This window comes from Hymenobacter latericoloratus, assembly GCF_014199535.1.
In the GTDB taxonomy this organism is placed as follows: domain Bacteria; phylum Bacteroidota; class Bacteroidia; order Cytophagales; family Hymenobacteraceae; genus Hymenobacter; species Hymenobacter latericoloratus.
The window spans coordinates 1-49471 of record NZ_JACHNV010000012.1 but is presented as its reverse complement, the minus strand read 5'-3'; the positions used below and the strand labels follow the sequence as shown (position 1 = coordinate 49471).

Here is a 49471-nt window from a genome sequence, read left to right as displayed (position 1 = left end):
GTGCGCAGACCATATCTCCTCTACCGTCTCCCCGTGCTGAAAAATCAAGGCGGCATGGTAGTAATCTTGGGCGGTAGCGACCTGGTGGAGGTCCAGCATTTGTTGCACCTGTTGGCGGCGCGTGTGGTCCCGGCTGCGCAACGCAACGTAGTCGGGGGTGCCGACTTCCGGATGGTTTTCTCGCTCTTGTTGGTCAGCGACAAAAAGCTGATGTAGCTCGTCATTCATCTTGGTCTCTGCTTGGAGGCGTACTATCAAGAAACGACAAGTAGGGCTGGCATAGTACCGCACAAACCGTTCGTTTAGGCTACATTCTATCGATGGCCTTAAGGGACGTGGAATCCTATCGCCTCTCGCTACTCATACGGCGAACTTATACCGTATCACTAGCATCTAGGCTGTTCAGCTGCCGAGTCGGAGGTTTTCCCCTATTTGTTTAACAACACCCTAAGGTGCGGGCTGGACAGGTGCAGTTGCTGCTGAAGTCGCTGGCGGAGTCGGTGCTAGTGCGGCACGCACCAGAAATTATGCTTTTTAAATTTAATCTATGAGACATTTCAGCGAGTACTCGGCCCCTATGCGCGAAGAAATTCTGACGCAACAGGTACGGTCACAAGCAGGCGGCAAGGAACCAATGGGGTATTGGGCAGAAGCATTGAAAAAGGTCAACCCACAGCTGCCCTCTAACCCAGCTTTTCCAGAAGCCGCTGTAGCGGCAGTGGAGCAACTGGTACGTAAGCTAAAGCCCTACAACCTCGTTTTTGGAAAGCCTGATGACGATGGCATCTATGGAAAGGAGGTCAAGAACGTGAGCAAAGCGCAAGCTACCCGGGACTTCCTGGCCGAAAATCCCACTTACAAAGTCTTTAAAGTGGACGACTGGTACCAATGATGCGCCAGTTACTACTCCCAAAGCCTTTTATTCTGATAATACTACACATATGGAAACACAAGACAAAGGCCTACAAGGGGAAGAATTCGTGAACGAACTGGCCTATTCGTCCTTGCTTAAATTCTGGTGTTATCCGGGTCCCAAAGATGAGCGGGGCGATAAGAAGGAGATAGCTGACCTGCTAATATTGTTTAAAAACACGCTGCTGATTCTGTCGGTCAAGAACTATGAATTTAAGGGGCAGTACGACCGGTATTTCAGAAGGACGCTTGACAAAGCAGCCAGCCAGATATACGGAGCTGAAAGAAAGCTGCTAGCGAGCAAGCACGAGGTGTTTATTAAGCACCCAGACAGGGAGCAAGAGCAAGTTATACCCGCCGAGTATAGGGGTTCAACTAGAGTAGGAACGAAAACCAACGCTAAGGAAATTTGGCTAGGCGTTCCTCCCAACTGGCAGGATCGCGCAACGGGCGCAACTCCCCGGCGGCAATGCGGGCCGGCAAGTTGAAGTCGTAGCGGCCCAACATGTTCACGTGCTCGTGCAGCAGCGGCGAGAGGCGGCCGATGTCGGCCGGGTCCACCGCGCCGTGCGTTTCCTGCCACTGCTTCAGGGCGCGTTGCAGATACCGGGTGTTCCAGAGCACCAACGCATTGACGACTAGCCCGAGCGCGCCTAACTGGTCCTCCATACCTTCCCGGTAGCGCTGCCGCAATTCGCCTTTCTTGCCGTGGAACACCGCGCGCGCTGCCGCGTGCCGCCCTTCGCCGCGGTTGAGCTGCACCAGGATGCGGCGGCGGTACGCCTCGTCCTGCACGTAGGCCAGCAGGTACAACGTCTTTTCGAGGCGGCCAAACTCGGCGACGGCGCGGCCCAGCCCCGAGAGCGTACTCGCTCGTTGCAGCGTGCGCATCACGGCCGTGGCTTTCACCTTGCCCAGCTTGAGCGAGCCAGCCAGCCGCAGCATGTCCTCCCAGTGGTCGTGGATCAGCTGGGCATTGACCATGTGGCGCCCCAGCGCGTTGAGCGGGCCGTAGTCGTCCTCCTTGCGCAGCCGCCAGAAGCGCTGGTCGGACAGGTCCGCCAAGCGCGGGCTGAAGCGGTAGCCCAGCAGGGCAAACAAGCCGAACACCACGTCGCTGTAGCCGTGCGTGTCGGCCATAATTTCGCGCGGGTCCAGGCTGGTTTGCTGCTCCAGCAGGCCGGCCAGGATGAACAAGGAGTCGCGCAGCGTGCCCGGAATCACGATGCCGTGGAAGCCGGTGAACTGGTCGCTGGTGAAGTTGTAGTAGGTCACGCCGCGCTGGCCCGGGAAGTATTTACGGTTCCAGCCCGCATGCACCGTGCGCACCGGCACCACGAAGCGCAGGCCGTCGGCCGACGCCACGTCCCCGCCGCCCCACGCCTGGGCCAACGGGAGTTGAGCTTGGGCATCGACCAGCCGGGCGTTGGCAGCCGTCAGGGTTTCCACCCGCAGGTAGTGCTGCTGCACCCACAGCAGGCGCGCCGGCGTCAGGGCCGGCACGTCCGCCCGGGCGACGGTTTTGAGCCCCACGTTGCACGCCTGCGCCAGCAGCACGGCGCACACGCTCAACGGCAGGTCCGCGGTGGCTGGCTGCCCGTCGGCCACGTGGGTAAACGCGCTGGTAAAGTCGGTAAAGGCCTCGACTTCCAGCAGCAGCGCCGCCACGTCGACCTGCGGCAAGCACGCCGTCAGCTGCGCCCGCAGGTCCGCCAGCTGCTCGGATTCCGGGTGGGCCGGGACCGCGCGGAGTTCCACCGCTAGGTGACCGTCCTGCTGGACCAGTTGCAAGGCGGTATTCTGTTCCAGGTTCTCGCTCACCTCGGCATACGCCGCCTGCACCCGCTGCTGCAAGGCTGACAACTCCACGCCAGGGTCCAGCGACCGGTCCAACGCCCGGGCCACGGTGTCACGCACCGCGTCCCAGGCCACCCCGCGCAGCAACTCCGCCCGGGGATCGGCGTACCGCTCGCTGACGGCGACGAACACGTCGCGGCGCCGCAAGGCGTGGTGCAGTCGCTGCACCACGCAGAGGGTGTACGCCTGGGGGCTGACTGGGCTTTGGACAGCGCTTCCTTCGACAACCCTTTGGGCCGGCCGCCCTGGCGGCCCCGGGCCCGCGCCGCCGTCAGCCCGGCGTGGGTGCGCTCGCGGATCAGGTCGCGCTCGAACTCGGCCAGGGAGGCGAATAGGTTGAACATGAGCCGACCTTGGGCGGTCGTGGTGTCCAAGTGGTCCTGCAGGCTGACAAATTGCACGCCCTGCTCCTGGAAGCCGGTGACCAGCGTGACCAGGTCTTTGAGCGAGCGTCCCAGCCGGTCGAGCTTCCACACCACGAGCGTATCGCCGGGGCGCAGGCGGGTGAGCAGGTGCTGCAAAGCTGGGCGCTCCTTGCCGGCCGACACTTTTTCCTGCACCACCTCGGTGCAGCCGTAGGCCTGCAGGGCATCGAACTGCAGGCCTACGGCTGGTCGGGGGTACTGACGCGGGCGTAACCAAAAACCATCGGCAAATTCTCAAGAAGTCAACGCAGGCGAAGTTAGCGAGTCGTTGATTCGTGAGAACAGCCGATGAGACACTTTCTTCGGTGTCTTGCCGGGGTATTCTTGATCTGTCCCGCTGTGCTTATAAAACGTGCGTTTTCCGAGACACTCCGCCCCCCTGACTCGTCCTGAAAAAAGTTGACCGTTTGGTGGTAGTCCGCCTCTGGGTTGACCACTTTGGCGGTAGTCCTAAGTTAGCTCATTCGGCGCTCACTGGCGTGGACGGTTTATAGTAGTTTTTCCATCTTCTCTCCAACGGCCCCCAACTGGTATGGGCTTGATTGGGGCTCTGCATGTCGCAGCTCAGGTGAGGCCGTTTGTAGTTGTAGAGAAACACGGCTTGTTCCAGGTGCTGCTCCGCCTCCCGCAGCGAGTAGACCGGTTGCTGGCTCAGGTACTCCTCCTTGATAATACCATTCACGCGCTCGGCAATGGCGTTTTCCAGCGGATCGGAGTTCTCCGTCATGCTGACCTGGATACGGAATGGAGCCAGCGTGTCCAGATATTCCTGGCTGCAGTACTGAATACCCCGGTCACTGTGGTGAATCAACTGGCTCCCCGCCCGTTTACTGATCTGCCGTAGGGCCATCTCCAGGGCACGGCGCGCATGCACCGTGGCCAGTGTATCGGCGACGGCAAAGCCCATGATGCGGCGCGAATAGGCATCGGTCAGCAGCGAGATGTACAGGCAGCCGGTCTGGGTGAACCAATAGGTGATATCGGCCACCCATACCTGGTTGGGCCGCAGCGGCGTCAGATCCCGGATCAGGTTGGGATATTTGCGGAAACGGTGGCGGGAGAAGGTCGTCAGGGCCTTGCGGCGGCGCTTTCTGATCAGCAGGTTATGGGCTGCCAGCAGCGAAAACAGGGCATCCCGTCCCAGCTTGATGCCTTGCTGACGTAAGTCCTGCTCCAGCAGGTGGTAGAGTTTGCGTCCGCCCATCCGGCCGTGCTCCTTCCGCAGCTGCGCGACCTGCTCCAACACATAGTGCTCGCGCTCTTCGCTGCTCCACTGCCGCGTTTGGTGCTGATAAAAGGCCTGGCGGCTGAAGCCAAGTACTCCACTGATCCGCCGCAGGCAAAAGTGCGGACAGCTTACTCGCAGGAGCTGGACTACTTGGTAGCGGACTTTTTTTCGATGCTCAAGCCCAGTTCCTGCTCGGCCACGCGAATCACGTTTTTGTAGTAGAGTACTTGCAATTCGGCTTGTTCAAGCTGTTTCTGCAACTGCTTGACCTGCCCGGTCAGCGCATCCGCATGCTGCACCACGTGCTCGACGAGCGTGGTAGGCGGCTTTTTCAGATTGTCTTCCATGGCTTGGGTACGGGCCTGCTCTTCCTGGCGGACACGTTCCAGCCACTTGGTCACGGTCGAGCGGGTGAGCACCTGGTACTTGCTCATGGCTGACTCAATCGTAAGCCGGCCGCAGGTAATTTCCTCGACCATCTGGCGCATTTTCAGCTCGTGCGCCTGCTTGCGAAACAGAAATAAATGTTCCATCTGACTGAGAGTGATGGTCAACCTATTTTAGGACAAGACACCCGCCAGAATCCGTCGACACAACCCTAATGGGGGTTTCTGTTCTTCCTCTTCCGCTACCCCAAATACACCGCCACACCCTGGGACTGTATACCTAGCATGAACACTTGTTAGGCGCAACCGGAGAACACAGTCAAAAAACATTTTTAGACCATAAAACTTTTTTGGTCGAAAATATGTGATACCTTTGTCACACTCATTCATTCGGTTAGCTCCGCCAAGGAGATGTTGTCATGGTAACCAAAGCTCAAAAAGAGGAACAGTTGCGTGCCAAGGTGCTGAAGGTCGCGCAGCAGCTGTTTCAGCAGTACGGTCTACAGAAGGTGACCATGGATGATGTGGCCCGGGCTATTGGCAAGGGCAAAAGCACGCTCTACTACTACTACAAAAGCAAGGAAGAAATCTTCGACGCCGTTGTGGAGCATGAAATCAAAGATATGTTGGCGCACCTACGCACTGCGTTGGCGCAGGCAGATACGGCGTCCGCCAAACTAGAGACCTTCGTGCTCACTAAACTGCGCATAATGCGCCAGAAAGTAGCCTTGTATAATTTGTTATACGAAGACATCACCCGGCACTACGTGCAGGAGTTTTCCGAGCGCATCCGCCAGCACTACCTTCAGACGGAAGTACTTATGATCAAGGAGATTCTTCAACTTGGGGTGGATACTGCCGAGTTCAAGGGGATAACCGACCTCAATCTGGATCAAGTAGCCTTTGTGCTTACTAGCGGCATTTCCGGAATTGAGCAGCACACTTTGCTCAGCGAACAATTCGGGCCAGCGGAGGAAAATGTCAAGCTGCTGTCGCGCATTTTGGTGCAGGGTCTCAAACGATAATTTTTTTACTGACTGTTAGACCATTATTTAAATTTAGTCTAACAGTCTATTTTCAAGCCGTGTTACAGTTGCTGCCCCGGCCGCCTTATATCTCGACTTCGACCAAAAAATAAAAAAAGTCCACAAGACCAAAATCATGGTTTCAAAACCAATTGCTTCCCCTATCTGCCTGGGCTTGCTGCTAGCACTTCCGGTCAGCTTCACTTCCTGCCAGCAGCACGAGCCGGAGGCTGTGCAAACCGCCACGGTAGACCCCGTGCGCGTACGAGCGCAGGCCGTGAACGGGCTCGCCCAGGCGCAAGCCATTCAGTACAGTGGCGCTGTGGAAGCCCGCAGTACTACGCCCTTGAGCTTCTCCGTGCCCGGCACTGTCATGAGGGTGCTCGTGGAAGCGGGGCAGCAGGTAAGCAAAGGCCAGTTGCTAGCGGAAGTAGCGCCCGGCGCCATTCGAGACAACTACCAAATGGCGCTCACGCGGCAGCGGCAGGCCCAGGATATGTACAACCGCCTCAAGCCCGTGGTGGAAGCGGGTAGTCTGCCGGCCGTGCGGTTGGTGGAAGCGCAAGCAGGGCTCGAGCAAGCTAACGCGGCCGTGCGCGCGGCCGGCAGTTCGGTGGCCGACACGCGCTTGACGGCACCCGCCAGCGGCGTTATCGGCAGTCGCACGCTGGAGCCGGGCCAAGTAGCTGCGCCGGGCATGCCGGTGCTGCAACTGCTGGATCTGCGCTCGGTCTACGTACGCGTAGCTGTGCCGGAAGGAGAAATTGCGCGAGTACGCCAGGGCCAGTCGGCCCAGGTTACTGTTAGCGCACTTGGGGTAGCGCCTATAGCGGGCCGAGTAGAGGAAATTGGCGTGATTGCCGACCCGGTGGCGCGTACGTACCCGGTCAAGATTGCGCTGCCTGGGACTCACGAAGGGCAGCGGCTAATGCCCGGCATGGTCGCCAGCGTGAACCTGGTGGCGGTAGTTGCCACTGCCGGTATGGTGGTGCCGAATCAGGCCGTGAGCGTGGACGAGCAAGGCCGCAGCTTCGTGTACCTGGTTGATGCCAGCGGCACGAAAGCTGAGCGCCGCCAAATCCGGACTGGGCCCCTGACCCAGAACGGCATTACCGTAGTGGCTGGGCTTGGCCCCCAGGATAAGTTAATCATGTCGGGGTTCGAACGCCTTTCCAATGGTGCGCCCATCACCGTGGTGCAGTAAATAAGCCCACTGCCTACTTCACGCGTTGACTCATGAACGAAAACAAAGCCCATAAGCCCAACCTCATTGAGGCGGCCATGAAGCACCGGCAGGTAGTCATCATCCTGGTGGTGTTGCTTAATATAGTAGGCCTGTACGGCCTGCTGCACATGCCCCGTACGGAGTTCCCGGAGTTCACCGTGCGCCAAGGCGTCGTCGCGGGCGTTTACCCGGGCGCCACGTCGGCACAGGTTGAGGAACAGCTCACCACCAAGCTGGAAAACTACCTGTTCAGTTTTGCGGAAGTAAACAAAGCCAAAACCTACACCCAGTCGAAGGAAGGGCAGGTGGTGATGATGGTGGAGCTAACCGACCGAGTACGGAACCCTGATCAGTTTTGGTCGAAGCTCCGCCTGGGCCTGCAGGAGCAGAAGGGGCTGTTTCCGCGTGGCGCCATGATTTTCACTAACACCGACTTTGGCTCGACGGCCGCCCTGCTGCTCACGCTGGAGTCGAAGGACAAGACCTATAAGGAGCTGGAAACGGTATACCTCAAGCAGTTAGAGGCGGGGCTGCGGCGGTTGCCTTCGCTGTCGAAAATCAGCCATACCGGCCTGCTGTCGGAGCAGATTACGGTGGACGTGGACGCGCGCAAGCTCGCCGCCTCCGGCATCAAGCCGGGCCTGCTGCTGCAGGCGTTGCAGGCTGAGGGCACTACCGCCTACGCCGGCGAGCTGGACGAGCAGCACCTGTCGCTGCCCATTCACCTGGGCACGCGCTACCACACGGAAAATGACCTGGCCGAGCAGATTGTCTACTCGGACGCGCAGGGCGCGGTCGTGCGCCTGAAGGACGTGGCCACGCTGCGCCGCGAGTACGCCGAGCCGTCCTCGTTCATCCACAACAACGGCACTAAAACGCTGCTGGTAACCGTGGAAATGGCGCCCGGGCACAACATCGTGGAGTTTGGCGAAGAAGTCGACCAGGCGCTGGCCAAGGTAACCAAGAACTTTCCGGCCGACGTCAAAGTCAACAAAATCGTGAACCAGCCGGAAGTAGTCGACGAGTCCATCTCTCACTTCCTGAACGAATTTGGCTTGGCCATCGGCTCCGTCATCTTGGTGACGCTGCTGCTGCTGCCCTTCCGGGTGGCGGCGGTGGCCGGCGTTACCATCCCGATTTCCATTCTTATCACGCTGGCCGTGATGAACTTCGCCGGCATCGAGCTGAACACGGTGACGCTGGCGGCGCTGATCATCGTGCTGGGCATGGTGGTGGACAATGCCATCGTCGTCATCGACAACCACGTGGAGAAACTGGACCATGGCGACTCGCCCTGGCACGCGGCCTGGAAAAGTGCCACCGAGCTGTTTATGCCCGTGACTGTGGCTACGCTCGCCATTACGGCGGCCTTTTTCCCGCTGGGCCTGTTTCTGGGCGGCACGGCCAAAGACTTCCTCGGCGCCTTCCCCGTGACCATCGCCATTGCGCTGGGCGCCTCCATGTTCGTGGCGCTGCTGCTGGTGCCCTACCTGAATTTCGTTTTCATCAAGAAGGGCCTGCACATAGCTGAGGCCGAGCTTCAGGGTCGCAAAAAATCCTTGCTCGACTATGTACAAACGGGCTATGACAAAGGGTTGGACGCCGGCTTCCGCTTTCCGGTCATTACCGTGCTGCTCGGCATTCTCTCCATCGTGACCGGCGGACTACTGGCCGCCAAACTGCCGCAGGAGCTGTTCCCGGGGGTAGAGCGCAACCAGTTCGCCGTGGAAATCTACCTGCCGACGGGGCATCCGCTGCAGGAAACCGCCCAGGTGACGGAGCAGGTAACGCAACTGCTGCGCCGGGACAAGCGCGTCACCAGCGTGACCAGCTTCACCGGCAGCAGCTCGCCGCGCTTCCACACGACCTACGCGCCCCAGACGCCCGCCAAGAACTACGCGCAGCTTGTGGTCAACACCGAGTCGGCTGAAGCCACCGAGGGCCTGCTGCGGGATTACGCGAAAAAGTACCGTACCTTCTTCCCCAACGCGTACGTGCGCTTCAAGCAGCTCGACATGCTGGATGCCGCCGCGCCCATTGAGGTGCGCGTGGTAGGCGACAGCATCCCGGCCATGCACCGCGTCGCCGACCAAATTATCCAGCGCCTGCGCCAACAGCCGGGCATCACGTGGGTGCGCACCGACTTTGGTGAGCCGCGCCAGGGCGTGCAGGTACGGCTCAGGGAGGACGAGGCCGCGCGACTGGGCTTTACCCAGAGCAGCATTGCGCAGGCTTTGGCCCTGAGCGTATCAAGCGTGCCGGTGACCACCGTGTGGGAGGGCGATTACCCCGTGGCCGTGCAGCTGGAGACCGAAAAAAACCAGCGCAGCGACTACGCGGCCCTGGCCAACACCTACATCACGTCCCCCAAAACGTACGCCACGGTGCCGCTACGGCAGGTAGCGAACTTAGTACCGACCTGGCAGGAAGAACAGATTGTGCGCCGCAACGGGGTGCGTACGCTTACCGTGCGCGCCGACATCGAGCGGCACTTGGTGGCCAGCGACCTTCTCAAGCACGTGATGCCCGACCTGAATCAACTGGCCCTGCCGGTGGGGGTGGACGCTCTGGTCTACGGCGGGGAGCACGGCCAAAGCCAGGAAAATCAAGGACCGATGGGCCTATCACTCGGCGTGGCAATCATCAGCATCTTTTTGATTCTGCTGTTCCAGTTCCGCCGCGCGAAGACGGCCGGCCTCATCATGCTGACCATGCCGCTGAGCTTGTTCGGCGCGGTTCTAGGGCTGCAGCTAATGGATTATCCGTTTGGCTTTACGGCCTTCCTGGGCCTGCTGAGTTTGTGCGGCATTGTCGTGCGCAACGGCATCATCCTCGTCGACTATGCGCAGGAATTACGCCGCGACCACGGCATGAGCGTGGTGCAGGCGGCGGAGGCCGCCGGCAAGCGCCGGATGCGCCCCATCTTCCTGACCTCCGCCGCGGCGGCCATAGGAGTTGTGCCTATGATCATCAGTCGCTCGCCGCTGTGGGGCCCCCTGGGCACAGTCATTTGCTTCGGCTTGCTGCTGTCCATGGTCCTCACGCTGTTTGTGCTGCCGGTACTGTACTGGCTGTTTTTCCGCGGAGAAGATTCCCCCCAGGCCCAGGCCGAGCACGAGCACGAACTCGAAGCAGAGCAGGACACGCCGCCTGCCCTGCCGGTTGCCTCCGGGCACTAATCCCCCGTTCTCTTAAGCTTCAAGCGTAGGTTCTGAACCACTCATGAAAAAGTTTTTTGTCTTTCTTGGCACTCTGCTCTCACTTGGGAGTGGAGCCGCCCAGGCCCAGTCGGCTTATTCGCTGGCGCAAAGCAAGCAGCTAGCCCTGCAAAACAACGTACGGGTCCGCAACAGCACGCTCGAAATTGAGGCAGCCCAGGCGCAGCAGCGCCAGGCGCGCACCAAATACTATCCCAACGTGAGTGCCTTGGGCGCCGGCCTCTATTCGCCCAAAGATTTAGTCTCGCTCAACACCCCGGCGCTGAGCCTGCCGGTACAGGGTGGCACGGGTGCCGAAACGGTGAACCTGCCGTCCGTGAAGTACTCGGGCATTAACGGCGTGGCTACCGCGTCGGTCACCGCCCTGCAACCCCTGTACGCGGGCGGGCAAATCAAAACCGGCAACCAGCTCGCGGCGCTGCAGACCACCGTCACGCAAGATCAGCTGGTGGTAGCCCAGCAGGAAGTCACCCTGACCACGGAGCAGAAATACTACCAGCTAGTGGCCTTGGACGAGAAGCTGCGCACACTCGAGGCCAACGACAAGCTGCTCACCGGTATTTACAAACAAGTAAATGATAGCTACAAGGCCGGACTGGTAGTGCGCAACGACGTGCTGAAGGTACAGCAGCAGCGCAACCAGCTGGCGCTGGCCCGCGTGCAGCTGCGCAATGGCCGCGAGCTGGCCCTGCGCGACTTCTGCCAGTACCTGGGTGTGGCCTACGATTCCACCCTCACGCTCACGGAGGTGAACCTGACGGTGCAGAACCCGCAGGAGCTGTACCAGGACGCGTCGGAAGCAGTGAAGAGTCGTCCCGAGTACCAGCTGCTGCAACGCAGCACGGAAGCCGAGAAACTGCAGAGCCGGCAGGCGCAGGGCCAATTCCTGCCGCAGGTATCCGTGGGGGCTGGGGCCTACGCAACCAAGATCGGTGACCAGGACGTCACCAGCAGCGGCATGTTTCTCGGTACGGTGTCCGTCCCGATTTCGGGCCGTTGGGAAGCCAAGCACGTGCGGGCCCAGCGCGAGGTGCGGGAGAAGATAGCGCAGAACAATGCGCAGAACAACATCGAATTGCTGACCCTGCAGGTGCAGCAACGGTGGCTGGACTTGCAAGAGGCCTACAAGCGGGTGCAGGTGACGGAAGCTGCCATGGCCCAAACGCAGGAGAACTTAAAGGTAAACCAGGACACGTACCGCAGTGGGCTGTCCACGCTCAACGATTTGCTCGACGCGCAAGCGCAACTGCAAACGGCGGCTGACAGCCACGCCGAAGCCCGCACAGAGTACCACGTGCGGCGGACGGCCTACCGCCTGGTTACCGACCAGACCAACTGACCTTTCCTTGGATTGCCTGGCCAGCACCAGCAGGCGTTGGCCGGGCACCTCTCCCATCCTTCTCTATTTCGTCATGGTCGTGCGTACCCTCACCCCATTCCGCCCCGATGCCATGCTGGTCCAGCAAGTGCGCCGCATCATCCACCACCGTAAAGGCATTCGACTCCGCCGCCTGCACCTGACCACGCAGTTGAGCCGCGACCTGGGTTTCGACACGGTCGATGTAGTCGACATCATTCTGGAACTGGAACGCGCGTTTCAGTTGACCATTCCAGACGAAGTGCCCCTGCAGACCATCGGGGACTTCGTGCGATATGTTAGCAGCCAGCTGCCGCCCGCGTCGCAAGCCTCGGCTGCCTGACCTGCCGCTGCCATGCACATGGACGATGCCCTTTGGCAACAGCTGCGGCCATTGTTGCCCGACGGCTGTACCCCCAGTGACTCGCTGCGAGACGACCTGGGCTTGGATTCTCTGAGCTACGTCGAGCTGATTATGCAGGTCGAGGGCCTCTACGACATTTATTTCCCGGACGATGAGCTGAGCCAGATGCATACCGTGCTGGACCTGGTGCAAGGGGTTAAGCGGCACCTGTCACCGGCCATGTGGCTGCTTATCCATTTGAACAGCAACTAGCCTCCCATTATGCTCTTTTCCCTACTAGGACGCCAGTGGCGGCCGCGGCTGTTGGACCGTTCTGCCTGGGCGGTCGTGGCGTGGGTGCTGACTATGGCCGACCTGCTGCCAATCACGTGGCTGCTCTCCGGCTGTGACCTGCTGGAACTCAGCCCAAACGAAACCCGTACCCCGGTAGCCTACCGCGACCTGACGCGCAAAAACCTGGAAGCCTTACAGCGCCGGGCCAATCCATTGGCCGGGGATACGTTGCGCTTCGTATTTATCGGCGATTCACAGCGCTTTTACAAAGAAGCCGAAGCGTTTACGCAGAGTGTCAACCAGCTACAAGGCGTATCCTTTGTCGCCGTTGCGGGCGACATTTCCGACTTCGGTCTGGTCCGGGAAATGCGCTGGGTGCACGAACGGCTTCGCAGGCTGAAGGTGCCGTATTTAACCGTCATCGGCAATCATGATGTAGTGGCTAATGGCCGCGAGGCCTACCAGCAGGTGTATGGCCCACTCAACTACAGCTTTGAGTACGGCCACACCCGTTTCGTATTCGTGGATACCAACGGCCGTGAGTATGGCTTCAAAGGCCGGGTGCCCGACGTAGCGTGGGTGCGGCAAGCGCTAGCCAACCCCGGCCCCGGCATTAGCCGGCAAGTCGTCATGAGCCATGTGCCACCCAACGATGCCGACTTTGACCCACACTTGGTATCGCCCTACGTGGAGGCGCTCCAGAGAGCCCCGCGCCTGGCGTTTGGACTCAACGGGCACCGGCACGACTTCGGGGTTACCGCGCCCTTCGGGCCAGCCCTACCATTCATCAATTCCTATGCCTTCGAAAAGCGGCGCTACCTGGTGCTCACTCTCTGGGGCCCTCAGGGGTTCCAAATAGATTCTGTTTCTTACTGATGGTCGGTTTGTTGTTGCTTGCGGGCTGGATAGGCTCGACTAATATAGAGGCAGCGCCGAGCGTAGCATTCCCTGATACCCTACCCCCTCGTCCGTGGTATGCACCCCGGCATGTGCTGCTGCAAGCGGCGGGTGGACAAGGCCTAGTTGCAGTGGGGGTAGGCTACACGATGGCCCGCCGCCGGCTTGAACTCGACGCCCTACTCGGCTATGTGCCCCAGAAATACAGCCGCACAGCCATGGGCATCGGCACGATCAAAATCACGTATTCCCCCTGGAGCATCCCACTAGCCCACCATCGATGGGGGTTGCGGCCGTTTGCAGTAGGCGCTTTCGGGAGCTATACGGCCAGCAAGGGCCTGAATTCCTCACGCGATGGGAAATACGAGAAGGGCTACTACTGGTGGTCCTCGCACACCCGCGTGGGTCCCTTTGTTGGCGGCCAGGTACAATACGAACGCCCCCGCTCCACCCATAGGGACGCCAGAACTATATCATTCTACTACGAACTGGGTAGCAATGATTTATACCTGACGAGTTGGTGGGCCAACCGTGGGGAACTCACCCTTCGGGAGATATTGACCCTGGGGCTAGGGGTGAAGCTCCACTGGTAATAAGGCCTTGGAAATACCCGCCCTGCCACCGACGAGCCCTGCCCCACTGCATCAAAGCAAGCGGGTGCACGAATGGCCTTTGGCGCTGTTCAATAGTGTGATAGCCGCTTACTTTCCCTCTATCTTGTGCACTAGCCTAGAAGAGGTGTGCTGCTCGATTGAGTGCACACCTCTTCTAGAGTGTGTGGACAGTGAGCAAAATCAGCACCTAACTGTCACGTAGAACGTCATGCTTCGCGGGGCTCAGCATGACGTTCTTTTTTGCTCACTGTCCACACAGCCTAGGCTAGTACGATAATTTTTTGCGCTATGAGTCAATTAACTTTCCTATGGGCACAAAACCGTCACAAGATGCGGGCAGTACTGCTATTAGCCCTGACCTTTGTCGCTGGGTTAGGCGTACTCCTGTACCTAGTAGTCGGCTCCTTCAGTTCCCTCTACCTGGCGTTAACCCTTTACGTCGGCGTGCCGATTGGCTTGCTGGTAGGCCTGTTGGAAGTATATGTGATTCCTCGCCTGCTGGTTAACATGCCCCTGGGGGTACGAATAGCCGTTAGCGCGCTACTTCAGCTGCTGCTGGTGGGCCTGCTGGTCGGACAAGCCTTCCGTTTCCTGGAGGCTGTACACCACGCCGTCGGCTATGGGGCTCGGCGGCTGCAGTTGGAACTGCCAGGCTCGGGCTTAACGCAGCTGACGAACCACCCCGAGAAAATCCCGCTCGCTCGGGTGCTGGTGCTCTATGGCCTGCTCAGCACGATCATCACGCTCGCCTATCAGACCGCCCGCAAGATTGGGGTCCCGGCGTTGGTCCGGCTGCTGCTGGGGTACTATAACCAGCCCGTGGAGGAAAAGCGCTTATTTTTGTTTGTGGACCTGCAAGGCTCCACCACGCTAGCCGAGCAGCTCGGCAACTTGCGCTACAGCGCCTTCGTGCGCGACTTCTTTCACGATGTAGGTGCCCCGATTGCCGTCGCCCGCGGCGAAATATACCAGTACGTGGGCGACGAGGTAGTTGTCACGTGGTTATGGCCGAAGGGCCTGCGCGACGCCCGCTGCCTGCGCTGCTTCTTTGCCATGCAGCGCGCCGTGGACGAGCGGCGGGAATATTACCTGCGCTGCTACGGCGTGGTGCCCGTCTTCAAAGGGGGGCTGCACGGCGGGGCGGTCATTGCCACCCAGGTAGGCGACATCCGCAGTGAGTTGGTCTTCCACGGCGATGTGCTTAACACCACCGCCCGCATCGAAGCGAAATGCAACGCTTTGCAAACCCGGCTGCTGCTCTCCGCCACGCTGTACAATGCCCTGCCACATCCGCCAGAATTTCATTTTCGCCCCTTGGGCGACTATCCCCTCCGCGGCAAAGCCAGCGCCGTCGGCTTGTACGCGGTGGACTTGCTGCCGGACTCGTTCTGACAGCCAAACCCCTCTACCACTCTTGAAGACCCATCCACTGGTATAGGCTGTGGGTTTAAGTTGAATAATCCGACGACAAGGGAGTGCCGCGGATGGGCGTTATCTTATCCGTAGCTCGTGTAACAAAGCAATCCACCATCCCTTTTCCCAATGCTATGACCAACACTTACCAGCCGGACGCACGCTTGATTTCCTGGCATCCCGTGCCGTGGTTTCTTCGTAGCTGGGGCCGCCTCGCCAGCCTGCTCGTGGTGCTGTTCATATCCGGCACTTTGCAGGCCCAGACCGGGCCCCGGCCCCGCATCGGGCTGACCCTCAGCGGCGGCGGTGCCCGGGGACTGGCGCACATTGGCTTGTTGAGGGCGCTGGATTCGGCCGGCGTCCACGTGGACTACGTGAGCGGCACCAGCATGGGCGCCGTCGTCGGTTCGTTGTACGCGGTAGGGTATTCCGGAGCCGAAATTGAGCAGATTGCCCGGAAGCTGGACTGGGCCGCCGTGCTGTCCAACGACCCATCGCTGGCCACCGTGCCGCTTCCCGAACGCCCGGAGTACAACCGCTACTTGGCTGAACTGCCGCTGGCGGCGGGCAAGTTTCAGCTTTCCAAAGGCATCATCGAATCGGAAGAACTATGGCTAACCCTCAGCGAGCTGTTCTTTCCCTACTACCGCACCAAGTCCTTCGATCAGTTTTATCGCCCGTTCCGCTGCGTGGCTACCGACGTGCTCGAAGGCGAGCCGGTGGTGTTGGACCAAGGCGAGGTGGCCCCGGCCGTACGCGCCAGCATGGCCATTCCGTCGGTGTTTGCACCGGTGCAGTACGGCAACCGCACGTTGGTCGATGGTGGGGTGGTGCGCAACTTTCCGGTGTCCGACGCCAAAGCCATGGGCGCCGACTACATCATTGGCAGCAACGTTTCGGCCGGGGCTTACACGGCGGCCAACCTGCTGAGTCCGATTGATGTGATGCTGCAAATCTCCTCGTTTAAGGACAACGCCGACTTCAAGGCGCAGAAAGCCCTGTGCAACGTACTCGTGGAGTACCCGCTCGGCACCTACACCAGCGGCAGTTTCACGGCCGCGGAACCTATCATCGCGATTGGCCTGGCGCAGGGCCGGACATTGGTGCCCCGCCTGCAGGCGCTGCGCGACTCCCTGGATCGGGTATACGGCCCCCAGCCCATGCGACCTACCCCGCCGCGCGCCGACTCGGTTTATTTTGCCAGCTACGCGGTCCGGGGCCTGACGGCCGAACAAGCCGCGCACACCGACCTGATGCTGCAGTGGATGCAGCTCCCGCTGCATCGTTACTACACCGCCCCGCAACTTTCGCAGGCGTTGCGCCGGGCGTACGGCACGCGTTATCTGCGCAAGATGACGTATGCGCTGCAGCCGCTCAAGGGCGATTCGGTGCATATCGTGTTTGATGTGGAACTTGCTCCCCGCACCAACTTACATCTGGGGCTACAGTATAATTCGGCCGTGGGCATTGGGATGGTCACGGCGTTGTCATCCCGCGATTTTCTCCTGCCTTCCTCCATCAGCCGCGTGGCGCTCAACCTGGGCGAAAATCCGCGGCTGCGCCTGCACCACTTGCAAAGCTTCACCCACCACCGATCCATGTACGCCCAGCTCTTGGCACAGGGGGAACAGGTTGAGATTACTCCCTACGACCCGAACTTCAGCAAAGCCGGCCTCTACCGGCAGCGTTACGGGCGCGTGGAGCTGCAAGCGGCCAAGATCCTGCGCGCCGACCTGAGTCTGGGCCTGGGTGCACGCTACGAACACCTCGGCTACCAGCCCGAAGTCACGACCCGCCTGCAGGCTACTGGCCGCCTACGGCAGGTCAACAGCTACGCTTTCCTCGAGGCTAATACTCTTAATGGCACGATCTACCCCACGCGCGGCATTCGTATCGAGGCCGAATTAGGCGCTATTCACGCGCAGCATTCTACCTTCCGGGTGGAAAATACCGAGACGCAGGAGCGGCTCCTGATGGCCACCAAGCCGTTTGGCCATTCGCAGCTGAACGCGGAGCTATACCACCCCGTGTCCCGCAAGTCAACCTTCATGGTGCAGGTGCAGGCGGGGGTAAACGTGAAGTCCCGGCAGGCATTTGCCAACGACTTTTTCATCGGGGGCTTGAACCGGGTGCTGCGCAACCAAATCACCTTTGCCGGGCTGCCCGACGCAGGCCTGTTCACCGGCAGTGCCGCCGTAGGCCTGCTGGGCTACCGGTGGACGCTCACGCGCAACCTGTACGGAGTCGCCAAGGCGAACGTGCTATACCACGATTTCGTAGCCAATAACCTGCGCTTGCAGCCCGCGGCTGTTCACTACGGCGGGGTCGTGAGCCTGTGTCTGAAATCCTTTATCGGCCCCCTTGAGGCGAGCCTGATGTACTCGGACTTAGCCAAAAAAGTACTGCCTTACTTCAACCTAGGCATTCCGTTCGGCTACCGGTAGGTAGTTCCGGGTTGCTCCTTGCTTGCATGCCACCTCACTATTACCCCCCCGACATTGCCCGGGCGCTGCAGGAGCGGTGGCCCGCGCCGGCCCAGCCGCTGCTGCCCGCGCCCTTGCTCACGCACTTGATTTCCGTGGCCTACCAGGCCAGCCTGCTTCGCGACGAAGGCCGCCTAGTGCAGGGTCAGCTGCTCTGTATTGCCCCAGCGGAGGCCGTCCCGGCCGATGCCGGGGAGCCGTTCGTGCTTCCCTTCGCCACGCCGCACCCGTGCACGGAACAAGAAATTCGGCGGCTAAGCCCGACGGTGCAGCGCGGCAGTACCGCGCTGGCCGTGGCCCCGGGGCCGACCGGGGAGCTGCAGCTGTGGGGCCTCGTACTCATCGGCACCGAGTGGGAAAACTCTTTTACGCTGCAGGACGAGGCGGCGGGCCACCAACAAACTCTGTTACTGCACATCCGCCAGCCCGGCTCCTTGTCGTTTTTCTGCGGCAATACCCGCGTGTTAACCCTGCAGCAGGGGCACATTGAGGGACACGGCTTTCTACAGTTTCCCATGGCCTGGGCCGCCGGACACTTTGGCGACCTGCCAACGCTGCCGTTCCAGCCACCGGCATCCCCTTCGGCTGAATGGCAAGCCGCAGCCGCCGAAATAGCGGGCACCCTGGCCTTACACGTGCTGCGCCGCATCCTGACGACCGTGCGTGACGCTGGGCACGGCGGTATGGTGGTGCTGGTATCGGCCAGCGGATTTGAGGCCTTGAGTAGTGAAACGGGAGTACTCTGGCCCAAGTACCGCGTGGCGGCACACCGCAGCAACGAGTGGTTTGGTCAGTTGATGACGGAAATTCTCACCCGCTTGAACGGCGCTTCTGGCTCACTCCTGAGCCAGTTCCAGCAAGCGCCCTACACGGTATTGCGTACGCTTGAACGCCAAGTGGAAGAACTCACCCACTTGCTGGCGGACCTGATGGCGGTGGATGGCGCATTAGTACTAGATAAAAACTTTAACATCCTGAGCTTCGGCACCGAGATTCGCGTCTCCTCAACCAGCATTTCCCATGTTTACCGTGCACTGGACATGGACGCGCAGCAGCTGCGGCCGGAGCGCTTGGACAGCGGCGGCACCCGGCACCGGGCGGCCTACCGCCTGTGCCAAGCGGACGCCCGGTGCCTGGCCATCGTTGTTTCCCAGGACGGCGCCGTGAAATTTGTGCGCCACCGCGAAGGCAAGGTTATCTTCTGGGACCAGCTCGCCTTATGATGCCGATAGCTGGGCTAAAGCCTCGTAGCATAAATAGTACTAATAAATAGGTCATGTCAGCAACCATTTTAGACCATATGAGTTTTATAGTCGAAAGGTCGATAACTTCATCCCGTCGGTTCGAGAAGGATGCAAGCACTGCTGACTTGTAGATTCTCACCCCACTTTTTTCACAAGCCAATGTCCATCATGCACTCGGCACAAGCCAAATCCATTGGAGGCCGCGACGGCCGCATCGAATCTGATAACAAGGTACTCAATCTGGAGCTGACCATGCCCCGGACCCTGGGCGGGCGCAACCGCGAAGGAGCCACCAACCCCGAGCAGCTGTTTGCCGCCGGCTACGCGGCCTGCTTCGGCAACGCCGTGATTCACACCGCCCGCCAGGCCAAAGCCAATGTGGGCGAAATTGTCATCAACGCCGAAGTGGACCTGTTCATGGACGCGCAGCAACTGCCCACGCTGGTGGTGCGCTTGTACGCCCACCTGCCCGGCGCCACCCAGGAGCAAGCCGAGGACATCGTGGCCAAGGCCCACCAGGCCTGCCCCTACTCGCGGGCTATTCGCGGCAACGCCGAGGTAACCATCACCGTTACGTCGGACGCAGGAGCGTCTTCCCAGGACTAATTAATCACGCGAGCACCAGGGAAACAGCAGCGAGTCCTAGGTTTGAGCCATTGGCTGCATGAAGGGTCCACTACCGTTTCCTTGGTGTTGCGGACTGGTAATTCCGTTCCGCTATTTAGGTCGATTAGAAATATGAAAGTATCTATGGGCACACTCTTGGCGGCTTTGTTGGCCGCTGGGAGCCCCCTAACCACTTCGCCAGCAGCGGCCCAGCGGCTCCCGGCCGATTCGCTACGCCGCCGCCCGGCGGGCGGACAAGTGGCGCAGGCGGATACCAGCCGCTCGTTTCTTGACCGCGTACTCGATGTGTTCGAGTTCGACCTCAACCAATCGGCCGTGGCGCAGCGCGGGGTGTATCCAACCCGGCTGGTGCTGGCCCCCATCCTCTCGTATGCCCCTGAAACCAGCTGGGGCGCGGGGGTAGGCGCCAAATTCCTCTTCAAGCCTAATAGAGCCGGCGCCGATACCCGGACCTCCAACATTCCGGTTTCCTTTCAGTACACGCTCAACAAGCAGTACATCCTGTATTCGGGCTACACGGTTTTCTTCAACCACGAAAACTATCTGCTGCGCGGCAACTTGCGGCATTCCAGCTTTCCGCGGTTGTTCTACGGCGTGGGCAACAATACGCCCAGCGCCAACGAGGAGGTGTACGACTACCGCTATACGGTGCTGGAGCCGCTGCTGCTGCGGCGGATCGTGGGCAAGCTGTTTGTGGGCGGCGGCGTGCGCCACGTGCGGGTGAGCGACGTGCAGCTGGCTCCGCAAAGCCTGCTGCTCGACGACACCGGCCGGCCCAGCGCGGCTGGCGCGCGCGGCGCCGTGAGCACGGGCCTGGAAACGGCACTCACCTACGACACGCGCGACAACGTGCTCAACGCCCAGCAGGGCATGTTGGCGGAAGTCACGCACGGCTGGTACGGTGAGCAGCTCGGGGGGCAGTTTCGCTACGAGCTAACCAAAATAGACGTGCGGCAGTATTTCCAGCTGGCCGGTACCCGCCGGCCCGTGCTGGCCTATCAGCTGTTCGGTTACTTGTCGTCGGGCAACGTGCCGCTGCTGGAACAAGGGGCGTTGGGAGGCAGTGAGTTGATGCGCGGCTACTATGAGGGGCGCTACCTCGACCGCGCTTACGCCGCTGCCCAGGTGGAATACCGGCTGCCAATCACCAACCGCTTCGGGGTCGTGGGCTTCGCCAGCGCCGGCCGGGTGGCCCCGCGCCTGCGCGATTTCAACTTCAGTGGCCTGCATCCGGCGGCGGGCGCAGGCCTGCGCTTCAAGCTGGTGAAGGCCGAAAACCTGAATGTGCGCTTCGACGCGGCCTTCGGCGACGCGGGCGGCACGTTCTATTTCAACGTAGCGGAGGCTTTCTAAGCGCTTATAGCCACAGACAGAGCACCGGTTGCTGCAGTTGTCTGGGGAGCAATGCTTGAGCTTACGTGAAACCCGGGCAAGACGATAGCATCAACGGTTGCTCTCGCAATTCCCTTTATGGCCTCTTACAAACAGAAAATTCTGCGGACCACGTACCCGCTGATCATGCGTCTGTCGAAGTCAGGCAGCAACGGCATGGTGCTGCAACACACGCAGCCTGTACCTGCTCCAGTTTCCTTCTACGAACTGGCTGGCCAGCTCAACAGCCGCCAGCCGTTGCCCTTTGCGCAGTTCAAAGGCAAGCAGGTGCTGCTCTGGTAAACACCGCCTCCAACTGCGGCTACACCAACCAGTACACGGAGCTTCAGCAGCTCGCTGAGCAATATACCGATAAGCTGATGGTCCTCGGCTTCTCAGCCAACGATTTTGCTGAGCAGGAGGAAGGCAACGACCACGCCATCGAGCAGTTTTGCCAGCTCAACTTCGGCGTGTCGTTTCCACTCATGCAGAAGAGCGTGCTCGTGAAATCCGCGGCGCAGAACCACGTGTACCAATGACTGACGCAGGCCCCGGACTGGAACTTCGCCAAATACCTCGTCAGTGCCGACGGCCGCCTCACGCACTATTTCGGTCCGGCGGTGTCGCCGCTTAGCGCCGAGCTAATAGCTAACCTAGGTATATAGCTCCATCCTCGCCCGTACCCACTTGCTTTCCTTTTTCCCGCTAACCAACTCTCCCGAGATAGATGACCTCGATGTTGCCACGGGTGGCGCGCGAGTAGGGGTAGCTCCCGTGCGGCCACGACCGCCCAAGGCTAGGGGCCTAGGTAGCTCCATGCTCAGAACCTGGTCGTTGGATTCGATGCGGCCTAGGCCACCAATAGAGTTAGGCCGTGTGCATGATGATAGGTATGAGAGGGGTAGCGCAAGAGGAAGAACAGAAATTCCCGTTAGGGCCGTGTCGGTGGGCTCTGACGCGGGGTGAGATGTGTCAGGAAACGGGCGTTTTTTCGCCCCGGCCGAAGTAATACCGGCCGCCTCGTCAATACCCAGCGAAAAACGACTTATCGGGTGTCTTCACCAATCAATAGCTCACGATCTTCGGCGTTGACCTTTTAATAATGCAACTCATTTGCTTAGCGTTGGTTTTCGTTCCTACTCTAGTGGAACCCCAGTATACTGCTATTCATCGGATAATAGTCAACCTGGGGGAGAGTGTGCAGTTCTATCCGTCGGGCTCGTTAACCAAGGCCGGAAAGTTTGTTCATATCCTAGATAAAGAGGCGTTTAAGGTCATCGTTGGGGAGCTTGACACCATACCTGATCTGGTGAATTATCTGCAGGAACGAGAAAGGGTGTTTACTGGCAAGGATGTGCTGATCCTACCCGGCGAAGAGCACTTGTTCGACAATAATACGGGGAAGCAATTCTTTAAATACAGTGCAGAAAACCGTAATCCTGCAGAGAAAACGTCCATTCTGATTTCAGGAACCGAATACGATTTGCTGGCCAAGTACCTGGAAAATGACAAGAAGTTTCCAGAACTCTTTTCTTCCTCAGAATACAATGGTGCTTGGTTCGACCTTGACGGCGCCTGGGACTTCTATCAAAAGCGGGAAGAAGTGATTTTGAAAAGGAAACACGACCGGTACAGCTACTTTGTCGATGAGTTTGTGCGGAATGAAATCTTGGTTGATGTGAATGATTTGAGGCTCGACCTTGCGAAAGAATTACTCTCGTTAACCAGGTTCGAAAGAAGGATAATCGGGCAGGGCTTCTTCGGACTATTCGAGGAGAACAAGCACAAGAGTGGTTGGTACATGGCGAGAAGGCACGGCAAGGTTGCTGACCTATTAGTGTCCTTCATTATCTATGGCAGTGATATGAAGCCAGAAGTAATTGATACAATGCTGGAAGTAGCTTTGCAGGGATACTCCTCGTTTGAAGGCTACCAGACGAGTAAATCAATCTTGATTGCTGCCAATAATCGGCTGACGGAGTTCAAGTTTGGCTACATGCAGGATATCAAGGTTCTCGGTGAAGAGGAGGAAATGCACCTCAGGCATGATTTAGACAAACTTGGGTGGTTCAAAAATCCACAGATAAAACACTACTCCCTGAAAGAATATCCAGACAGTTGAATGGATCATGATAGTGGCCCTGCAACCGCCGCCGACACACTTAATAAATTAAGTATCAGATGAATCCGAAATACCGTTAATGCTAACTAGTAATCAGTTCAATAAGCAGAGTAGCAAAAAGTGTGTGACAGCACTACTTTTCAGCCAACCTGAACGGAAATGATGCGACCCGTTGCTCAGCCCCCAATCGCACGGCCCCACACTTTTTGATGCTATTCAACCAGAGGGAAGCTACTGGGCGCAACTCTACGATCTGGCTCGGCTTACCAGGTCTAGTCACGGCAGATTTGGCAGCGCAGTTGCTCCCCGCAGTCTAGGCCGCCACGCAGGTTTACCGGAATAGGTCTGGTAGCTGCTGGAAAAGCTGCCAGGCTTCGGGCCAGCCCGCATCGGAGAAAATTGCCAAGCAATCGACCAGCTTCGTTCGGCGGTCTTCTTGCGCAAAGAGGGCGCGGTGATCAGCTAGATACTCTTCAACTAGTTCCACGAAGCGTTTGGCTCCCTGCGATTCGTACTCGTACTTGGCCACACCGGTTGTGCGCAGCATCGCTTCGGCAAACAGGTCAAAGCATTGGGTTGGGTTAACCGCTACGAACTTGAGTAGGATGTCGAGCATGTGGTGCACCGTACCGGGCGTGCCCAAAGTGGCGAACCGGGAAATAAACGGCGCGTATTCCGTCAGGCATTGGCGCTTCGCCTCTAGGGTGCCGATGTTCTCTGGTAAGTCATGGCCGATAGCGTAAAAGAGTTGGCCGGCCAGTTCGTTAAAAATCCAGTGCGCTGCTTCTTCTTCTTCGGTGGGCTGGTGGTTATCGGAAGTCCAATTTCGAACTGCCGGCTCCACTGCATCCACCAGTTCCTGCATCAATGCCTGGGACCGTTGCCGGATGGCGTCCTCTTGTGGATCCTGCGCTCGGTCGTAGCCCATGGACAAGTAGGCCCGTAAAACTGCCATTACGCTCCCTAGCTGCTTCTTGTGCGCGGAATACGCGCTTACCCATTCCCGCAACTGAGCCTGGGATGCCGGCAGTTGTCGTTCCAGCGCCAGGCGCAGCAGCAGGTCCACCATTATCCTGCTTCCCTCGCCGGGGCCACCTGCTTTCGCCAGCAGGTTCAGCAGAAGCGGTTCCAAGCGGGCTGCATCCTCGTGCGCTAGGTTGCGGAGAACAGCGGTAGCGTGGTGAATAACCTGGGGATTGATTTCCTGCTCCGCAAACTTTTCGGCTAGTTCCCAAGTGGCCTCGGTGTTGTGCCAGCTCAGCTTGTAGAGCGCGGTGATCAACGCAAAGCGCACGGCCGGATGCGGGTCGCGCAACAGCAAATCCTCCACTCGATCCTGTATCAATGGCCATAAGGAGGAGATTTCTAGCAGCTGGGCCAGGGCTTTGGCGGCCTCTATGCGGGCAGCGGAGTAACCCCATGCTACGGACTGGGCAAAGTCCTCCTCCGTACTTGGTTCGGCCAACGGCTCCGGATGATGGGTTAGCTCCAGCAGACGCGTGAGGGCCTCAGGGTAGCTGGTGGCAGCTGCCGGTGCGTAAGCCAGCAGCACGCCCAGTCCTTCGGCCAGCACGGCAGCGGCTTCCGCTTCGGGCAGAGCACCGGCTGGGGACAAGGCGGCGTCGAAGGCCAGCAGCGCTTCCTGCAGATGGCGGAGGGTTTCTTCGGTGGGGGCTGCTCTGACGGCCTGCTGCGTGTAGTGAACCGCTCGGGCAAGTCCCGGCACCGAGTCGGCAGTAGCTGTTCCAGCGTTGTTCTCTGCTTCAAAGGGTTCCCTCTCAATGAACGTGCTGTGGATTTCCAGCGGCTTGCTGTTGACCAGCGCCTCACCGCTTGCTATGGCTACCTGTAAAAACTCACGCGCTTCGTCGGTGGCTAGTTGCGGCGCGCCCAGCGTCTGCAGCACGGTGCCAATGACGGAGGTGCGCATCCATTCAGGTTCGGTAAAATCAGCAAAGCCCCAGGCCAGCCAGGCCCTTTCCGCCTCATGCCGGGCTTCCGAGGGCACCAGTGGGTAAAGTACCTGCAGCAGTTCAATGGCACTTTTGCGCGTGCTTTGGCACTGCAGCACCAGGGGGCTGGACGCGGCCACCCACAGTTGGCGGCCGAGCAACTGGGGCTGCCGGGCGCCTGCTTCAAAGAGCGTCCGCCACACAATAGCGGCTCCGGTGTGTTCTAGCAGCAGGCCCGGCATATCCGCCAGCAGAGCCGGGTCTTGCACACCGGGAATCCACTGCAGAAACCGCTGGTACATTTCCGCGTGGTCATCGCTGCGGCTTGTCTCCAGATCATGCGCCCAATACGCGCTGCTATCGTCCTCAAAGCGGTACGAAGTAGTGCCGACGGTCAGGTTTTCAACCCGCGGCTCTGGTGAGGACCATTCCTTCCGGTCACGCGCCCCGCGCAAGGCGGCCGCCAGCACCCGCACGGCCGTGCGGGGGTAGGCGGCCAGCAGCGCGGCAAAATGCTTCTCCACCTCATGCCGAGCCAGCTCAAAATCCTGGGCCGCATTGGATTGCATTCTCAGGATAAAGCTTGATACCATGGGCGTGGCCTGGTCATGACGAAACTCATGCGGCCCGAAAACGCAGTACACCAACTGCACCGACAGCGCCTCATCCTGGCCCGCGAGCAAAACCAGGTGCTCAGCCAGCGCCGGGATTTCCACGTGTCCATACCGGCGGAAGCGTTCTGGTTCCAGCAGTTGGGTCAGCAGCAGTTGCGACGCAGCCGGATTAGTGCCGTAGGTACGCACCACGCTGGCAATGGTGGAACGCACCTGCCAGCGGTTCAGGAAGGCAGCGGTCATCACGCTGGTCATTATTTGACGCGCCGCCTGGCTCAGTAAGGGTAGGGCGTCCGCGGTCGGGTTGCCGTTCAGAAGGGTTTCCACGAGCGTTTGGTGCAGGCCCAGTTGGTCGGCGCCAGCACGTAGTTCAGCCACCACCTGCGCCCAAGGTCCGGCCTGGAAAGGTTGGTGGCTTTTGGCTTTGATCACTAGGGCTACCACAAAATGCCGCAAGCTGCGGGTGGCCGCGGCGTCTCCCTGGTTGAAGACCCGCACCAGACCCGTCAGATCTTCGTCCGCTTGTACCGTTTCCACGGACAGGCGGGCGACTTCCACCCGCACAATGGGATCCATGCCCTCATCGGCCACCAGCGTCCCAATAACGCCCCAGAATTCGTCAGCGGACAGGCCGCTGTTGTGCTTGAGGCCGTCGACCCAATAGTTGAGCGAGGGCGCCAGCAGCAACCCCGCTCCTTTGCTCTTGACCAACTGCGCCCGAGCGCTGGCCACGTCAGGCAGCAGGGCCAGGCAGGCGACGGCGTAGTCGAACAGCACGTGGTGCCGGAAGCCCAGCACCCGGCGGGGTTGCTCCAGCAGCAGCACGCCGTTTTCCTGCAGTTCATCCACCGCCGTGGCCGTAGCCGCGTCAATGCGGCCCTGCGCAATGGTAAGGGCCTTGGCGTCGAGCATCTGCTCCACCAGCCGGGTGAGGCCCACAATCACCGGGGTAGAGTCACCCACCCGCTCTTGCCAATACCGATCCAGCAGTTGGCCCTGGGTGCTCACGCCCGCCAATGATTCGGGCGGAGTGCCGCCCCGCAGCAGGTCGGCCAGCAAGGCTAGGTTGAACGGGTTCAACGCCAGTGCCTCCATCTTAGGACCACCGGCGGTAAGGGCCGTGTGCAGGCTGGGCGACTGGCGGGCCAGATCCGCCCGTTCCCCGGCGTCCAGCAGCCCGATGTGCAGGTGGCGTACCCGGCCAAAGCTTCGGTCCGCGTGCTGCGGCATCGGGGGCAGGCCGTGGAACAGTTGCTGCCACTCCTTGCCCACGCGCAAATCAAACGTGCGCACCGAAGCCACCACGTGCCAGCCAGGCAGGGCGGCCACCTCCCGGAGCAGCTTTTTGTACGTGGTCTCCGCCTGATTGCTCCGGGATGCGTCCAAGGCATCGAGCAGCAAGAAAGCCGGACGGGGGCCCGGTACTTGTCCGAGTACTTCCAGCAAGGGATGCGTCAGGCCAATCTCCCGGCGCAGCTCGTCGAGCGTACCCGGACCGTTTTCAACTTTGAAACAGAATACAGGGTGTTGCTGGCCAAGAATGCTGGCCGCTGCGTGCAGGATGGCGGATTTGCCCGCTCCCGGTTCGCCCGTGATGGCCAACGAACCACCCAGGGCAGCGTCCACGACGTGGTTGACGACGGGCCGGGAAACCGTAATCGGGCCTTCCACCACCTCAATGGCTGTGAAACGCGCCAACTCCGCCAGCGTGGCGGCGCTGTACGTGCTGAGCCGCGCTACGTCCTGGCGGAAACTTGGCGGTTCTGTCAGCTGAATCCGGCCATTCAAGACCAGCCGAATGGCGGCCGCGTCACCGCCGGTTCCCTGCCGGGCAGCCTGGTGTGCCCAATGATCCAGCAGTATAAGCAGGGTGTCTTCCAACCCGGGGGCCACAACACTCAACAGGGCTTCCGTAACCAGTTGGTGCTCGGAACTGCCCACCACGATTACCGAGCACACGGCCAACAGCGCTTGCCGCTGCGCAGCCGTAATTGCCGTCCCGGCTTGTGCAAGCCAAGCTGCATCCAGCAACCCGGTAAACACATCCAAGGCGTGCTGCTGATTAGCGGGCAAGCCTGTCGCAGCCCCCGTGCGGTTGCGGTCCAGCACTTCCTGCAGATGTTCCTTAATCGTCCCAGTGGCCCCCGTGCCAACGGCCAGTACCAGCCGGTCCCGGGCCGGCACCAGCGGGCGCTGAGTGCCGTTTTCCAGTACCCCAGCCCGAAACTGGCGGACGAACTGCTCTGCCACGGAAGCCAACTCGCCCGCGGCGCTATTTGATAGCGGAACGGTATTTTTGGCCTGGATGTAGATTTGGCCGACGTCAGTATCAACCACAATGTCATCGACACCGCCGGCGGGAATTTCGGCGTAGATCTTCTGGGGCGTCCCGGGCAGGTTTCCTCCCAAACGCGATAAGGGACGCTCCGTCAGCAGCAGCCCCGCGATGCAGGCCGCAACTTCGGACTGAAAGGATGTTCCGGAAAAAGTAGCTCTTCCACTCATGATAGTCGGTTAAGTAATTAACGGTCAATTTTCTTAACGTGCTATTTTTCCGTTTTCTGAGAGTACCCCTAGTAGGGGCTGCCCGGCAGATTTTCTACAGCACGGGAATAGTCAGTCTGTACCGTGTCTGCTGGCCATGACGTCACGGCTGGTTCGCTTGCCGCAGGAACAGCACTGGTAAAGTCAGTAGGTTCGGAGCTACAGGCGGCAACCAGCAGCAATAGCGGAAAGTATTCGTAGCGCACGTTTGAGAACTGAAAATTAAGTTGAGCTTTCTTACTGGTGGGAAAGATGTTGAATAAGGCGCCAATTAGTGCCTTTGCCATCGGTATACACGCCTTAATTAGCGAAACGTAAGGGAATCGAGCGTTACAGATTCGCAAAGCTGTTTCGGCATCAGGCATGCACGGATATAAAACTTATGCGGGTCATCCAGATTACTCGTTTTCAGCGCAATGTGAAGTACATTATCCGTGCGGCTAAAGATGCGGCGGAAGTAATGATCCTCCGCATCGGCAAGTACCCAAGAATAGGTATCAAAGTGGCCTAGTTTTGAGTTAGACGCAATGGCCATTACGAGCTGCGTGCGCGGTGTGCTGGTCAACGTGTCAAGGGCAAAACCATGAGTGTAATCCGGTTCGCTAAAAAGCCCGCCCCCTTGGGGCTCCCATTTCCGTTCTAGCCAGGCCTCCTTGATCTGAACATCGATTGAATCGCCCAACCGAATTTGCTTACTGCTGCAGGTTAGTTGGCGGATGAATACGTTGCGGAGCCGCCGCGAAAATGCAGAAGAAGGGCTGATAGGATAGGTCGGAACTACCTCGACCGTTTCACTAGTGACTGTGGGCACCGAATGATTGACCTCAGCCTGTGGTGAACTATCAACGTTACATCCTGTGAGGACGGAAAGGAATACCATCGGCGACAGAGTAAGAAGTAGTCTACGCATCAGGGAAGAAAGGTACTACCAACGGCTCGGCTATTCAAGCGGTGGCCCCAGGTCCCAGGCCGCTGTTTCAATTCGCTCGCGCAGGTAATGCACCTCGCTGGCCAGGTCGCGGATATCTTCTGGCAGAACCTTATCACCGAGCAATAATTCTACCTCAGCGCTGAGCATATGCAGGCAGGACGCATGGTAGGCAAGTTGCTGTCGAATTTGGGTAAGTCGCTGTTGAGTCGGCCGTGTGTTTTCTCCTTTGATTTCGGATAAAACCTGCCTTGTGGTAAACTGAAGCGTGGCCACGTTCTCCTCATCCTCCTCCAACTCCAGCAGCACAAAGCCGGCGGCGAGGGCGGCACGTTCCGCAGCCTGGAAAGTCTCTTGCCCAAAGTTTCGGCTGATAGTAATTCGCTGTTCCTGGCGGTCCTGCAGCAAGTGTGGTAGGATTACATCGCGCAGAGCGTTGCTTAGGTAGTGCTGGCCGCGATGCTGCGGCGGCACGAATACGTGCAGATCTGCAACTCCGTGGTCGAGCATTATGCCGACGTACTGTTGCCCGTTGCGAATATAAGTACGCTTTGTTGCCATGCTGCATGGAATCAGACTCGTCGGGTCGTGGCGTAGCCAGCCAAACCCGCGCCCAGCTAACGCTTTTCGTCAACGGCCGCTGGATGATGATTTCAGGGCCTTCTGCACCATTGGCCCGGTCAAGCAGGCGACTCAGGCTTTCGTTTGTCATGGTCATGGTATCCTATAGTAAGACTCGGCACCCTGTTGGCGTTGCGGGGCGTATTGCACTTTTCCTGCTTCCCAGGCCGTCCAATCTTCAGGACTTAGCACTAACTGTACAAAGGCATCATATACTACATCGTGTCTCTCCGACGTATGTAGGCAGGTGTAACACCGGTGCATTATCCTTCTACTCTTTTTTTAACTTACTGAGCAAGTGCGTCCGACTATCATAATTCTTTGCCAGCTCGAATTTGATATCATCCTTAATGCTGGTGTCTCCCCCAGGCCTACTCTCCATTTTTCTCCTGGAGAATGAAGGAGAATAGGCCCTGTCGTGGGCGAATGTCAGCAGTATATGATCGTCTTTGACATACAAGGATTCACAATTCTTCCGTAAACCGTTTAAGATGATCTGTTGCAAATAAGGGTCTTTTGTAATACCGCGAACCTCGGCTTCCTCCCAGAAATAATTATCCTTCCCTACCACATTACGACTGTTTTCAAAGAACTCGAACTGCAAAGAATTGACCGCTCTTAGCAGCGTAGATCTATCATCTTCACGGGGCTCATATTGGGTAAATACCGCTAGGTTCAGTTTCTCCAGAGGGTTGTCAGCGTCCACATATAGATTAATCAGATTGAAAATCCGATTGCACTGCATGAAATCTAATACGGTAGAGCCAGAGTTGGACAGTATCAGCCTATAGCTTACATGCTTGGCCAAACTTTTATCATAAACGTCTATCTGAGCTTCTATTGTTGTTTTTCGAGTATACCCTTCTCCACTTTGTTGCTGCGTAATCTGATGCAGCTTAACGTACAAAATGCGTAGTGGGCAGGGGTAGTAAACAGCCTTATCCAAATACCCGGGACGAAGCACGTAGGTATCAGCTTTGTCCTCTGCTCTTTCCACTTTGAGTACTGGTTCAAGCATTAAATTGTAATGCCTTCTACTGCCATAGTGAGCTATATACTCACCTAGCGTATCAACTTGCTCGATGGTCAAATAATCGACTCTATTCAGAGACATTGTTTTCGGATTTAGGCAACTAAACACATGATCGGTTACGCCTGCTGGTCATTCCTTACAGGCCTAAATTGTTGACGGCATTATGCTGGCGGACGCTATCAATACGGGTATAGAGCCGAATCATGCCTGTAGTCTTGTGCTTGGTCTGGTTCATAATCTTCGAGTCTTCGGCCCCGCCCAATTTGGCAATGGTAACAAACGAGGCCCGCAGGGAGTGAGCTGAATACGCTGCGCCCAGGTAGCGCTGTACCAACTCGTTCAGCCACATACTGCTGAGCCGCTTGCGACCGAGCCGCTGGCCTTTGTTGAAGGACAGAAACAACGGGCCGCTGCTGCGACCGTTAGCTTCCAGCACTTGAAGCCAGTCCTTAACGGCCCGCACGGGGCAGGTGCGCCGATCAGAAGAATAGACCACGGCTTTTTCTTCCGATTCGCCTTGCTGGTTGGTTTTGCTTTCGCGCAGACGAATGAGTAAACCGTCGTCGTCAAACTCCAGATCCTCGACCTGCAGCTTTACAAGTTCATCGCGGCGAAACGCGCCGGCAAAGCCCAGCAGCAATAGAGCCCGGTCCCGTACGCCGTCGGGGCGCTCTAAGGAGATACCTTGCACAGTCCGCTTAAAATGTTCCAGCGTAAAGGCTTTGGCCTGCTTGGGAGCCACCTTCTCTTGCAAACTGATGCCCTTAATTAGGTCTTTTACCGTCTCATCCAAAACGGGGTTTGGCAACTTGGCCAGCCGGTGAGCCTTGCTAATTGAAGCTAAATGACGCCGCACGGTAGATACCTTCTTTTCGCGGGCCAGGTATACCAGAAAGCCTCCGACTGTAGCCGCCTCCGCCGGTAGCGGGATGCGTCCGTACTCCTGGCACCATGCGGTGAAACGCTGCCAGTCACCAGCATAAGCCTGGCGGGTTTTTTCGGAGCCCTGCTGACTGCGAATCAAGTAATCGGTCGCTTCCTGGGTGAACTCGTCTATGCTTCGAGCTGGACCGACCTCGTGCGTTTCGTCGGACAAGGCCGTAGGTAAGTGCATGCTCATGTAAGTGCCTACTAGAGAATGTAGAGTACAGGACTATTCCTCATTTGCTTGACTGGTAGTGCCTCTGGATTTGCGGGTGGTCCAGGCAGTCAGTAAAAAAGAAAGTAGCATCAGCAGGTAGATTGGTAACGCTATCTGTTGGCGAATAAGGATAGCCCAAATTCCGGTGGCTTCCTCTGGAGATTCTGCTTCTACAACACCGTCAGCGTGTGATACTTGGAGCTTATCATAGCTATAAAGACTGGAATGCCAAAGCCGCACCTGACGCTTCTCTTTGCCGGCTAAATCGTCCAAGAAAATCTTACCCTGTGATTTACCATGAATCATTCGGCCATCCTTGCCCATTACTTCAAACTCCACATTCTGCGGAGCCAGAACAGCTATCTCTTTCAGCGGCTTATTACCGGCATTTTCCAGTTCTAGAACCGTCAGTTGTGGCGTGCCATCGAGAAACCTATTCAGTGGCCGTTGCAGGATAAAAGGGCTGTACATTTTGTTGTAAAATTCAAAAGAATCACGCACCTGGTTATGAACAGCCAGCGGGGTCAGGCGCAATGTTCTGTAATAGGCCCAATGCATTAAGGTATCCTGGCGGGCCATGGCCGAATCCTGCTTATCATGCTGCAGCAAGTACTGGGGTACTATTAGCGGCGAAGTATGCCGCTTAATTCGCAAGTCACCTGACGGAGCACTGAACCATACCCATATACCAATAGCCGCCGCAATGGCTGTTAACATGGTGGACGTGTTATTCCACGTAAAACCAAAATCTGGAAACTTCATTTGTACAAGCGCGTCAAGCAGGTGAAAAGGTTGATCAGATTATTGGTCGAACCCTGGACACATTCTGTAGTTGGGACGGGGCGTGTAACACGGGGACGAACCGCTATGCATCAAGGGTGCGGGCTTTCACCTGTCCGCTCCGGATGCGGGCCACGACGCTTTCCACGGATTGGTCGTATTCAGCTTCCGACGCAAAGATGGCGTGATAAAATGTCCGGGGTGCTCGCGGCCCCACGGCCAGCCCTTTCGCCACGCGAACAATCAGCAGGCGTTTTTTGGTTGACTTTTTCATGGCATGGGGTGCTCGGGCCGGGAACGGGCCGCCAGGGGGCAGTGGGTAGTTTACGTAACGAGGGAGTGCGGTCGTTTGGTCAGCAGGCGCTGCACGCCCATGGGGTGGAAGGCCTTGCCGCGCCGGGTGCAATAGCCCGACTGGTTGAGCTGCTCGGTGATGGCCCGCAAGCTCTTTCCGTTGGCCTGCAGTAAGGTGGCCAGTTGGGCCGCTTGGCGGTTACGAATGTTGGCCTGCGCGTTGGCCTGACGCGCCGCCAATCCCTTGGCCCGCGCCATAGAGGTCAGATTGGCCGGCGTGCCCAGGGCAAACCCCCGCGCCTTCTTGGCAGCCAGCGCATCGCGCGTCCGGCTGGAAATGGCCGCTGCTTCCTTCTGGGCCACGGCGGCCAGGATGTGCAGGGTGAACTCGTCGGCCGCCGGCAGGTCCACGGCCTGGAAGCGGACCCGGCTTTCCATGAGAGTGGCCAGGAAAGCGACGCTGCGGGCCAAGCGGTCGAGCTTGGCCACGAGCAGCACGGCGCCTTCGCGCTGGGCCAGAGCGATGGCGGCCGCCAACTGGGGCCGCGCGCTCTTGCGGCCGCTCTCCACCTCCACGAAATCGGCCACCCGCATGGCGTCCTCGGGCAGGAAGCGGAGCACGGCGGCCTGCTGGGCTTCGAGGCCCAGGCCGGACTGGCCCTGGCGGGCGGTGCTCACGCGGAAGTAGGCCACGAACTTGTTCATGGGAGCGAATCTACCACCCATTTTTTACGTTGTCACGTTTTTTAAACGTTCGTTTGTAAAATGTGACAAGCGCCTAGCGACTGGTATTTCGCCCCCCACTGCTATAAGAAGGCCCTATTCAGGAGCAACAGCGCCAAGTGGTGCAGCAAGTAGAGGCCGTGCCCATTCAAGCACAGAGTGATATAACGGAGGGGCAACACGCGCAGAGCCAAATGCCTCACTTGTTTAAATGGCCTAATCCTGAGCGTGTAGAGGATAAGTAACGTGTCCGAGGCCCTAGACTACAGGTTAAATCAGTCCTATCGTTAAAGAAAACGAAGTTTCGGATGATGATTTTAAGTATCTTTGTTGTAATCAAAAACAAAGATTATGCCCACTAAAAAGCAGATAAAAAGCACAGGTGCAACCTTCACGCCGAGTCAGTTGGCGGATTTTTTATCTGATCGCATACTCAAGTACACTACAGATGAGAGGGCGTTGATTCTAGACCCAGCGTGCGGTGAAGGTGCATTGTTACTGTCACTCGGGGAAAAATTGGCCGCACGTAGTGTGACCGTTGATTTGATTGGGTTCGATTCAAACCTTGACTACCTGACCACAGCCAAAACCAGTATTGACGAGAAGGGCTGGAAAAATGCCAGCCTGAAGAATGAGGATTTTTTAGAGGCTGTTGTACTTCCAAGCTCCGCTCAAGCTAACAAAGGCCCTATCCAAACAGACCTCTTTTCCGAGCCCGCTAAGTGCAGCGATGTAGAAAAGAACATTAAGGCCGACATAATTATTGCCAATCCTCCTTATGTGCGCACCCAAGTTCTGGGTTCTAATAAGGCACAACTGTTGGCAAAGAAATTCGAGTTGAAAGGGCGAGTAGACCTATATTACCCTTTCCTAATATCAATGACCGAAAGTCTGAGAGAAGGCGGAATTCTCGGGGTCATCACTTCTAACAGATACTTGTACACTAAGAGTGGTACAAGCATTAGAAAATACTTGAGTGAAAACTATGAAATATTAGAGTTGATAGATTTAGGTGATACTAAATTGTTCACAGCGGCTGTTTTGCCTGCTATTTTGATTGCTAAGAAAAAAGCTAAAGCAGTTGACTCTAATCCACTGTTTATAAAGGTCTATGAAGCCTCGAAAGAGTATGTTGGCGACACAGAAGGTGTGAGTACCATATACGAAGCGTTAAATAGCCATACAGCAAACTACTTCAAACTTGGTAGCAAAAGCTACAAAGTCAGTAAAGGAGTGTTAAAGTATGAAGTTGGCTCTGAGGAAGCCTGGGGAATGCTAACCGATGACGAGCTTAACTGGATAACAGAAATTCAGAAAGCCTCTTCATGCACAATAGGGGATATTTTTAAGGTCAAAGTAGGCGTGAAAACCACTGCTGACAACGTTTTTATCAGTGATTCTTGGGATTCGCTTGGAGAAGAAAAACCAGAAGCTTCCTTGTTAAAAGAGCTTCTCTCACAAGAGAATATCAGCCGTTGGACTGCGGTAGAGAATAGCGCTTTACAAATGCTCTACCCTCATTACTCGGAAGGGGGAAAGAAGTGTACAGTGGATATCGAGGACTATCCATTAGCAATGAAGTATTTCCGCTCGCATGAGGTACAGCTAAAAGGTAGGCAATACGTTATCGATGCGGGACGCAAATGGTATGAAATCTGGGTGCCTCAGAAGCCAGAAGTATGGAAACTTCCAAAACTCGTCTTTCCAGACATAAGCTTAGAGCCTCGCTTCTATTTCGATAAATCAGGAAAGATTGTCAATGGTAACTGCTATTGGATTGCAGCCAAGAACAAGGCCGAAGAAGAACACTTGCTGCTTATCCAAGGTGTGGCCAACTCTAAACTTATGACTAAGTATCATGATTTGGTCTTTAACAATAAGTTGTACTCAGGCCGACGGAGATACATAACTCAGTACGTAGAGAAGTATCCTTTACCAAGCTTAAGCTCTCCTATAGCTAATGAAATCGCGCAGCTAGCCAACGAGCTTAATAACACCTTTGACAAAAGTGATATTTCAATTCTAGAATACAAGCTTGAGCAGAAAGTAGCTCAAGCTTATGGGGTAGAGCCTGTATACGAGCTTATATAGTGTCTAAGAAAAACCCTTTAGGCAGCCCGATTTGGATTTTTTTGTTCAATACATTGCCCCCAAACTGCGTAAAGCGCGAGAAGAAATCACGGCCAGTAGTCAGGTAAAAATCGGTTATGGTAACCACCCCTGACTTAGTTTCTGCGAAAAATATAGCGTAGCGCACGTCGCAGTGCCTTACGTTATCATTGAATAGCTTCTCTAAATCAAGTTTTGCTTCACTATCTGGTGAAACCAACCCTAAATCAATGGTGGTAGAAGTTTGGAGCTTTACCTCTAAGAGCTGGTTGTTGACATCGGGGAATTGACCATTGTCCTTATAGTTGTCATAGCCCAGTGCTTTGCATACAAGCTTATGGAGTTCGGCTCCCCTGTTTCGCTCTTGGGTAATGCCAATATCTGGAAAGGACATACTGATTAAGCTGCTAAGCTTGCTGAATATGGCGGAAATCGGTAATAACTGCTTTTCAGATGGGGCATCTGTTGGGGAGATACCACTTAGTGTAACTGCTAAGTTGCTAGAAGCTAGCGCTAAGACCTCAGTATCGTTGGGAGAGATTAACTCCAAGTGGTTTGCTCCCCGGATTAGGCGTGCTTGATACTTCTGGGTTAGGGTGCCTGTAGTATCAAGCTTAGCCAAATCAGCGCCAGTAATGACCCTGACCTTGGTAACCGTGTCATCTGCATCCACCCCGATTATTACATATCTTCTGTCTGGAGCTAGTTCTTCATTCCAGACTTGAAGGTTATTGGACTTTTGAACATATGTATCAAAGCACTGGCCCGGAAAACGGGGCTGCACTTTAGGGAACGAGTTGGGTACTACATATCCCAAAGCCTCACAGACAGATGATTTGGCTACTTTAGAACGTGTTCTTAAAGCCAGACCTTGGAAGGATTGGCCAACCATCTTATCGTTCAACAATACGGTCAGTTCGGCACTAGTCAACCAGTATGATTCATCACCGACTTCGATAGGGCTGTTTATAGTAAGTCCATCATTTGCAATGTTCTCTGCTTTCCGGACTGCTTTTGAAAGTAGTGTTGCTGCTTGCGCCTGGTCTGCTTCAGCGTTTTGGGGCTTGAATTGCTTGCTACTACTCTCTGGTTGGGTGTTAAATCCTAATGCTAGTTGAGCCTGCTTTGGCGATGAAGACATTATGCGGTTTTCATTAGCTCCGAAGGTTTTATGTTCAGAGAGGTTGCAATTTTATTTAGGTTAATCACCGAAATATTGCGCTCCCCTCTCTCCACGGAACCGATATAAGTCCTATCAAGATTGCTAGCAAAGGCAAGCTTCTCTTGGGACAAATCGCAAAGGGTACGATAGTGCTTAATCGTGTTTCCGAGGTCCCGTAGAAATCTCTTCTCCTCTTCTGAATAAGCAGTTTTCATTCGCATGATTTTGCTAACAAAGGTTGGTTTCTGATGTAAATAAGTCTACCGACTATAAGTATCATTATGGACTACATACCCCAGATTCACGAAGAAGAATAGCCCCCCGCGCAGCGGTGGAAATCGGTGCGGTGGGCCATCTGCATGGGAGCCAGTGACCGGGCGGTACCCTCCCCGGAAATGGTGCGGCTGCAATTGCGCTACATCGCGGGCGAGATTGACTAAGTGCAGGTGCATGACGAGTTGATGCGGTGGTACCGCCCCGACATAGCACCAGCGGTCAACGTGCGCCCACTGCTGCCCGAGCAGCCCGGTCGGGTGTACCCATACGCGGCGGAAATGGCCGCGCTGATGCAGGAAATGAACGAGCTGCCGCCCTACGTGCTATGTACCGTGATGGAGAAACCTTACCGCTGCCGCTCTAATCGCCTTGTGTTACCTGGTTTTCCCCTACCTGTTTAAGTATGACAGCAGTCGAACGTTTTGGCCCCGCCGAGCAGACCCCGGCACAGCGTCAGGCACTACTCGATAAAGTGGAGGTCCTGAAAGTCGCCCAAGGGCTGCTCTGTTGAGCTCGTCTGGCCAGCGACTCTATCGGCATTACGTGGCCGGCGAGCTGAGTTTGACCGAGTGTAGCGCGGAGCTACGCCAGTACTACGGCCGGCCGTAGGGCTTACCGTGTAAATCCGCCCTGTTGGAAGAAGGCCCTGAACCAGAAAAGTACCACGCCGAAGCAGTAGAGCCAGAGGGCCAAAACCCCGTGCGATTCCGAGGTGGTGGTTATAAGGGTGTTGTTAAACAAACAGGGCAAAATCTCTTGGTAACATTGGTCCCCTGAGCGTATGTCTGCACCGAAGCTGGAGAAGTTGCTCCAGCTTCGGTGCGGACATACATTAGCAAGGACAGTTGCAGGGCACTGTTGGTGGCGTGGCAAGCGGTGCAGATGCGGGCGCAGGTGTACTGGTTCTAGCGGCTGCATGTCTGCGCTTGGATGTGCGAAGCGTCTTCTCGCGACGACGGACGGGCGGGGTATTCTCCTGTGCAGGGACTGGGGCAGGAGTAATTACCTTGGCAGCCGTAACGGTGATATCACCCTCCGGCGTAACGTGTACAGCGATGCGGTAATGGCTACTGATGATGAGGATGGCGCAACGATAATGATACTGGGTTTAGGCCCTGGCTTGGAACAGGAGCTAGGCGCAAAGGCAATTAAGATAAGTACTACTGCTTTAAACAGTAAGGCATTAAGGGTTATACGTTTCATTGAACAATGTGATTTCCCTTATATATTATCGGATCAATCCTCCCTCTCGAGTTATCCTTAGATTGCTTCGGTAATGGGGTCATCTACTGTAAATAGTCGCACTCACGGCCGAAGCCAGGATTTGACGAAAAAATCTTCTGACTTTGGTAACATTCGAACCAAACTTTTAATCAAGACCATCAAGCAAATGGCCATGTCCCAGAAAGTCGCGAAAGAAGAGGAAGACCAGGACAAGAAGTACCCGTTCACTTCCACGATTACGGCAGAGAACAAACGGCGCCTTTTCAATTATCAATCGAACAAGCCAGGCGGTGCTCGGACCACCGATGTGATAAATCAGGCATTCAAACTTTTCTTCGATACCCACAAGCAATACGCAGACGGGGAGCCAGCTAAACCTGCACGGAAATAAACTGAATTTTACAGGCAGTGGGGGAGAAAAAATAGTGTGCCCCGGGCCTAGGTCTTATCTCTTAACATAAAAACGGTTATACCCGGCGCCTCAGAATCAGTGCAGGTTTTGCTCTTCACCGCTCCCATCTAACTAACATGGTACTTTTCCGTTACAGCAGATTTCACTTCGCACCCTTTTAATACCAAATTTACGCACTACCTTTCTGCTTTAATTCATACCCTATCTTGATAATATCTACTTAGAATGGCAAAATCAATTGATGAAGGTTTTAGTGCATTCCTGACATGGCTAGTGCCGGCAGCCTCAGAACATGATAAAGCTAGGGCTCATAAAAGCTCTGTTGAATCTTGCCTAATAAATGGGTACGGATGTTCTAGCTTTTTTGAGACAGGTTCTTTCGGCAATGGAACAGGAGTGAGACATCATAGTGATACAGATTATTTCGCAGTAATACCTGCAAAAAATCTAAAGGAAAAATCTTCCATTTCCTTACGTGAAATAAAAGAATCACTACAAGTAAAATTCTGGAATACTGCGGGAATTGTAGTTAATTGTCCCGCTGTAAGAATACCATTTGGTACATGGGCTTCTGAAAAAATGGAAGTAACTCCGGCATATTTTTATGGGATGGTAGAATATGATGGAAAAAAATTTGCTAAATATGAGATTCCAGACTGCTCTAGTGGTTGGATGAATTCTAGTCCATCAGCACATAATTATTACGTGCAAAAAACTGACGATGCAAAATCAAATAAAGTAAAATTACTTATACGTCTTATAAAGGCTTGGAAATATTACTGGGAAGTGCCAATAATATCTTTCTTTTTAGAAATATATGTAACTCGCCATTGTTCAAATGAATCTTATATTGATTATGCAATAGATTTGGCTTTAATTTTTGAAAAATTAGAGAAAGATAATTTACCTGGATTATATGATCCGGTTGGAATATCTGGACATATAAAACCTTGTAGTTCGGATGCTCAACATGCTGAAGCTTTATCCAAAGTTAAATCAGCAGCAGGCCGTGCTCGTAGAGCCATTAATCAAGCACATGAAGGGAAAATAGACGATGCATTTTTAACATATGACTTGTTATTCAACTATAACTTTCCCGCTAGATAATGAATTCTATTCCCACAATTCAAAATAATTTACAGCAACTCCGCAAGCTGCTTGTAGAGGATAGATTATATTCAAAAGCTAAAACTTGTAATGGAATACAGATTATTTTAGTCGTATTTGTTTCAGCTGCTTTATCACTTGTTGCTGTTATATGCGAAACGTGGGGTCCTCGTGCTGCTCTGTATGGAGCAATCATAACAATTTTGGACTTTTATTTATTCGACCCTATTATAGCCCAGTTAAAGGGCAGAGCTGCCAGCGTCAGAGAATGTTTCGATATTGACGTACTTATTCTCCCTCAGTCACCTTTCAGGGAAGCAAATATTCCAATTGAAGATATAGTAGCAATTCCTGATCCGCTACCTGAGGCAAGAAAGAGAAATAAGATCGATTGGTATCCAAAAATCATCCATGAGATACCTATTGAACCGGCTCGACTTATCTGTCAACGTAGTAGCATGCAGTATGATGAACGTCTTAGAAATAGTTTTACATACTTATGGATTACATTAGTTGCAGTAATAGTATTTGCTTGGACGGTTTGGTTAGCAATTAAAAATCCAGATTTTTACCATATTGCAACTGTAACATCAGCTATTCTTCCTGCATTTTTGTTCTGTGTTAAACAAAACATTCTCAATAAAGAAGCATGCACTACTATAGCAAAAATGCGTGTATATTTTGACGAAGTATGGAAAGAATGCTTAAGCAATAGTAATTCTATGAGACTTACCGAATCATCCCGACAAATTCAGGATGCATTATTTGACCATAGAAGCCAAAGGCCATTAGTACCAAATTTTTATTATAAGCTGACGCGCGATCAAAATGAACAAATAATGGACTCTGCTGCAGAAGACTATGTCATTAGATATAAGCAAGCTCACAACATTATTTAAAATTTTGTATTAATTATAGTCAATTCGTGTTCAGTCAGTTACAGCAAAACGCTTTAGGGTAATTCTGTATTCCCTGTTGCCATAAAAAGACACTATGGATAAGCACATTGAGTATGAACCAGAAGACGCGGGCCTAATCCAATCCAAACCGCCAACCGAGGAGGAACTGCGAGAAATTTCGTGCTTCATTACCCAGAGCAAGCAACGTCATGCAGACCAGCTCGATGGATTACCGCTACCCACTGAGCGTCAACAGTCCCGTGAAAAAGAGTCGTAGCCTAGCCCAAACCCGCCTGATAAGTAGCTCCTAGCTATACCCCACTTTGAATCGGTCCACGAGGACGATTTGAGCAGCTATAAGTCGGGGTGGCGGGCCGTCACCTGCCCGCTTCTAATGCGCGCCACGACGCTTTCAACGGATTGATCATACTCGGCTTCTGAGGCAAATATGGGGTGCTGAAAAGGGGGAGAGGAACAAGCAGTTGAACACACATTCGTATCCTGTTTCTTTCCGATGCCAACGATCCGAAGGCGCTTTTTGATTGCCTTTGTCATTGCTTGAGCTGCCCGAGGCGCTGTACTTCAGAAGTGGAGAGCATCAAAAAGTGTGGGGCAGTGGGTTAGGAAGGCTATCAAAAGCAACAAAAAAATAGGAGATAAGTGCGGTCATCAAGCACTTGTCCCACTGCTGGCGCAACACCTACCCTGACCACTTTATCCGACTGCCCCACACTTTTTGATGCTCTCCTAGGTTGAACTCATGGTGCAGGATGTTCAAATATCAGTTGATGCATAGCCATCCAAACACCATTGGGTGAACTGCAAGTGGCAATTATGCTGGTGCGATATCTCGCACCAGGGGACACACATGTCACGGCTTTACCTATTGGGTAATACTGGTAATACTAGTAATACTGGTATTACTAGATACACGGCGGCCTTGCAATTTCGCCATGCGTGATAGAAGCACGTTCAGTGATTCATAGAACAATAGTGCCCTCAATGCGCAATATGAGTTTGGTAGCACTAAAGAAATTCTTTATCACGCTTGCGTGTCCTTGCTGAGCATTCGGTTGAACACGGTTTGCAATGTGGGCCCTTATAGTTTTACCGCTAAACCCGTGCGCATCGGCAAAATCGCTCATGGTTTGCTTTATTTGATTGGCCGCCTCGTTTGCCCATTGCTTACCCGGGTCTTTATGTTCTTTTAGCTCTACAAAAATTAAGGTAGTCTCATACTGTAGCAAGCCGTCACAACGCTTTTGCTCACCCCCACTACCCTTGAAGACGGGAATGCACTTGTCTACGGCTGTGAAAGTCACGTCATACTCGGGGCTATTGTCGACTCGGGCAATCCAGGTATTTTCCGCAGTCTGGTCTGTGCTGATGTAAGCAGGTTCGTCGCGCTTGCTGGCATCATCGCAAATGCCGAAAAGCGCTTCGCTTACCAGCGTGTCGCAGGATTGCCCGTCTGCTCTCTGTCCAACGAGGAAATTAGGCTTGGGCATTTTCAGCGTCTAACTCAATTTCCAATAAATCGGAGAAGCGAGCGTTAGCTTCACCTAACGCGTTGTTCAGGTCGTTGTCGTCGGACGGAATGTTGTCGTCCATCGGTAGACGGGTGATAGCACCCACACTGTTAAGCGCGTACACCACGGCTTGGTCGGCGGCCAAGGTAGCACCCAGCGGCACGATAGCTTGCAGCCGCTGCTCAAGCTTGTGGGGAACCGCAACTGCCCGGATGGTTTGTTTTACCTCGTTAGCCTGAATGGCCAGCGTCAAGTAATTGAGAATATATGGACTGTGGGTGGTGATGACCAACTCGTTAGCTGGCATGGTGTTGGCATAGCCTAGCAACTCGTATAGCACGGCACGTTGCGAGGTCGGAAATAGGTTCTGCTCGGGCTCTTCAACTACGTTCAGAAATGTAGTAGGACGAAAACGGGCCGTTAGGGACTCCAGCGCTTCTTGCTGTATTACTAGAGGCAGCTTCGATTTGAGGATAATATCGACCTGCTCCCGCAAGCGCCGCCGCTCATCGGCACTCATTTCGCTGCGGGAAGCATCCTGTTCCTTATAGATAAACTGGGTTAGATAGCGCGATACCAGCAGCAGGGGCACTAGCGATTGAAACCCGCTGGAAGCTTCTGCCAGCCGCAGCCGAAATGGCACCTTGCCGGCGGCCTTGCTGATAAGCCAGGGAATTCGGTTCGATTTATCATACTCAAATCGCACATTACCAATTGGGAGCTGCCAGCCGTCACTGCCTATCTCGCGCTGGGCTTGGCGCAGTTCTTCCCAATATTCAAGTAGTGCGCTAGGGAGACCTTTAAGCTTATCCGGCTCATGGACCGCGCTCAAGAAATTCCGTTCAGCGGGCACATACATTATTTTAGGTATCCGGTAGTTCGGTGTGTTCACTTGCAAGTCCACCGACAGCTTTTTGTGTTGGTAGATGAGCGTGGCGGCCGCGCCCCGATACTCGATGTATGTATCGTCCCGGAAGTAGTTTTCTACGTTCATGTAGGCACAGTAGCGCCGCACGAAACGGTTATAGCTAGTCACAAACTTCGCCGTGACGCGCCCCTGAAATAGCGCTTTTTCCAGCCAGTTCATCGTGGTGAACAGCTTCGCCACGCTGCTTTTCCCGCTGCCCTGGCTACCGATGAAGACGGTCACCTTACGGAAATCCATAAAGCCGCCCTCCTCAGCATAGCCGGTCGTTATTGGCCCGAAATTCTCGACTTTTAGTTTACTCATACACCTGCAATGTAGGAAGCCAAAGGTACTGTAAATGGCGCGTCGTAGGGTTTGCTCCTCGTGCCGCACTATGTGGGACGCTTAATTCTTTACCTGAGTTGTGACGGGTGACATTGATAACATAGGTAATATCGGTAACACAAGTAACATCGACACGATTAGTAACACGGGTAATACTTTTATACCTACTTTCGCTCCATGAGCAAGATTCTGGCGTTTACAAACCAAAAAGGCGGCGTGGGCAAAACCACGTCCGCCGCCAATGTCGGTGCCGGCCTAGCGCGAGCCGGCCAGCGGGTGCTGCTGGTGGACTTAGACCCCCAAGCTAACCTAACTAAAGGACTAGGTCTGCTTGATGCCGAGCACAACGTGTACGGCGCGCTGCTGGGTGAGTACAAGCTCAAGGCGTACCCCTTGCGCGAGAACCTGGCGCTGGTGGCGGGCTCGCCGGCGTTGTCCGGCTTTGAGAAGGTGAAGGGTGATGAGCTGGACCGGGAGTTTCTGCTCAAGGATCTGCTCGAGCCCGTGCGTGAGCGCTGCGACTACATCCTGCTCGACTGTCCTCCGGCGTTGGGTCTGGTTACGCTCAATGCCTACACGTGCGCCCATGCCCTTTATGTGCCGCTGGAAGCCCAGATGTACGCAGCCGACGGACTGGAGAAAGTGTTGGAACTGGTGAGTAGAGTACAACGGCGCCTGAATCCTGATTTATCGGTGGGCGGGGTGTTCTTTACCCGGCACGACAGTCGCAAAGTGCTGCGCCGGGAAACCGCCGAGGAACTGCGGGTACTCCATCCGGGCCTCGTGATGAGCAGCTTCATTCGGGAGAGTATTGCCCTGGGCGAGGCGCCTCACCTAGGCAAAGACATCTTCTCCTACGCCCCACAGAGTGCCGGGGCGGCTGACTACCAAGCGTTGGTAGCCGAGATTCTGAACCGCTAATTCATTCGATCTTCATGGCTAAGACATTCAAAAACCTGCCTCGTCCTGGTGAAACGACCGACCCTAAGCCCCTATCGGAACGCGACTTTTTCGACCTTACCGATGAGTCCACGCCTGTAAAAAAGGCGGTTGGGAAAGCTGAGACAGCGCATAACACTCGTAACATCAGTAACAGTAGTAATACAAGTAACATCGGTAATAAGAGTAATACCAATGAGCTCGGTAGCTCTGACCCAGAGTCGTCACCTAGCATTACTGCTGCTGTTGTGGGGTCGGAAGGCGTGCGCCAAACCTTCGTACTGAGTCGTGGCCACCTGGAGCAGCTTCGGGATTACGTCCATGCCCGCCGCGCGCAAGGCGACTATACCTACTCCCAAAAGCAGGCGCTGCAGGAAGCACTAGATATGCTGTTTGCCGGTGCAACTCCCGCTCCGCCCAGACCTGCTCAGACACGGGCACAGGAACAGGAACGCCGGCAACGTATTCAGCAGGGTCGACAGGCAGGGGGCAGCCGCTAACGTCTGGGCTGTATGGACTCTCGTGGCTGGTTAGAGCTTGCGGTCTTGGGAATCCAGGATTAGTCAGTTTACGGACTCTTTGTAACCTACCAAGCCGTGCATTTTGAGGAATAGTCCTCCCGCATTGGTGGCGGCTTTGATTTTGCTCGTCTTGAGCTTGTATACAAACGCAAAGAGGTCCTTCAATCGAACCTCGGACGATAGAATGTGATTAACCAGTGTCGTGTCCTTAATTGCCAAGTCATCGAGGTGCTTGCGCGCCATTTGTACCCGAGCATCCTCTTCGCTGAGTTCGAAGGGGATAGGCAGTTGCTGTGGCTGCTGGCGGACTACATAGAAGCCGACGGTCTGGTAAGAGCGGCCAACCTTTCCAAGCTTGTAGGAGATGGTTAAATCAGTGTGCTCGTTGATTTGCTGGACGGCAATGTCCAGCACGAACTTTTTGAGAGCGGATATTTGAACATACTGCTCAGGTTCTTTTCCAGTGGGGTCTTTCAAATTGAGCATGTACTTGAACTCATCCAGTGAGTACGTTTTCGTGGCCCCAACATCCTTCCATTGCGAGGCCAGTTCATACACCCGCTTTGCGTACTTACTGGTCAGACTGAGCACGGACTGTAAGCGGTAGCTAGTAAAGTTGCTTTTTAAGTCGATGAGGTAGGGGCGCAGTTTCTCCGAAATCTCAAGTTCGATAACGCCTTGCCCTTTGATGTACTCAGCCGAGGCTAGCATCCCCACTTTTAGCCATGAGTCCCCCACTTCGATGTGGTAGCTGCGTTCCATCAATGTATCGACTGACGGTCCAAGCCTAGCGTAGTTCCACTCTCTGCCCGTGAGTTGTTCCAATTCCTGAACCCTGAGGCGGTACATGGTGCCTGGCTTATCGTTTTTATTTAGCCGTGAGAGTAAGGCGAACATGATGTCCATCTCCAACGCCGTCATATCATACCGAGCTGTCGTGATGGCATTACTCTGCCTGATTTCAACCGCATTGGGCTGCGGCTGTACCCTAACTGCAACGCTTGACTCTGTGCGAGTTGGATTAGGTTTGATAGGCATAATTGGAAGTGAGACAGGAAGCACCAAATATACTTAACAAGACTGAATTAAAAGTAAATCAAAGAGACCTATTAGTTGGCAGACAAAACCTATTAGATCAACGGACAAAACCTATTAGATCAACGGACAAAACCTATTAGTTGACGGACAAAACCTATTAGATAGCAGACAAAACCTATTAGCTAAAGATTGTAACTAACTGTTATACAGTCAGTTACAAGCCCCTACAAATAGAGTAAATATAAGAAATACCACAAGTTTGTTGTTTCGAAAAAAAAAAAGGCTTTTAAAGAAAGGCTTTTATACTTTTCATCATAGAGTGGGAAAGAAAAACAACAAATTAAGGCACAACTAAGCACAAGTATGCATTTGTACTTTTTTACTATTTATTACTAATAAAACAAGTTTATCCACGTTGCTTGCCCCTTATTGTAGCTTTCAAATGCTTTTGAACCATGTTAGTGTGACTACACGACACTTAAGCTTCCTTTATTGTAGAGTTTGATATGCCTCAATGACTACTTACAGAGTCAATAATAATTATAACTTAACTAATTTTAGATTTAACTATAAATGTAATACTACTGTGGCAGCCACCGCGAACTAATAGGTTTTGTACGTATATACGCACAACCAGTTCTCGAAAAGCCTGTCCAGAGCCTGCTGCTCAGGTGGAGTCGACTTTATGGAAATCATTTTGGCGAACTATGTGCGTATATACGTACAAAACCTATTAGTTACATCCGGACAAGATTCATAAATAGCTATCTATTAGGTATTTACTAAATGACTATTAGTGCAGTCTGTATGGTATAGTTACATGGAGTTTACTTACTTAACGGCCTTCTTATAGCAGAGGGGGAACAAAACTTCTCTAAGCCTTATGCAAATGCTTACTGACTGATCTAGGCTGAAAAGGAAACCTTTTATAAGTGAGCTCAATGTTTTTAGTGCTGGTAGTCAGTGTCTTAGATTATAGCAAATGGTAGAGAGGTGTAACATTCAGCACCCATGGTATTAAACGAAGGAGGTTACCACTGATGCATCGCCTCATTTCGATGATTATGGGTAGCCAAGAAAAGAACCCCTGGCATAGTGACATAGCTCACCCAGTGGCTTTCAAACTGAGCTGGCCGCAACGATTACCGGTATGGTCAAGCTTGACATAGCTCACCCAGTGGCTTTCAAACGGGTGAATTTACATGCCAAACAAGTTTAATCTGGTTCTGAAGATTCCTGTAAAAAGGTCACTTTATACAATCTGCTCATACCGGCGAACGATTAGGCAGTGAAGGAGGCCTGTAACGTACAGAAATTCCCCAAGATGGACGATCTGGGCAAGGGAAGGCCAGCCTACTCATGAAAGCAGGGACGCATACAGAAAGCAGATTTGATGGGTAACTAGGTGCAGAAAGTCGTTGGGAGGTCAGGGCTGAATAGCTGACTAAGTTTCCCATAATCGAGCAGATGCCAATATGAACTAGCCGTCCATAAGATTGTCTTTTAGAAAAGTATTTGTACTTTGCCTATATGACGGGGAATTGCTTGAACTGCGGAATAGAGTTCCAGGCTAGGCGCAAAACGAAAGCGTTCTGTGGAACGACGTGCCGGGTCGCGCATTGGGAAAAGAACAATGCTGGCGATTTAAGTGGGAAGCCAACGACAGCACGGGAGCGGCATATGGTTAAACTTGTCCGGAAAATGACCACATATTCTATTGGGGTGCTCCATCATTTAGAAACACTTGGAATTGGGAAAGAGCGTTTGGGCGATCTGCATTTTGGCCGGCTGAATGAGCTAACTGACCTAGTGATGGATGGGGTAGTTCAGGAGGTTTCCAAGCGAATGCAGCAGGAAGATGAGCTTAAGGACAAGGTAGCGGAGAAGAAAAAGAAGGCAGTGGGGCAATCTCTTAGCAATGGATAGTTAGCGTTAGGGAACGATACCAGTAGCGTTGTTCTAGCGTTGTGTACTCACTACACAACGATAAGCCAACGCTAACGAGTTAGCGTTGGCTTATCGTTGTTACGTTCGTCCCTGACGATTGCCCTAATTATAGTCTTTTGACCGCAGCTTGCTACACTCCCTCTTCTTCCCCACTGCCTTTGCCTTCTCATGGCCTACATCATTCTGCGCACCGCAAAACAGAAAACCAAAGGCAACATTGCCAGTCTAGGCCAGCACCTGCAACGGACTCGGGACACTCCGAATGCAGACCCCGACCTGACTCACCAGAACGAAATCCTGCGCGGCAGTGCTGACCTGTTGGCCGATGTAGACGCGCGGTTGGCTGAGCTGGAGAAGGTCAATGGGAAGCCGAATAAAAACGCTGTGCTGTGTGTCGAACACCTGATTGCGTTCAGTCCTGATTTTGTACATTTCTTCAAAGAAGACGGCGACTATTTCCCGCGCTCCACTGCCGAACCTGGGCTTTCCTGGCTTGTGCCCGAAAGCCAGGTGGATGCCGACCGCCTGCAAGCGTTCGTGGACAAATCCTTGGCCTGGCTGGATAAACGATATGGGCTGGAGAATGTGGTGAACGTGCAGCTGCACCTGGACGAATCCAGTCCCCACCTTCACGCCATGGTAGTCCCAGTGGACGAGCGGGGCCGGCTGAATTGCCGCTCTTTTTTGGGGGGACGGGAAAAAATGCGCTATATGCAAACCAGCATAGCCGAGGAAATGGCCCCTCTGGGGCTCGTTCGGGGCGTGGAGGGGAGTAAGGCCCAGCACCAGGACGTGAAGCGCTTTTACGAGCTAGCCAAGGAGCTAGGAATGGGCACAGCGCACGAAGTGGTGCAGGCCCGATTGCAGGCTAGCGAGAGAGAACGCCAGAAAGACCCAAATCCGCCCCTTAGTGCGCTTATCTACTATCACGACGACCGTACAGGTGCGAACATGGTGGAAGACCTCAAAAAGCTCGATTCAGTGCGTGTGCAGGCAATAGACACAACGCAGCGCACGATAAAGGTCGAATACAGCACCGAGAGCCGGGAAATTGATAAAATCCACGATTTATTCAGTCTTTTTAAGAAAGCCGATACCCACATCGAGGAAAGCGGACCCGACTTCCGCCAGCGTGGTGCTCGGGCGATGGAGCTGGTGCTGGCCAGGGAGATAGACCGGGGCATAGCGGATTAATTTTAGCGCTCGCCGGCGATTATCTCCTGCTGGTTAACTTTGAGTGTTCCGTTTCATTGCAGTAGAGGGTGTTGTTAAACAAATAGGGGAAACCCGCCGACTTAGAGAATCCCTTTACTGGCTCAACAGCTACAATTAGGCTCAGGAGCGAAAGAGAGGTTATCCGGCTGAGCCGAACTTTGAGAAGAAGA

General features: G+C 55.0%; 42 protein-coding genes and 1 pseudogene. 26 read left to right on the top strand and 17 right to left on the bottom strand.

Annotation, left to right across the window (positions count from 1 at the left end; translation table 11 throughout):
* Both GGU46_RS21075 and GGU46_RS21070 read left to right on the top strand, forming a co-directional pair.
* Window positions 1-216 (top strand): hypothetical protein (locus GGU46_RS21075; RefSeq protein WP_215906429.1); only part of this gene is annotated, 216 nt, incomplete at its 5' end.
* Window positions 217-577: 361 nt separating this feature from the next.
* Window positions 578-892 carry a hypothetical protein gene (locus GGU46_RS21070; RefSeq protein WP_183405503.1) on the top strand — a complete coding sequence of 105 codons (315 nt, stop codon included), beginning with the start codon at window positions 578-580 and terminating at the stop codon, window positions 890-892.
* Between the two features lie 419 nt (window positions 893-1311).
* Here the strand turns inward: GGU46_RS21070 and GGU46_RS21065 are convergent, their stop codons facing one another.
* The 4 genes and pseudogenes from GGU46_RS21065 to GGU46_RS21050 form a co-directional block, all read right to left on the bottom strand.
* A complete protein-coding gene (locus tag GGU46_RS21065; protein WP_215906428.1) occupies window positions 1312-2937 on the bottom strand; it encodes a Tn3 family transposase in 1626 nt (541 codons plus the stop codon).
* A gap of 140 nt (window positions 2938-3077) precedes the next feature.
* Window positions 3078-3317 (bottom strand): annotated as a pseudogene (locus GGU46_RS22260) (recombinase family protein); the annotation flags it as partial.
* Between the two features lie 337 nt (window positions 3318-3654).
* Window positions 3655-4560, bottom strand: coding sequence for an IS3 family transposase (locus GGU46_RS21055; RefSeq protein ID WP_246399138.1), 906 nt, complete (start codon window positions 4558-4560; stop codon window positions 3655-3657).
* 8 nt (window positions 4561-4568) lie between these two features.
* Window positions 4569-4955, bottom strand: coding sequence for a hypothetical protein (locus tag GGU46_RS21050; protein ID WP_246399136.1), 387 nt, complete (start codon window positions 4953-4955; stop codon window positions 4569-4571).
* A 272-nt stretch (window positions 4956-5227) separates the two neighbouring features.
* Here GGU46_RS21050 and GGU46_RS21045 point away from each other — a divergent pair, with 272 nt between their 5' ends.
* The 16 genes from GGU46_RS21045 to GGU46_RS20975 all read left to right on the top strand — a co-directional run bounded on the left by GGU46_RS21045 (window position 5228) and on the right by GGU46_RS20975 (window position 23041).
* Entirely contained in the window at window positions 5228-5833 is a 606-nt protein-coding gene (locus GGU46_RS21045) for a TetR/AcrR family transcriptional regulator (protein ID WP_183405502.1), read from the top strand.
* Window positions 5834-6008: 175 nt separating this feature from the next.
* Window positions 6009-7037, top strand: coding sequence for an efflux RND transporter periplasmic adaptor subunit (locus GGU46_RS21040; protein ID WP_183405501.1), 1029 nt, complete (start codon window positions 6009-6011; stop codon window positions 7035-7037).
* Window positions 7038-7069: 32 nt separating this feature from the next.
* Entirely contained in the window at window positions 7070-10237 is a 3168-nt protein-coding gene (locus GGU46_RS21035) for an efflux RND transporter permease subunit (protein WP_183405500.1), read from the top strand.
* 43 nt (window positions 10238-10280) lie between these two features.
* Window positions 10281-11615, top strand: coding sequence for a TolC family protein (locus GGU46_RS21030; RefSeq protein ID WP_183405499.1), 1335 nt, complete (start codon window positions 10281-10283; stop codon window positions 11613-11615).
* A gap of 7 nt (window positions 11616-11622) precedes the next feature.
* Window positions 11623-11976, top strand: coding sequence for an acyl carrier protein (locus tag GGU46_RS21025; RefSeq protein WP_246399135.1), 354 nt, complete (start codon window positions 11623-11625; stop codon window positions 11974-11976).
* An 18-nt stretch (window positions 11977-11994) separates the two neighbouring features.
* A complete protein-coding gene (locus tag GGU46_RS21020; protein WP_183405498.1) occupies window positions 11995-12249 on the top strand; it encodes an acyl carrier protein in 255 nt (84 codons plus the stop codon).
* Window positions 12250-12258: 9 nt separating this feature from the next.
* Complete coding sequence (locus GGU46_RS21015) at window positions 12259-13146, top strand: metallophosphoesterase family protein (RefSeq protein ID WP_246399134.1); 888 nt, start codon at window positions 12259-12261, stop codon at window positions 13144-13146.
* A 113-nt stretch (window positions 13147-13259) separates the two neighbouring features.
* On the top strand, window positions 13260-13760 hold the full coding sequence (locus GGU46_RS21010) for a hypothetical protein (protein WP_183405497.1): 501 nt from the start codon (window positions 13260-13262) through the stop codon (window positions 13758-13760).
* 309 nt (window positions 13761-14069) lie between these two features.
* Window positions 14070-15173 (top strand): adenylate/guanylate cyclase domain-containing protein, encoded by a 1104-nt coding sequence (locus GGU46_RS21005; RefSeq protein WP_183405496.1) that lies wholly within the window; start codon window positions 14070-14072, stop codon window positions 15171-15173.
* A gap of 155 nt (window positions 15174-15328) precedes the next feature.
* Window positions 15329-17638, top strand: coding sequence for a patatin-like phospholipase family protein (locus GGU46_RS21000; protein WP_183405495.1), 2310 nt, complete (start codon window positions 15329-15331; stop codon window positions 17636-17638).
* 26 nt (window positions 17639-17664) lie between these two features.
* On the top strand, window positions 17665-18900 hold the full coding sequence (locus GGU46_RS20995) for a putative sensor domain DACNV-containing protein (RefSeq protein ID WP_183405494.1): 1236 nt from the start codon (window positions 17665-17667) through the stop codon (window positions 18898-18900).
* Window positions 18901-19080: 180 nt separating this feature from the next.
* On the top strand, window positions 19081-19527 hold the full coding sequence (locus tag GGU46_RS20990) for an Ohr family peroxiredoxin (RefSeq protein ID WP_183405493.1): 447 nt from the start codon (window positions 19081-19083) through the stop codon (window positions 19525-19527).
* A 144-nt stretch (window positions 19528-19671) separates the two neighbouring features.
* Window positions 19672-20901: a BamA/TamA family outer membrane protein gene (locus GGU46_RS20985; RefSeq protein ID WP_183405492.1), complete on the top strand. Its 1230-nt coding sequence runs from the start codon at window positions 19672-19674 to the stop codon at window positions 20899-20901.
* A gap of 117 nt (window positions 20902-21018) precedes the next feature.
* Window positions 21019-21222: a hypothetical protein gene (locus tag GGU46_RS22255; RefSeq protein WP_246399140.1), complete on the top strand. Its 204-nt coding sequence runs from the start codon at window positions 21019-21021 to the stop codon at window positions 21220-21222.
* Entirely contained in the window at window positions 21216-21458 is a 243-nt protein-coding gene (locus tag GGU46_RS22250; RefSeq protein ID WP_246399137.1) for a hypothetical protein, read from the top strand. Before GGU46_RS22255 ends, GGU46_RS22250 begins: the two co-directional genes overlap by 7 nt.
* 659 nt (window positions 21459-22117) lie before the next feature.
* Entirely contained in the window at window positions 22118-23041 is a 924-nt protein-coding gene (locus tag GGU46_RS20975) for a hypothetical protein (protein WP_183405490.1), read from the top strand.
* A 331-nt stretch (window positions 23042-23372) separates the two neighbouring features.
* On the opposite strand, the gene GGU46_RS20970 is transcribed toward GGU46_RS20975, so the two are convergent.
* From GGU46_RS20970 to GGU46_RS20935, 8 genes are all read right to left on the bottom strand, one after another.
* Window positions 23373-28112: an ATP-binding protein gene (locus GGU46_RS20970; RefSeq protein ID WP_183405489.1), complete on the bottom strand. Its 4740-nt coding sequence runs from the start codon at window positions 28110-28112 to the stop codon at window positions 23373-23375.
* 343 nt (window positions 28113-28455) lie between these two features.
* On the bottom strand, window positions 28456-29031 hold the full coding sequence (locus GGU46_RS20965; protein ID WP_184094138.1) for a hypothetical protein: 576 nt from the start codon (window positions 29029-29031) through the stop codon (window positions 28456-28458).
* A 60-nt stretch (window positions 29032-29091) separates the two neighbouring features.
* Window positions 29092-29640: a hypothetical protein gene (locus GGU46_RS20960; RefSeq protein ID WP_183405487.1), complete on the bottom strand. Its 549-nt coding sequence runs from the start codon at window positions 29638-29640 to the stop codon at window positions 29092-29094.
* 331 nt (window positions 29641-29971) lie between these two features.
* Complete coding sequence (locus GGU46_RS20955; RefSeq protein ID WP_215906426.1) at window positions 29972-30814, bottom strand: hypothetical protein; 843 nt, start codon at window positions 30812-30814, stop codon at window positions 29972-29974.
* 55 nt (window positions 30815-30869) lie between these two features.
* Complete coding sequence (locus tag GGU46_RS20950) at window positions 30870-31829, bottom strand: site-specific integrase (protein WP_183405485.1); 960 nt, start codon at window positions 31827-31829, stop codon at window positions 30870-30872.
* A 57-nt stretch (window positions 31830-31886) separates the two neighbouring features.
* On the bottom strand, window positions 31887-32591 hold the full coding sequence (locus GGU46_RS20945) for a hypothetical protein (RefSeq protein ID WP_183405484.1): 705 nt from the start codon (window positions 32589-32591) through the stop codon (window positions 31887-31889).
* Window positions 32592-32739: 148 nt separating this feature from the next.
* Window positions 32740-32928: a hypothetical protein gene (locus GGU46_RS20940; protein ID WP_183405483.1), complete on the bottom strand. Its 189-nt coding sequence runs from the start codon at window positions 32926-32928 to the stop codon at window positions 32740-32742.
* Window positions 32929-32978: 50 nt separating this feature from the next.
* Window positions 32979-33653 carry a recombinase family protein gene (locus GGU46_RS20935; protein WP_183405482.1) on the bottom strand — a complete coding sequence of 225 codons (675 nt, stop codon included), beginning with the start codon at window positions 33651-33653 and terminating at the stop codon, window positions 32979-32981.
* A 369-nt stretch (window positions 33654-34022) separates the two neighbouring features.
* Here GGU46_RS20935 and GGU46_RS20930 point away from each other — a divergent pair, with 369 nt between their 5' ends.
* A complete protein-coding gene (locus GGU46_RS20930; RefSeq protein ID WP_183405481.1) occupies window positions 34023-35762 on the top strand; it encodes an HsdM family class I SAM-dependent methyltransferase in 1740 nt (579 codons plus the stop codon).
* Here GGU46_RS20930 and GGU46_RS20925 read toward each other — a convergent pair.
* Window positions 35755-36921 carry a restriction endonuclease gene (locus GGU46_RS20925; protein ID WP_215906425.1) on the bottom strand — a complete coding sequence of 389 codons (1167 nt, stop codon included), beginning with the start codon at window positions 36919-36921 and terminating at the stop codon, window positions 35755-35757. The two genes, GGU46_RS20930 and GGU46_RS20925, sit on opposite strands and share 8 nt — an antisense overlap.
* Complete coding sequence (locus GGU46_RS20920) at window positions 36921-37157, bottom strand: helix-turn-helix domain-containing protein (RefSeq protein ID WP_246399133.1); 237 nt, start codon at window positions 37155-37157, stop codon at window positions 36921-36923. The genes GGU46_RS20925 and GGU46_RS20920 overlap by 1 nt, the downstream gene beginning before the upstream one ends.
* Window positions 37158-38542: 1385 nt before the next feature.
* On the opposite strand from GGU46_RS20920, the gene GGU46_RS20915 reads away from it, so the two are divergent.
* The 3 genes from GGU46_RS20915 (at window position 38543) to GGU46_RS20905 (ending at window position 40860) form a co-directional block, all read left to right on the top strand.
* The gene (locus tag GGU46_RS20915; protein WP_183405479.1) at window positions 38543-38833 is read left to right on the top strand and encodes a hypothetical protein; all 291 of its coding nucleotides are present in this window, start codon (window positions 38543-38545) and stop codon (window positions 38831-38833) included.
* Window positions 38834-39079: 246 nt separating this feature from the next.
* Window positions 39080-39961 (top strand): nucleotidyltransferase family protein, encoded by an 882-nt coding sequence (locus tag GGU46_RS20910; RefSeq protein WP_183405478.1) that lies wholly within the window; start codon window positions 39080-39082, stop codon window positions 39959-39961.
* Entirely contained in the window at window positions 39961-40860 is a 900-nt protein-coding gene (locus GGU46_RS20905; protein ID WP_183405477.1) for an S-4TM family putative pore-forming effector, read from the top strand. The genes GGU46_RS20910 and GGU46_RS20905 overlap by 1 nt, the downstream gene beginning before the upstream one ends.
* Before the next feature lie 980 nt (window positions 40861-41840).
* On the opposite strand, the gene GGU46_RS20900 is transcribed toward GGU46_RS20905, so the two are convergent.
* Both GGU46_RS20900 and GGU46_RS20895 read right to left on the bottom strand, forming a co-directional pair.
* Window positions 41841-42368, bottom strand: coding sequence for a hypothetical protein (locus GGU46_RS20900; protein WP_183405476.1), 528 nt, complete (start codon window positions 42366-42368; stop codon window positions 41841-41843).
* Window positions 42355-43620 carry an ATP-binding protein gene (locus tag GGU46_RS20895; RefSeq protein ID WP_183405475.1) on the bottom strand — a complete coding sequence of 422 codons (1266 nt, stop codon included), beginning with the start codon at window positions 43618-43620 and terminating at the stop codon, window positions 42355-42357. Before GGU46_RS20895 ends, GGU46_RS20900 begins: the two co-directional genes overlap by 14 nt.
* 198 nt (window positions 43621-43818) lie before the next feature.
* Between GGU46_RS20895 and GGU46_RS20890 the strand changes: the two genes are divergently transcribed.
* Both GGU46_RS20890 and GGU46_RS20885 read left to right on the top strand, forming a co-directional pair.
* Complete coding sequence (locus GGU46_RS20890; RefSeq protein WP_183405474.1) at window positions 43819-44562, top strand: ParA family protein; 744 nt, start codon at window positions 43819-43821, stop codon at window positions 44560-44562.
* Between the two features lie 14 nt (window positions 44563-44576).
* Window positions 44577-45080: a hypothetical protein gene (locus tag GGU46_RS20885; protein WP_183405473.1), complete on the top strand. Its 504-nt coding sequence runs from the start codon at window positions 44577-44579 to the stop codon at window positions 45078-45080.
* A gap of 63 nt (window positions 45081-45143) precedes the next feature.
* Here GGU46_RS20885 and GGU46_RS20880 read toward each other — a convergent pair whose 3' ends face one another.
* Window positions 45144-46139 carry a replication initiation protein gene (locus GGU46_RS20880; RefSeq protein WP_183405472.1) on the bottom strand — a complete coding sequence of 332 codons (996 nt, stop codon included), beginning with the start codon at window positions 46137-46139 and terminating at the stop codon, window positions 45144-45146.
* Between the two features lie 1701 nt (window positions 46140-47840).
* On the opposite strand from GGU46_RS20880, the gene GGU46_RS20875 reads away from it, so the two are divergent.
* Both GGU46_RS20875 and mobV read left to right on the top strand, forming a co-directional pair.
* Window positions 47841-48065: a hypothetical protein gene (locus GGU46_RS20875; RefSeq protein WP_183405471.1), complete on the top strand. Its 225-nt coding sequence runs from the start codon at window positions 47841-47843 to the stop codon at window positions 48063-48065.
* Between the two features lie 189 nt (window positions 48066-48254).
* Entirely contained in the window at window positions 48255-49280 is a 1026-nt protein-coding gene (gene mobV, locus GGU46_RS20870; RefSeq protein WP_183405470.1) for a MobV family relaxase, read from the top strand.
* Window positions 49281-49471 lie beyond the last annotated feature (191 nt).

What these genes read in the sequence shown, in the direction of transcription:
- GGU46_RS21070 (WP_183405503.1), top strand. Translation starts at nt 578, where the DNA reads ATGCGCGAAGAAATTCTGACGCAACAGGTACGGTCACAAGCAGGCGGC.
- GGU46_RS21050 (WP_246399136.1), bottom strand. Translation starts at nt 4,955, where the DNA reads ATGGAACATTTATTTCTGTTTCGCAAGCAGGCGCACGAGCTGAAAATG.
- GGU46_RS21045 (WP_183405502.1), top strand. Translation starts at nt 5,228, where the DNA reads ATGGTAACCAAAGCTCAAAAAGAGGAACAGTTGCGTGCCAAGGTGCTG.
- GGU46_RS21035 (WP_183405500.1), top strand. Translation starts at nt 7,070, where the DNA reads ATGAACGAAAACAAAGCCCATAAGCCCAACCTCATTGAGGCGGCCATG.
- GGU46_RS21030 (WP_183405499.1), top strand. Translation starts at nt 10,281, where the DNA reads ATGAAAAAGTTTTTTGTCTTTCTTGGCACTCTGCTCTCACTTGGGAGT.
- GGU46_RS21020 (WP_183405498.1), top strand. Translation starts at nt 11,995, where the DNA reads ATGGACGATGCCCTTTGGCAACAGCTGCGGCCATTGTTGCCCGACGGC.
- GGU46_RS21015 (WP_246399134.1), top strand. Translation starts at nt 12,259, where the DNA reads ATGCTCTTTTCCCTACTAGGACGCCAGTGGCGGCCGCGGCTGTTGGAC.
- GGU46_RS21005 (WP_183405496.1), top strand. Translation starts at nt 14,070, where the DNA reads ATGAGTCAATTAACTTTCCTATGGGCACAAAACCGTCACAAGATGCGG.
- GGU46_RS21000 (WP_183405495.1), top strand. Translation starts at nt 15,329, where the DNA reads ATGACCAACACTTACCAGCCGGACGCACGCTTGATTTCCTGGCATCCC.
- GGU46_RS20995 (WP_183405494.1), top strand. Translation starts at nt 17,665, where the DNA reads ATGCCACCTCACTATTACCCCCCCGACATTGCCCGGGCGCTGCAGGAG.
- GGU46_RS20990 (WP_183405493.1), top strand. Translation starts at nt 19,081, where the DNA reads ATGTCCATCATGCACTCGGCACAAGCCAAATCCATTGGAGGCCGCGAC.
- GGU46_RS20985 (WP_183405492.1), top strand. Translation starts at nt 19,672, where the DNA reads ATGGGCACACTCTTGGCGGCTTTGTTGGCCGCTGGGAGCCCCCTAACC.
- GGU46_RS22255 (WP_246399140.1), top strand. Translation starts at nt 21,019, where the DNA reads ATGGCCTCTTACAAACAGAAAATTCTGCGGACCACGTACCCGCTGATC.
- GGU46_RS20970 (WP_183405489.1), bottom strand. Translation starts at nt 28,112, where the DNA reads ATGAGTGGAAGAGCTACTTTTTCCGGAACATCCTTTCAGTCCGAAGTT.
- GGU46_RS20965 (WP_184094138.1), bottom strand. Translation starts at nt 29,031, where the DNA reads ATGGTATTCCTTTCCGTCCTCACAGGATGTAACGTTGATAGTTCACCA.
- GGU46_RS20960 (WP_183405487.1), bottom strand. Translation starts at nt 29,640, where the DNA reads ATGGCAACAAAGCGTACTTATATTCGCAACGGGCAACAGTACGTCGGC.
- GGU46_RS20955 (WP_215906426.1), bottom strand. Translation starts at nt 30,814, where the DNA reads ATGTCTCTGAATAGAGTCGATTATTTGACCATCGAGCAAGTTGATACG.
- GGU46_RS20945 (WP_183405484.1), bottom strand. Translation starts at nt 32,591, where the DNA reads ATGTTAACAGCCATTGCGGCGGCTATTGGTATATGGGTATGGTTCAGT.
- GGU46_RS20940 (WP_183405483.1), bottom strand. Translation starts at nt 32,928, where the DNA reads ATGAAAAAGTCAACCAAAAAACGCCTGCTGATTGTTCGCGTGGCGAAA.
- GGU46_RS20935 (WP_183405482.1), bottom strand. Translation starts at nt 33,653, where the DNA reads ATGAACAAGTTCGTGGCCTACTTCCGCGTGAGCACCGCCCGCCAGGGC.
- GGU46_RS20930 (WP_183405481.1), top strand. Translation starts at nt 34,023, where the DNA reads ATGCCCACTAAAAAGCAGATAAAAAGCACAGGTGCAACCTTCACGCCG.
- GGU46_RS20925 (WP_215906425.1), bottom strand. Translation starts at nt 36,921, where the DNA reads ATGTCTTCATCGCCAAAGCAGGCTCAACTAGCATTAGGATTTAACACC.
- GGU46_RS20920 (WP_246399133.1), bottom strand. Translation starts at nt 37,157, where the DNA reads ATGAAAACTGCTTATTCAGAAGAGGAGAAGAGATTTCTACGGGACCTC.
- GGU46_RS20910 (WP_183405478.1), top strand. Translation starts at nt 39,080, where the DNA reads ATGGCAAAATCAATTGATGAAGGTTTTAGTGCATTCCTGACATGGCTA.
- GGU46_RS20905 (WP_183405477.1), top strand. Translation starts at nt 39,961, where the DNA reads ATGAATTCTATTCCCACAATTCAAAATAATTTACAGCAACTCCGCAAG.
- GGU46_RS20900 (WP_183405476.1), bottom strand. Translation starts at nt 42,368, where the DNA reads ATGCCCAAGCCTAATTTCCTCGTTGGACAGAGAGCAGACGGGCAATCC.
- GGU46_RS20895 (WP_183405475.1), bottom strand. Translation starts at nt 43,620, where the DNA reads ATGAGTAAACTAAAAGTCGAGAATTTCGGGCCAATAACGACCGGCTAT.
- GGU46_RS20890 (WP_183405474.1), top strand. Translation starts at nt 43,819, where the DNA reads ATGAGCAAGATTCTGGCGTTTACAAACCAAAAAGGCGGCGTGGGCAAA.
- GGU46_RS20885 (WP_183405473.1), top strand. Translation starts at nt 44,577, where the DNA reads ATGGCTAAGACATTCAAAAACCTGCCTCGTCCTGGTGAAACGACCGAC.
- GGU46_RS20880 (WP_183405472.1), bottom strand. Translation starts at nt 46,139, where the DNA reads ATGCCTATCAAACCTAATCCAACTCGCACAGAGTCAAGCGTTGCAGTT.
- GGU46_RS20875 (WP_183405471.1), top strand. Translation starts at nt 47,841, where the DNA reads ATGACCACATATTCTATTGGGGTGCTCCATCATTTAGAAACACTTGGA.
- mobV (WP_183405470.1), top strand. Translation starts at nt 48,255, where the DNA reads ATGGCCTACATCATTCTGCGCACCGCAAAACAGAAAACCAAAGGCAAC.